Source organism: Pseudomonas sp. 34 E 7 (assembly GCF_900005715.1).
GTDB lineage: Bacteria > Pseudomonadota > Gammaproteobacteria > Pseudomonadales > Pseudomonadaceae > Aquipseudomonas > Aquipseudomonas orientalis_A.
This window is the reverse complement of record NZ_CVTX01000141.1, coordinates 1-57671: the sequence shown is the minus strand read 5'-3', so window position 1 is coordinate 57671 and position 57671 is coordinate 1. Positions and strand designations below refer to the sequence as shown.

At 60.2% G+C, this 57671-nt stretch carries 48 protein-coding genes (1 of these 48 running past the window's edge); 19 read left to right on the top strand and 29 right to left on the bottom strand.

Translation table 11 applies throughout. The features are described from left to right. Positions 1–372, top strand: partial view of a LysR substrate-binding domain-containing protein gene (locus BFP96_RS13690; protein WP_165386127.1) — the 3' portion only. 540 nt of this gene lie to the left of the window's left edge; only the last 372 of its 912 coding nucleotides appear in the window; its start codon lies beyond the left edge, outside the window; the stop codon is at positions 370–372. Between the two features lie 70 nt (positions 373–442). Continuing rightward, positions 443–3469, top strand: coding sequence for a dermonecrotic toxin domain-containing protein (locus BFP96_RS13685; RefSeq protein ID WP_065936413.1), 3027 nt, complete (start codon positions 443–445; stop codon positions 3467–3469). 3 nt (positions 3470–3472) lie between these two features. Here the strand turns inward: BFP96_RS13685 and ispD are convergent, their stop codons facing one another. From ispD to rpsB, 23 genes are all read right to left on the bottom strand, one after another. Further along, positions 3473–4183 carry a 2-C-methyl-D-erythritol 4-phosphate cytidylyltransferase gene (gene ispD / locus BFP96_RS13680; protein ID WP_065936412.1) on the bottom strand — a complete coding sequence of 237 codons (711 nt, stop codon included), beginning with the start codon at positions 4181–4183 and terminating at the stop codon, positions 3473–3475. Beyond that, positions 4180–4458, bottom strand: a complete 279-nt coding sequence (gene ftsB / locus BFP96_RS13675) for a cell division protein FtsB (protein ID WP_057723188.1) — start codon at positions 4456–4458, stop codon at positions 4180–4182. The genes ispD and ftsB overlap by 4 nt, the downstream gene beginning before the upstream one ends. 171 nt (positions 4459–4629) lie before the next feature. After that, on the bottom strand, positions 4630–5919 hold the full coding sequence (gene eno / locus BFP96_RS13670; RefSeq protein ID WP_065880069.1) for a phosphopyruvate hydratase: 1290 nt from the start codon (positions 5917–5919) through the stop codon (positions 4630–4632). A 156-nt stretch (positions 5920–6075) separates the two neighbouring features. Beyond that, complete coding sequence (kdsA, locus tag BFP96_RS13665; RefSeq protein ID WP_065886101.1) at positions 6076–6921, bottom strand: 3-deoxy-8-phosphooctulonate synthase; 846 nt, start codon at positions 6919–6921, stop codon at positions 6076–6078. Between the two features lie 5 nt (positions 6922–6926). Beyond that, positions 6927–8558, bottom strand: a complete 1632-nt coding sequence (locus tag BFP96_RS13660) for a CTP synthase (protein ID WP_065886100.1) — start codon at positions 8556–8558, stop codon at positions 6927–6929. A 273-nt stretch (positions 8559–8831) separates the two neighbouring features. Next, positions 8832–10151: a tRNA lysidine(34) synthetase TilS gene (tilS, locus tag BFP96_RS13655; protein WP_065896983.1), complete on the bottom strand. Its 1320-nt coding sequence runs from the start codon at positions 10149–10151 to the stop codon at positions 8832–8834. 163 nt (positions 10152–10314) lie between these two features. Continuing rightward, positions 10315–11262, bottom strand: a complete 948-nt coding sequence (locus BFP96_RS13650; protein WP_057723192.1) for an acetyl-CoA carboxylase carboxyltransferase subunit alpha — start codon at positions 11260–11262, stop codon at positions 10315–10317. A 128-nt stretch (positions 11263–11390) separates the two neighbouring features. Then, on the bottom strand, positions 11391–14912 hold the full coding sequence (gene dnaE, locus BFP96_RS13645) for a DNA polymerase III subunit alpha (protein ID WP_065893375.1): 3522 nt from the start codon (positions 14910–14912) through the stop codon (positions 11391–11393). A gap of 77 nt (positions 14913–14989) precedes the next feature. Continuing rightward, positions 14990–15622: a ribonuclease HII gene (gene rnhB, locus BFP96_RS13640; protein ID WP_065896980.1), complete on the bottom strand. Its 633-nt coding sequence runs from the start codon at positions 15620–15622 to the stop codon at positions 14990–14992. Then, on the bottom strand, positions 15619–16758 hold the full coding sequence (lpxB, locus tag BFP96_RS13635) for a lipid-A-disaccharide synthase (RefSeq protein ID WP_065936411.1): 1140 nt from the start codon (positions 16756–16758) through the stop codon (positions 15619–15621). The genes rnhB and lpxB overlap by 4 nt, the downstream gene beginning before the upstream one ends. Before the next feature lie 2 nt (positions 16759–16760). Then, complete coding sequence (gene lpxA / locus BFP96_RS13630) at positions 16761–17537, bottom strand: acyl-ACP--UDP-N-acetylglucosamine O-acyltransferase (protein ID WP_065886094.1); 777 nt, start codon at positions 17535–17537, stop codon at positions 16761–16763. Further along, the gene (gene fabZ / locus BFP96_RS13625) at positions 17534–17974 is read right to left on the bottom strand and encodes a 3-hydroxyacyl-ACP dehydratase FabZ (RefSeq protein WP_003172281.1); all 441 of its coding nucleotides are present in this window, start codon (positions 17972–17974) and stop codon (positions 17534–17536) included. The genes lpxA and fabZ overlap by 4 nt, the downstream gene beginning before the upstream one ends. A 111-nt stretch (positions 17975–18085) precedes the next feature. Continuing rightward, positions 18086–19141 (bottom strand): UDP-3-O-(3-hydroxymyristoyl)glucosamine N-acyltransferase, encoded by a 1056-nt coding sequence (gene lpxD, locus BFP96_RS13620; RefSeq protein WP_065893372.1) that lies wholly within the window; start codon positions 19139–19141, stop codon positions 18086–18088. 3 nt (positions 19142–19144) lie between these two features. Further along, complete coding sequence (locus tag BFP96_RS13615; RefSeq protein ID WP_003189173.1) at positions 19145–19648, bottom strand: OmpH family outer membrane protein; 504 nt, start codon at positions 19646–19648, stop codon at positions 19145–19147. Positions 19649–19693: 45 nt separating this feature from the next. Then, positions 19694–22081 carry an outer membrane protein assembly factor BamA gene (bamA, locus tag BFP96_RS13610; protein ID WP_065893371.1) on the bottom strand — a complete coding sequence of 796 codons (2388 nt, stop codon included), beginning with the start codon at positions 22079–22081 and terminating at the stop codon, positions 19694–19696. Between the two features lie 74 nt (positions 22082–22155). Further along, positions 22156–23508, bottom strand: coding sequence for a sigma E protease regulator RseP (rseP, locus tag BFP96_RS13605; RefSeq protein ID WP_065896973.1), 1353 nt, complete (start codon positions 23506–23508; stop codon positions 22156–22158). A gap of 38 nt (positions 23509–23546) precedes the next feature. Next, a complete protein-coding gene (gene ispC, locus BFP96_RS13600) occupies positions 23547–24752 on the bottom strand; it encodes a 1-deoxy-D-xylulose-5-phosphate reductoisomerase (protein ID WP_065893369.1) in 1206 nt (401 codons plus the stop codon). After that, positions 24749–25555 (bottom strand): phosphatidate cytidylyltransferase, encoded by an 807-nt coding sequence (locus BFP96_RS13595; RefSeq protein ID WP_065936410.1) that lies wholly within the window; start codon positions 25553–25555, stop codon positions 24749–24751. The genes ispC and BFP96_RS13595 overlap by 4 nt, the downstream gene beginning before the upstream one ends. Further along, positions 25556–26311: a polyprenyl diphosphate synthase gene (gene uppS, locus BFP96_RS13590; RefSeq protein WP_017137143.1), complete on the bottom strand. Its 756-nt coding sequence runs from the start codon at positions 26309–26311 to the stop codon at positions 25556–25558. It abuts the gene before it with no gap. Between the two features lie 17 nt (positions 26312–26328). Further along, positions 26329–26886, bottom strand: a complete 558-nt coding sequence (gene frr, locus BFP96_RS13585; RefSeq protein ID WP_065886088.1) for a ribosome recycling factor — start codon at positions 26884–26886, stop codon at positions 26329–26331. Beyond that, complete coding sequence (pyrH, locus tag BFP96_RS13580; RefSeq protein WP_003172271.1) at positions 26883–27626, bottom strand: UMP kinase; 744 nt, start codon at positions 27624–27626, stop codon at positions 26883–26885. Before pyrH ends, frr begins: the two co-directional genes overlap by 4 nt. A 212-nt stretch (positions 27627–27838) precedes the next feature. Next, positions 27839–28702, bottom strand: coding sequence for a translation elongation factor Ts (tsf, locus tag BFP96_RS13575; protein ID WP_065886087.1), 864 nt, complete (start codon positions 28700–28702; stop codon positions 27839–27841). A 204-nt stretch (positions 28703–28906) separates the two neighbouring features. After that, complete coding sequence (gene rpsB, locus BFP96_RS13570; protein WP_003219330.1) at positions 28907–29644, bottom strand: 30S ribosomal protein S2; 738 nt, start codon at positions 29642–29644, stop codon at positions 28907–28909. Between the two features lie 387 nt (positions 29645–30031). On the opposite strand from rpsB, the gene map reads away from it, so the two are divergent. From map to BFP96_RS13545, 5 genes are all read left to right on the top strand, one after another. Further along, entirely contained in the window at positions 30032–30814 is a 783-nt protein-coding gene (gene map, locus BFP96_RS13565) for a type I methionyl aminopeptidase (RefSeq protein ID WP_065893367.1), read from the top strand. Between the two features lie 63 nt (positions 30815–30877). Next, entirely contained in the window at positions 30878–33580 is a 2703-nt protein-coding gene (locus BFP96_RS13560; protein WP_065893366.1) for a [protein-PII] uridylyltransferase, read from the top strand. Positions 33581–33718: 138 nt separating this feature from the next. Next, complete coding sequence (dapC, locus tag BFP96_RS13555) at positions 33719–34918, top strand: succinyldiaminopimelate transaminase (RefSeq protein WP_065936409.1); 1200 nt, start codon at positions 33719–33721, stop codon at positions 34916–34918. Between the two features lie 124 nt (positions 34919–35042). Continuing rightward, positions 35043–35765 carry a M12 family metallopeptidase gene (locus tag BFP96_RS13550; protein WP_065936408.1) on the top strand — a complete coding sequence of 241 codons (723 nt, stop codon included), beginning with the start codon at positions 35043–35045 and terminating at the stop codon, positions 35763–35765. Positions 35766–35938: 173 nt separating this feature from the next. After that, a complete protein-coding gene (locus tag BFP96_RS13545) occupies positions 35939–36682 on the top strand; it encodes a M12 family metallopeptidase (protein WP_170876008.1) in 744 nt (247 codons plus the stop codon). Here the strand turns inward: BFP96_RS13545 and BFP96_RS13540 are convergent. Continuing rightward, positions 36675–38318: a Na+/H+ antiporter gene (locus BFP96_RS13540; RefSeq protein WP_065893351.1), complete on the bottom strand. Its 1644-nt coding sequence runs from the start codon at positions 38316–38318 to the stop codon at positions 36675–36677. The two genes, BFP96_RS13545 and BFP96_RS13540, sit on opposite strands and share 8 nt — an antisense overlap. A gap of 268 nt (positions 38319–38586) precedes the next feature. Between BFP96_RS13540 and BFP96_RS13535 the strand changes: the two genes are divergently transcribed. The 4 genes from BFP96_RS13535 to BFP96_RS13520 all read left to right on the top strand — a co-directional run bounded on the left by BFP96_RS13535 (position 38587) and on the right by BFP96_RS13520 (position 41646). Continuing rightward, complete coding sequence (locus tag BFP96_RS13535; protein WP_240998947.1) at positions 38587–38895, top strand: arsenate reductase; 309 nt, start codon at positions 38587–38589, stop codon at positions 38893–38895. Between the two features lie 31 nt (positions 38896–38926). Beyond that, the gene (gene dapD / locus BFP96_RS13530) at positions 38927–39961 is read left to right on the top strand and encodes a 2,3,4,5-tetrahydropyridine-2,6-dicarboxylate N-succinyltransferase (protein WP_065886081.1); all 1035 of its coding nucleotides are present in this window, start codon (positions 38927–38929) and stop codon (positions 39959–39961) included. A gap of 69 nt (positions 39962–40030) precedes the next feature. Continuing rightward, on the top strand, positions 40031–41236 hold the full coding sequence (locus tag BFP96_RS13525; protein ID WP_065893350.1) for an aminotransferase class V-fold PLP-dependent enzyme: 1206 nt from the start codon (positions 40031–40033) through the stop codon (positions 41234–41236). Then, positions 41233–41646, top strand: a complete 414-nt coding sequence (locus BFP96_RS13520; protein ID WP_065936406.1) for a SufE family protein — start codon at positions 41233–41235, stop codon at positions 41644–41646. The genes BFP96_RS13525 and BFP96_RS13520 overlap by 4 nt, the downstream gene beginning before the upstream one ends. 117 nt (positions 41647–41763) lie before the next feature. On the opposite strand, the gene tcdA is transcribed toward BFP96_RS13520, so the two are convergent. After that, positions 41764–42573 carry a tRNA cyclic N6-threonylcarbamoyladenosine(37) synthase TcdA gene (gene tcdA / locus BFP96_RS13515; protein WP_163032655.1) on the bottom strand — a complete coding sequence of 270 codons (810 nt, stop codon included), beginning with the start codon at positions 42571–42573 and terminating at the stop codon, positions 41764–41766. A 217-nt stretch (positions 42574–42790) separates the two neighbouring features. On the opposite strand from tcdA, the gene BFP96_RS13510 reads away from it, so the two are divergent. From BFP96_RS13510 to BFP96_RS13495, 4 genes are all read left to right on the top strand, one after another. Further along, the gene (locus BFP96_RS13510; RefSeq protein WP_065893347.1) at positions 42791–45382 is read left to right on the top strand and encodes a glycosyltransferase; all 2592 of its coding nucleotides are present in this window, start codon (positions 42791–42793) and stop codon (positions 45380–45382) included. A 223-nt stretch (positions 45383–45605) separates the two neighbouring features. After that, positions 45606–46757, top strand: a complete 1152-nt coding sequence (gene dapE / locus BFP96_RS13505; protein ID WP_065886077.1) for a succinyl-diaminopimelate desuccinylase — start codon at positions 45606–45608, stop codon at positions 46755–46757. Further along, entirely contained in the window at positions 46757–47566 is an 810-nt protein-coding gene (locus tag BFP96_RS13500) for a putative RNA methyltransferase (protein WP_065886076.1), read from the top strand. The genes dapE and BFP96_RS13500 overlap by 1 nt, the downstream gene beginning before the upstream one ends. Positions 47567–47619: 53 nt before the next feature. Next, a complete protein-coding gene (locus BFP96_RS13495) occupies positions 47620–47997 on the top strand; it encodes a hypothetical protein (RefSeq protein ID WP_065893346.1) in 378 nt (125 codons plus the stop codon). Positions 47998–48127: 130 nt separating this feature from the next. Here the strand turns inward: BFP96_RS13495 and BFP96_RS13490 are convergent, their stop codons facing one another. Further along, the gene (locus tag BFP96_RS13490) at positions 48128–48337 is read right to left on the bottom strand and encodes a cold-shock protein (RefSeq protein WP_065886074.1); all 210 of its coding nucleotides are present in this window, start codon (positions 48335–48337) and stop codon (positions 48128–48130) included. A gap of 179 nt (positions 48338–48516) precedes the next feature. Between BFP96_RS13490 and plsB the strand changes: the two genes are divergently transcribed. From plsB to BFP96_RS13475, 3 genes are read left to right on the top strand one after another with little or no spacing between them, the layout of a single operon-like run. Further along, positions 48517–51021, top strand: a complete 2505-nt coding sequence (plsB, locus tag BFP96_RS13485) for a glycerol-3-phosphate 1-O-acyltransferase PlsB (RefSeq protein WP_065896945.1) — start codon at positions 48517–48519, stop codon at positions 51019–51021. A gap of 51 nt (positions 51022–51072) precedes the next feature. Further along, entirely contained in the window at positions 51073–51474 is a 402-nt protein-coding gene (locus BFP96_RS13480; RefSeq protein WP_065936404.1) for a YbaY family lipoprotein, read from the top strand. A gap of 22 nt (positions 51475–51496) precedes the next feature. After that, on the top strand, positions 51497–52186 hold the full coding sequence (locus BFP96_RS13475; RefSeq protein WP_065886071.1) for a DUF4197 domain-containing protein: 690 nt from the start codon (positions 51497–51499) through the stop codon (positions 52184–52186). Positions 52187–52248: 62 nt separating this feature from the next. Here BFP96_RS13475 and BFP96_RS13470 read toward each other — a convergent pair whose 3' ends face one another. From BFP96_RS13470 to BFP96_RS13460, 3 genes are all read right to left on the bottom strand, one after another. Further along, positions 52249–52470, bottom strand: a complete 222-nt coding sequence (locus tag BFP96_RS13470; protein WP_065893343.1) for a hypothetical protein — start codon at positions 52468–52470, stop codon at positions 52249–52251. A gap of 128 nt (positions 52471–52598) precedes the next feature. Next, on the bottom strand, positions 52599–55658 hold the full coding sequence (locus tag BFP96_RS13465; protein ID WP_065936403.1) for an efflux RND transporter permease subunit: 3060 nt from the start codon (positions 55656–55658) through the stop codon (positions 52599–52601). A gap of 6 nt (positions 55659–55664) precedes the next feature. Next, the gene (locus BFP96_RS13460; protein ID WP_065936402.1) at positions 55665–56765 is read right to left on the bottom strand and encodes an efflux RND transporter periplasmic adaptor subunit; all 1101 of its coding nucleotides are present in this window, start codon (positions 56763–56765) and stop codon (positions 55665–55667) included. Between the two features lie 93 nt (positions 56766–56858). On the opposite strand from BFP96_RS13460, the gene BFP96_RS13455 reads away from it, so the two are divergent. Then, complete coding sequence (locus BFP96_RS13455; protein ID WP_065936401.1) at positions 56859–57494, top strand: TetR/AcrR family transcriptional regulator; 636 nt, start codon at positions 56859–56861, stop codon at positions 57492–57494. Positions 57495–57671: the final 177 nt, after the last annotated feature.

The window sequence follows — 57671 nt, the reverse complement described above, 5'->3', positions numbered from 1 at the left end:
CGGTATGGTCGGCCACATAGCTTGTCGGAACTGAGTCGGCACAACTGCCTGATCGGCAGTTCGGATATCTGGCAACTGGCCCAGGACGGACGCGAATTTTCCCAGCGGGTGCAGGGCAACTGGCGCTGCAACAGTGGGCAGGCGGTGCTGGATGCAGCGCTGCAAGGTGTGGGGTTATGCCAGTTGCCGGACTATTACGTGCTGGAGCATTTGCAACACGGGACGCTGGTGTCGTTGCTCGAGGCCCACCAACCGCCAAATACCGCGGTGTGGGCGCTGTACCCGCAGCAACGGCATTTGTCGCCGAAAGTCAGGAAGCTGGTGGATTTTCTCAAGGAAGGCTTGGGTGACCATCCGGTTTATCGAGCATAAACAATTACCGCCCGTGTATTGCCTGGTTAGCGGTCAATAGCCGCTTTGACTGCACAAACCAGGCAAGCCGATGACGTCCAACGCCCAACAGCTTCAGCATATCAATCACTTTGTCCGCAAGGTCCTGGCGGACTTCCCAGTGCCCAGCGCCATTGCCGCTCAATTGCTGTGTGAGCATCTGCAACCGTTCAGCCAGGAAACACTGGATCCGGACACCACATTCCTGACCACGCTTGAATACAACACCGACCACCCCAACGCGGCGTACAACGCACAGATCGTCCAATCCATGAGCCTGACCGAGGCCATGATCTGCAATGCACCCCATGCCCCAGGCGGCATGATCAACACCACGGGTTTTTCCACCACCGCGCCTTACTTCACGATCGTGACCGAACTGCCGCGCCTGACGGATAACCGCATACCGCAAATGTTCAACGAAGAGTTCATTACGTCCAGCTGGATCCCGCCCAGGCGCTATGAAGCGCTCTACCGGCAAAGCGACCCTCAGGTTTACGATCCGACTACCCAATTGGCGATTGCGCCTGCCGTTCTCAGGAGGGTCATCGACTCAAGCCACTTCGAACAGACCTACGACAAGGCCGTCACACTGTTCTGGGACGAGCATCGGGACAACTACACCACCCTGATGCGCATCGCATTTACCAAGGCCTACCTCCATCAGTACGCAGAATTCACGCTCACCCTGGCAGAACGGCAGCTCGCCGCCCGAGCGGCAGGTATCGGCGTCGACAAGGACGCCGGCAACCTGACCCTCGAAGACTTCCAGGCGCCCTACTCACCGGATGCAAACCTGACCGTACGGGTGCTGCGCATCCATCAATTCGAAGCCACCGACATCCTCACGATTACCGACAACCAGAGCCAGATCACGCTGGCGTACATCCCGGGAAACTCCTCGCCCATCCATGGTTTCAATACCCCGAAAGACATGCGCAGTGCGCTGGTGAAACTGGCCGGGGATCCGACCCTGCGCAAAGCCCTGACCAACCACTTTGAACCCGACTCGGTTGACTCCGGCCTGCTCTACAGGGGTGTCGAGGAAGCATTGATCGGCATGGCGATGTACCCGAAATCCTCCAGCCCTCCCGGTTTTTTCAACAGTTTGTTGCACAACGGCTATTGGGACCCGGAGCAATACATCAATAACCCGCTGTATCCGGCGCTCAGAAGTGACCCATTTGCGTTCATCGCACGCCAGATCCGCACTCGCATTGCCAAGCTGGCGGCAAAAACCATTGTCTCGCCTCTGGACACGTTCAAGGCCGATACCCTCGACGTTCTGGAAAAGGCCTGCATGCTGGCGATCCCCGTGGCGCTGACCATGGGCGCGGCGTTGCTGGCGGAGTTTTGCTTCGTGACATCGGGCTTGACTGCAATGGCCATCGGCGCCGATGACGTGATCAAGAACAAACCCCACGCCGTCGAGCGCATTGTGTTCGGCGCCTTGAACGCGCTCCCGGTGGTTATCCACGGCATCGGTAAAGGGGTGAGCAATTTTGAGACGTTGCGACCTGGGCTTGGCCAGGCCACGCGGGCAGAGGAAGGCCAGATCAGTGTCCGGGTCATGACTGAAGCCCCCGCGTCGGCCGAAACCGAGACTCGCCCCCTGATCGCTACGACCGCCCCCAGTGGCTTGCAGAGCGTCAGGATTCAGGGCGAGACCTTCCTGACCTACAAAAAACCGAATGCCGGGGGCCTTTTCGAGTTATTCGTAAACAATCCAGAAGCCCCGGAAAAGATCCAATCCACCGGTCTCTACGCGATTCAAAGCGCCGACCTGCAATGGCGACGTGCCGGGCTGGCCGGAGGCGGGGCATTTCGCAATGCCTGGCAACGGGTTTACACACTGTTCGGCGGCGCCGAGAACGCAAGCTTCTTCAGCCTCTACGAGATGCCTGCGCACGTTCGCGAGACGCTCGTGGAAATGCTCACTGACACCAGCTTGTTTTCGGAAGACTTCGAACCCGTCGGCACGGCTGCACAATCGATCAACAGCACCCGGAAACTGTTTTTCGAGAAAAGAAGCCAATTAAACCGCGATTCGGCGATCTTCTTTAACCGCCTGCCCTATTCACCCCTGCAGCCGGTACTCCCGCGCTTGAGCTTGAACGAGCCGCAGCAAAGTATTATCGAGAAATTGCTGCGCGCCAGTGATGGCCTCGTGATCGGCGAAAGCCACAGCGCCGAATCGAGCAAAGCCTTTCTGATCGATAACATGCAGCTACTCGCCAGCCAGGGCGTCAAACGCCTCTACTTCGAACATCTGCTGACGGATGTGCATATTCCGATGCTGAGGGCGTTTTATCGGTCCAAGAACGCACCGATGGCCGAGGAGCTGACAAATTTTCTGAACGGGATCTACCCATTGCCCCAAAACCGTTATTACTCATTCAGACATGTCGTGAGCAAAGCCCGAGACGCCGGGATCAAGGTTCAGCCGATCGACTGCATCGTGAGCTACATACTTCGCGATATGCGCGACAGCACGGGCACCCTGCGCCAGCGGATGATGAACTATTACGCCACCGAGGTGATCCAGTGGGTCCAGACCTTCAAGCGCAGACCCGGAAAATGGATCGCACTGGTGGGCGATACCCATACCAATACCTTCAAGGGTATCCCTGGGCTGGCAGAACTCACCGGCAGCATCGGCCTGCGGATAGAAGATAGAGTGGGCGCCCAACCTTTAGGCATCGAAGTCGACCCGGGGCGCACTGCCAGCCTGGGCCTCAATAAAGGGGAAGGCACAGTCAAAGCCAACCTGGTGTTGCGCGTTGACCCTGCCGCCCTGCAGCACTCAATGGAGCCACAGCCCGGCCCTTCGCACAGTCGAGTGATGTCGTCGGCCGAGACATTGCTGACGCAACCGGGCCAATTCATGCTCCGCGAGGCCAGCCACATTGACTATCGGTCCCGACGTGGGGAACTGCGCAATGTCAGGATCAATAGCCAGAAGGGCCGGTACTTCATCGAGGCGTCCGGCTGGTCTATCGACCAGAAGCCATTCGACAGCATTGAGGCATTGGTCAGCGAGCTGAGAACCCAGCCCGGGATGCGGCAAGTCTACCGCTAAGGGTCAGGACCCTTGATAACCCCGGCGCTGACGCAGCCATTCGAGGTCTTCGGGGCGGGTGACCTTGATGTTGTCCGCACGCCCTTCGACCAGCCGCGGCGCCTGGCCGGACCATTCCATGGCCGAGGCTTCGTCGGTGATCATGGCGTCGGCGACCAGGCTGTCGGCCAGGGCGCGGTGCAAGGCGCCGAGGCGAAACATCTGCGGCGTGTAGGCTTGCCAGATCATGCTGCGGTCGACGGTTTCCACCACGCGACCACGCTTGTCGACGCGCTTGAGGGTGTCACGAGCCGGCACCGCCAGCAGGCCACCCACAGGGTCATCCGCCAGCTCTGCCAGGAGTTTGTCGAGGTCATCACGGCCCAGGTTGGGACGCGCAGCATCGTGCACCAACACCCAGTCATCATCACTGGCGCCCAGGGCGTTGAGATGCAGCAGCGCGTTGAGCACCGAGCCCGAGCGTTCCGAGCCACCGTCCGCACGCTGGATACGCGGGTCGGTGGCGCACGACAGGGTGGGCCAATAGGGATCATCGACAGCCAGACTGACCACCAGGCCCTTGAGCGAGGGATGGTCGAGAAAACAGCCGAGGCTGTGTTCGAGAATAGTGCGCCCGCCCAGTTGCAGGTATTGCTTGGGACGGTCCGCGGCCATACGGGCACCGACGCCCGCGGCAGGAATCACGGCCCAGAAGGCCGGTAAATCAGCGTTCATTGGGCCAACTGGTAGAGGGTCTCGCCCTCCTTGACCATGCCCAACTCATGGCGAGCCCGCTCTTCAACGGTCTCCGTACCTTTTTTCAGCTCCAGCACTTCAGCATCGAGGACGCGGTTGCGCTCCAGCAGGCGTTCGTTTTCGGCGTGCTGGTCGGCAATTTGCTGGGTCAGCTCTTCCACCTGCGCAAAGCTGCCATTACCGACCCATAGGCGGTACTGCAGGCCAGCCAGCAACAAGAGCAAGACGAGGAACAACCAATTGGGACTGCGCATCGAAATCCGGGTATCCAGTGAAAAAAGACCGTCATGCAAACCTTTTGCAGCAACTGATAGCACGAAGCCTGGAAAAACCAGGCTTGTGCTTGTCAGTCAGCAGATTAGCGCCGAAATGCCCACTGTCGTGAGATTTCCGACGCAATCCGCCGACTTTTTACCATTTACTGCTCAGCCGCGAAACTCGCCGCGACCGTTGTACTTGGCTTTACCCGCCAATTGCTCTTCGATGCGCAGCAATTGGTTGTACTTGGACACACGGTCCGAACGGCACAGGGAACCGGTCTTGATCTGGCCCGCCGAGGTCCCCACGGCCAGGTCGGCAATGGTGGAATCTTCGGTTTCGCCGGAGCGGTGGGAGATCACGGCAGTGTAACCCGCAGCCTTGGCCATCTGGATGGCTTCCAGGGTTTCGGTCAGGGTGCCGATCTGGTTGAACTTGATCAGGATCGAGTTGGCGATCTTCTTGTCGATGCCCTCTTTCAGGATCTTGGTGTTGGTCACGAACAGGTCGTCGCCTACCAACTGGATTTTCTCGCCGATCTTGTCGGTGAGGATTTTCCAGCCGTCCCAGTCGGACTCGTCCAGGCCGTCTTCGATCGAGATGATCGGGTAGCGCTCGGTCAGGCCCTTGAGGTAGTCGGCGAAACCTTCGGAGTTGAACACCTGGCCTTCGCCGGACAGGTTGTATTTACCGTCTTCATAGAATTCGCTGGCGGCGCAGTCCAGGGCCAGGGTCACGTCGGTGCCCAGCTTGTAGCCGGCGTTGGCCACGGCTTCGGAGATCACTTTCAGTGCATCTTCGTTGGACGCCAGGTTGGGCGCGAAACCACCTTCATCACCCACCGCAGTGCTCAGGCCACGGGCCTTCAGCACAGCCTTGAGGTGATGGAAAATCTCGGTGCCCATGCGCAGGCCTTCGGAGAAGGTCTTGGCGCCCACTGGCTGCACCATGAATTCCTGGATATCGACGTTGTTATCAGCGTGCTCGCCACCGTTGATGATGTTCATCATCGGCACCGGCATCGAGTACACGCCCGGAGTGCCGTTCAGGTTGGCGATGTGCGCGTACAACGGCAGGTCCTGATCCTGGGCAGCCGCCTTGGCAGCGGCCAGGGAGACGGCGAGGATCGCATTGGCGCCGAGGCTGCCTTTGTTTTCGGTGCCGTCGAGCTTGATCATCGCGTGGTCCAGGGCTTTCTGGTCCAGCGGGTCCTTGCCCAGCAACAGATCACGGATCGGGCCGTTGATGTTGGCTACTGCCTTGAGTACACCCTTGCCCAGGTAACGGCTCTTGTCGCCATCACGCAGTTCCAGCGCTTCACGGGAACCTGTGGAAGCACCGGACGGCGCGCAGGCGCTGCCGATGATGCCGTTATCGAGAAGCACATCGGCTTCGACGGTGGGGTTGCCACGGGAGTCGAGAACTTCACGACCTTTGATGTCGACGATTTTTGCCATTGTTGTAAACACTCCAAAGTTGACGAAAACGACGCAGCTGAAGGAAATCTTTTGACCGACCGCAAGGGTGGAACAACAGGGCAGGCTTGCAGACGACAAGGCCCAGGCCTGGGGCCTGAGCATAAAGCGTGGGAAATTCTACCGGAGAAACGCCGCTTACGCGGTCTCTACCGTCGGAAAACTCTTGACCAGCTCGTCCAACTGCTTGAGCTGGGCCAGGAACGGCTCCAGCTTGTCCAGGCGCAGGGCACAAGGGCCGTCGCACTTGGCGTTGTCCGGGTCCGGGTGGGCTTCCAGGAACAGGCCGGCAAGGGACTGGCTCATGCCCGCCTTGGCCAGGTCGGTGACCTGGGCGCGACGCCCACCGGCGGAGTCCGAGCGACCGCCGGGCATTTGCAGCGCGTGGGTCACGTCGAAGAACACCGGGTATTCGAACTGTTTCATGATGCCGAAACCGAGCATGTCCACCACGAGGTTGTTGTAGCCGAAGCTCGAGCCACGCTCGCAGAGGATCAACTGGTCGTTACCCGCTTCCACGCATTTGCTCAGGATATGCTTCATTTCCTGAGGTGCGAGGAACTGGGCTTTCTTGATGTTGATCACAGCGCCGGTCCTGGCCATCGCGACAACGAGGTCGGTCTGGCGCGACAGGAAGGCCGGCAGCTGGATGATGTCGCACACCTCGGCAACCACGGCAGCCTGCTCAGGCTCGTGGACGTCGGTGATGATCGGCACGCCGAAGGCTTGCTTGATGTCCTGGAAGATCCGCATGCCTTCTTCGAGACCCGGGCCGCGATAGGAGGTCACGGACGAACGGTTGGCCTTGTCGAAGCTGGCCTTGAACACATAAGGGATACCCAGTTTCTGGGTAACCCGCACGTACTCTTCACAGACCTGCATCGCCATGTCGCGGCTTTCCAGTACGTTCATGCCGCCGAACAGCACCATGGGCTTGTCGTTGGCAATTTCGATGTCACCTACGCGAATGATCTTCTGGGCCATCAGGGTTATGCCTTCTTCTGATGTTGCGTCAGTGCAGCTTTGACGAAACCGCTGAACAACGGATGACCGTCGCGCGGCGTCGAGGTGAACTCAGGGTGGAACTGGCAGGCCACGAACCACGGGTGATCCGGCGCCTCGACCACTTCAACCAACGCGCCATCGCCGGAGCGACCGGAGATTTTCAGGCCGGCCTCTTTGATTTGCGGCAGCAGGTTGTTGTTCACTTCGTAGCGATGACGGTGACGCTCGACGATCACGTCCTTGCCATAGCAATCGTGAACCAGCGAACCCGGCTCCAGCAGGCAATCCTGCGCACCAAGGCGCATGGTGCCGCCCAGGTCGGAGCTTTCGGTACGGGTTTCGACGGCGCCGGTGGCGTCTTCCCACTCGGTGATCAGGCCCACGACCGGATGGCCGCTGGTGTGATCGAACTCGGTGGAGTTGGCGTCTTTCCAGCCCATCACGTTACGGGCGAACTCGATAACGGCCACTTGCATGCCCAGGCAGATACCCAGGTAAGGCACCTTGTTCTCGCGAGCGTATTGCACGGCAGTGATCTTGCCTTCCACGCCACGCAGGCCGAAACCGCCGGGAACCAGGATCGCGTCCACGCCTTCAAGCAGCGCGGTGCCCTGGTTCTCGATGTCTTCGGAATCGATGTAGCGCAGGTTGACCTTGGTACGGTTGCTGATGCCGGCGTGACTCATCGCTTCGATCAGCGACTTGTACGCATCCAGCAGTTCCATGTACTTGCCGACCATGGCGATGGTGACTTCGTGCTCAGGGTTGAGCTTGGCATCGACCACCGCTTCCCACTCGGACAGGTCCGCGCCATTGCATTGCAGGCCGAAACGCTCGACCACAAAATCGTCCAGGCCTTGCGAATGCAGGATGCCCGGGATCTTGTAGATGGTGTCGGCGTCTTCCAGGGCAATCACCGCACGTTCTTCAACGTTGGTGAATTGCGCGATCTTGCGACGCGAGGAAATGTCGATCGGGTGATCGGAGCGGCATACCAGCACGTCCGGCTGCAGGCCGATGGAACGCAGTTCCTTGACCGAGTGCTGGGTAGGCTTGGTTTTGGTTTCGCCGGCGGTCGCGATGTAGGGCACCAAGGTCAGGTGCATCAGCATTGCGCGCTTGGCGCCGACTTCGAAACGCAACTGGCGGATGGCTTCGAGGAACGGTTGGGATTCGATGTCACCCACGGTGCCACCAATCTCGACCATCGCCACGTCGGCATCGCCCGCACCCTTGATGATGCGGCGCTTGATTTCGTCGGTGATGTGCGGGATCACCTGGATGGTTGCACCCAGGTAGTCACCACGGCGCTCCTTGCGCAGCACGTGCTCGTAGACGCGGCCGGTGGTGAAGTTGTTGTTCTGGGTCATGGTCGTGCGGATGAACCGCTCGTAGTGGCCCAGGTCCAGGTCGGTCTCGGCGCCGTCATGCGTGACGAACACTTCACCGTGCTGGAACGGGCTCATGGTGCCCGGGTCGACGTTGATGTACGGGTCCAGCTTGAGCATGGTGACTTTAAGCCCCCGCGCCTCCAGGATGGCCGCCAATGAAGCGGAGGCAATGCCTTTCCCCAATGAAGAAACAACACCGCCCGTGACGAATATGTAGCGCGTCATGAAAAACCCTAGAAGTCTGCGTTAAAGCGGTCCGAGCCGCCGGGGAAAGCGAAGAGAGGCCGAAGCCCCCGATCACCTGCATTAATCACAGTGCACCTTTCAAAAAAACCGCCGCGTTGTGACAGACCAGCAATGGAACACCGGTACGTTGATCGCTACACATTTTTTGGAATCGCCCAGCAAAGACTGCTTGGTAATCGGCAACTGCTGCGATTCAGGCGAATCCACAGAAGTTGTATCAAGAAGGGAGCGTAGTCTACCGGAAAGGCGCTATCAGCTCAAACCTTGATCGCAGGTCTGCGGCAACCAATCTAATTGCCCGTGATCTGCCGACCCGGCCCATGGCCCCGCGATGGTTGGGACAGCCAGCAATTGCTCACCCCGGTAGACCAGCGGCAATCTGCCACGGACAAAGCCGGGCACGCCACTTTCGTTGAGCAGGCGCTTGAGGTCGCGACGACCTCGCCCCGGCACGTCGATGACTTCGCCGCCCTGCCGATAACGGATCACCAAAGAACCTGAAGGTGCCTCGCCGACAAATCGAAGCTGACCATTGCCAGGTAACTCCAGTGGGTTTCGCGGATCGGGCCAGCTTACCGATGCGTCGGAGAATTCGGACCAAATAGAAGGCAACCACCAGATGCGCTCGCCGCAACGGTGTAACTCGCCGTCGGCCAGGCGCCATACGGGCTGTGCATCGCCCTTGGCATCGCGCAGGGAACACCAGCCGGCCCAGTGATCGCTGTCGGGCAGGCGGGTCAGTGGGTTCAGCCAGTGACGCAGGGCGTTGCGCTGGCGGGCGTCGGAAAGCTCGCGCAAGGGCGCCAGGGCCAAGGATGGCAAAAGCAACCAGGGAAACGCTGAAGGCTGATCGGCGGCGTTCAGGTCCATGTGCGCCAGCTCATCGAGCAGCCCCTGGGCTTCGTTGAGGTGTTCGGCAGTACGGGCCAGACTTGAGGCTGCCTGGGGCCAGCGCTGCGTAAGCAATGGAAATACTTGATGGCGCAGATAATTACGGGAGAAGCGTGGATCAGCGTTCGAAGGGTCTTCGATCCACTTCAAGTGATGTTGGTGGGCGTAAGCTTGCAGCTCGCCACGGGCCACCTCCAGCAGCGGCCGCACCAGATGCCCCGCCGCCAACGTACGATGCGCAGGCATTGCGGCAAGCCCGCGCACACCCGCACCGCGCAGCAGGCGGAACAACAGGGTTTCGGCCTGATCGTCGCGATGCTGGCCGGTGAGCAACACCTCCCCTGCCCCGATCACCCCGGCGAAGGCCAGATAACGTGCGTCACGAGCCGCGCGCTCAAGGCTGGCACCGGGTGGTACTTGCACGCGCAGGATGCGCAAGCGCACGCCCAGGCTGTCGCAGACCGACTGGCAATGAGCGGGCCACGCATCGGCGGCCGCTTGCAGGCCATGATGAACATGCACGGCGCAGAGGGGCGGTAATGTTTCGGACTTTGCCAGGGTGGCCAGAAGATGCAGCAGCACGGTGGAATCGAGCCCACCAGAGAACGCGATGTGCCAGGCCGGGGCATTGCGCCAGGGGGCCAGGGTTTTCAGAAGTCGGGCCGGCAGGATTGATTTCATCACAGGTTACCGCCGCAAATCTGAAATACGTCCGTCAAGCATACACAAAGCAAATGTGGGAGGGGGCTTGCCCCCCGATAGCAGTGGGCCAGTCAACAGATGTTGTGACTGACACTCAGCAATCGGGAGCAAGCCCCCTCCCACATTAAGTGACGGCGTCGGCTTAGAGGCCGTAGCTCATCAGGCGCTCATAACGACGGGCCAGCAGCGCTTCGTTATCGAGCTTCTTGAGCATCGCCAGTTGCGCGCCCAGCTCGGCGCGGATGGTGGCGGCAGCGGCAGCCGGGTCACGGTGTGCGCCGCCCAGTGGCTCGGCGATCACTTTGTCCACGATCCCCAGGCCTTTGAGGCGGTCAGCAGTGATGCCCATGGCTTCAGCAGCGTCCGGCGCCTTTTCGGCGGTTTTCCACAGGATCGAGGCGCAACCTTCCGGCGAAATCACCGCGTAGGTCGAATATTGCAGCATGTTCAACTGGTCGCAGACGCCAATGGCCAGTGCACCGCCGGAACCGCCTTCACCGATCACAGTCGCGATGATCGGGGTTTTCAGGCGCGCCATGACGCGCAGGTTCCAGGCAATCGCCTCGCTCTGGTTGCGCTCTTCGGCGTCGATCCCAGGGTAGGCACCCGGCGTGTCGATGAACGTCAGGATCGGCATCTTGAAGCGCTCGGCCATTTCCATCAGGCGGCACGCCTTGCGGTAGCCTTCCGGACGCGGCATGCCGAAGTTGCGACGCACTTTTTCGCGCACTTCACGGCCTTTCTGATGACCGATCACCATCACCGGCTGGTCGTCCAGGCGAGCGATACCGCCCACGATGGCCGCGTCGTCCGAGAAGTGGCGGTCGCCATGCAGCTCGTCGAATTCGGTGAAGATATGCTGAATGTAGTCCAGGGTGTACGGACGGCGCGGGTGGCGGGCCAGGCGCGCGATCTGCCAGCTGGTCAGCTTGCCGAAGATGTCTTCGGTGAGCGTGCTGCTCTTGTCTTGCAGGCGGGCGATCTCATCGCCGATATTCAGCGAATTATCGTTGCCGACCAGGCGCAGCTCTTCGATCTTGGCTTGCAGGTCAGCGATCGGCTGTTCGAAATCAAGAAAATTCGGGTTCATAAGCGTCCGTCTTGGGTCGACGGCCAAGGGGTGCCTGGCCAGCCGGTTGTCTATTCGCGCCCTACCTTAAGGGAGAGGCGCGGTTAGGTCGAGATTAAATGTTCAGCCGAGGTCAGGGGTGCTGACCGTCAACGGTATTGGAGGAAGACGTTGTCTCGCCCGAACTGGTCACGCAAAGCTTGAATCAAGCCGTCAGCCGGATCAATTCGCCAGGTCTCGCCAAACTGCAACATGGCCTTGGCGTCGTTGCCGGTGTACTCCATGGTCACCGGGCACGCGCCACGGTGACGCTTGAGCAGGTCACCCAACCAGCGTAGCTGATCGCCCTTGAGTGCCTCGGTCTTGACCTTCAGGCGCAGGCTTTCGGCCAGGTTTGTGCGTGCATCTTCCATGCTCATCACCCGCTTGATGCGCAGGCGCAGGCCACCGGAGAAGTCGTCGTTGCTGACCTCCCCTTCCACCACCACCATGGCGTCGGTCTGCAGCAGCGACTGGGCGGAGTGGAACGCGTCGGCAAACAGCGAGGCTTCGATCCGGCCCGAGCGGTCATCGAGGGTGATGAAGCCCATCTTGTCGCCCTTCTTATTTTTCATCACGCGCAGGGCGATGATCATGCCGGCGACGGTCTGGGTATCCCGCGCCGGCTTCAGGTCGATGATGCGCTGGCGGGCAAAACGGCGGATTTCGCCTTCGTACTCGTCAATCGGGTGACCGGTGAGGTACAGGCCCAAGGTGTCTTTCTCGCCCTTGAGACGTTCCTTGAGGGTCAGATCCTTGGCCTTGCGGTGATTGGCATACACATCCGCGTCTTCTTCGACGAACAACCCGCCAAACAGGTCGGCGTGGCCGCTGTCATGGGTACGGGCGGTCTGTTCGGCAGCCTTGATCGCTTCTTCCATAGCGGTGAGCAACACCGCGCGATTGCGGTCGATATTGGCCTGATAGGCCTTCGGCTCGTCATGGAAGTACGGGCCAAGGCGGTCCAGCGCGCCGCTGCGGATCAGGCCGTCGAGGGTACGCTTGTTGATGCGCTTGAGGTCGACCCGCGCGCAGAAGTCGAACAGATCCTTGAAAGGCCCGTCCTGGCGCGCTTCGGTGATGGCTTCCACCGGGCCTTCACCGACCCCCTTGATCGCGCCGAGACCATAAATGATGCGGCCTTCGTCGTTCACCGTGAACTTGAACTCCGAGGCGTTCACGTCCGGCGCGTCGAGGCGCAGCTTCATGGTGCGCACTTCCTCGATCAAGGTCACGACCTTGTCGGTGTTGTGCATATCCGCCGAGAGTACCGCCGCCATGAACGGCGCCGGATAGTGGGCTTTCAGCCAGGCGGTCTGGTACGACACCAGGCCATAGGCGGCGGAGTGGGATTTGTTGAAGCCGTAACCGGCGAATTTCTCCACCAGGTCGAAGATGTTACCCGCAAGGTCAGCGTCAATATTGTTGGTGGCACAGCCCTCAATGAAACCGCCGCGCTGCTTGGCCATTTCCTCGGGTTTCTTTTTACCCATGGCGCGACGCAACATGTCCGCACCGCCGAGGGTGTAGCCCGCCATGACCTGGGCAATCTGCATCACCTGTTCCTGATACAGGATGATGCCGTAGGTCGGCGCCAGTACCGGCTTGAGGCCTTCGTACTGATAGTCCGAATGCGGGTACGCCAGTTCGGCGCGGCCGTGCTTACGGTTGATGAAGTCATCCACCATGCCGGACTGCAACGGCCCCGGACGGAACAGGGCCACCAGTGCGATCAAGTCTTCCAGGCAGTCGGGCTTGAGCTTTTTGATCAGCTCCTTCATGCCCCGTGATTCAAGCTGGAACACTGCCGTGGTTTCGGCTTTTTGCAGCAGGCTGTAGGTCGGTTTATCATCCAGCGGGATGAACGCGATATCCAGCGGCTCCTCGCCCACCTTGGCGCGGTCGCGGTTGATGGTCTTGAGCGCCCAGTCGATGATCGTCAGGGTGCGCAGGCCGAGGAAGTCGAACTTCACCAGGCCGGCCGCCTCCACGTCATCCTTGTCGAACTGGGTAACCAGGCCGTCACCTTCTTCGTCGCAGTAGATCGGCGAGAAGTCAGTCAGCTTGGTCGGCGCGATCACCACGCCACCGGCGTGTTTACCGACGTTACGCACCACGCCTTCGAGCTTGCGCGCCATGTCCCAGATTTCGGCGGCTTCTTCATCGACCTTGATGAAGTCGCGCAGGATTTCTTCCTGCTCGTAGGCTTTTTCCAGGGTCATGCCGACTTCGAACGGGATCATCTTCGACAGGCGGTCGGCCAGGCCGTAGGACTTGCCCTGCACCCGGGCCACGTCGCGGATTACCGCCTTGGCGGCCATGGAACCGAAGGTGATGATCTGGCTCACCGCATTGCGGCCGTACTTCTCGGCCACGTATTCGATCACCCGATCGCGACCGTCCATGCAGAAGTCGACGTCGAAGTCGGGCATGGATACCCGTTCCGGGTTCAGGAAGCGTTCGAACAGCAGGTCATATTCCAACGGGTCAAGGTCGGTGATCTTCTGCACGTAGGCCACCAACGAGCCCGCACCTGACCCCCGGCCCGGACCTACCGGTACGCCGTTGTTCTTGGCCCACTGGATAAAGTCCATCACGATCAGGAAGTAGCCGGGGAACCCCATCTGGATAATGATATCCAGCTCGAAATTCAGCCGGTCGACGTAGACCTGGCGTTTGGCTTCGTAGTCTTCAGTAGTGTCTTTGGGCAACAGGACGCGCAGGCGATCCTCAAGGCCGTCGAACGACACTTTGCGGAAGTACTCATCAATGGTCATGCCATCGGGAATCGGGAAGTTGGGCAAAAAGTGCTTGCCCAGCTTCACTTCGATGTTGCAGCGCTTGGCGATTTCGACCGAGTTTTCCAGGGCCTCGGGCAAGTCGCTGAACAGTTCGGCCATTTCCTCGGCGCTTTTGAGGTACTGCTCTTCGCTGTAGTTCTTCGAGCGGCGCGGGTCATCCAGGGCGCGGCCTTCGCCGATGCACACGCGCGTTTCGTGGGCTTCGAAATCTTCCTTCTTGATAAAGCGCACATCGTTGGTCGCCACCAGCGGCGCGCCCAGCTTGTCGGCCAGGGCCACGGCGGCGTGCAGATGCTCTTCATCGTTGGGACGATTGGTGCGTTGCACTTCGAGGTAGAAGCGGTCGGGGAAAACCTGCATCCATTCGCGGGCCAGCACTTCGGCTTCCTGCGGATTGCCACCCAGCAGCGCGATACCGATCTCGCCCTCCTTGGCGGCCGAGAGCATGATCACGCCTTCGCTGGCTTCGGCCACCCACTCGCGCTCGATGATGATCGAGCCATTTCGCTGACCATCGATAAATCCACGGGAAATCAGCTCGGTCAGGTTGCGATAACCCACGCCGTTCATCGCCAGCAGGCTGATGCGGCTCAGCGGGTTATCCGGGTCCTTGTTGGACAACCACAGGTCGGCGCCGCAGATCGGCTTGATACCTGCGCCCATGGCGTTTTTGTAGAACTTGACCAGGGAGCACATGTTGTTCTGGTCGGTAACCGCCACCGCCGGCATGTTCATGCCCACCAGGGTCTTGACCAGCGGCTTGATCCGTACCAGGCCGTCGACCAGGGAGTATTCAGTGTGCAGGCGTAGATGAACGAATGAAGCCGGCATAGTGATCCTGTGCAATAACTTGGAAACGACAAGGCCCGGGATTGTACCGGGCCTGGAGCAAAACATCAGCCTCGCGACTACACCTCGCTGAGGCTCTCGCGCAGCTCATAAGCCTGGCGCACCGGGGCGAACGAGCGGCGGTGGATCGGCGTAGGACCGAGTCGCGCCAGGGCTTCCAGATGAACGGGCGTCGGGTAGCCTTTATGGCCGCCCATGCCGTAGCCCGGGTAAACCAGATCGAAAGCCGCCATTTCGCGGTCGCGGCTGACCTTGGCCAGAATCGACGCCGCCGCAATCGCCGGCACCTTGCTGTCGCCCTGGACCACGGCCTCGGCGCGCATCGCCAGTTTGGGGCAACGGTTACCGTCAATCATCGCCAGCCTGGGCGTGATATGCAGCCCTTCAACCGCGCGCTGCATGGCAAGCATGGTGGCGTGCAGGATGTTCAACTCGTCGATTTCCTCGACTTCCGCCCGGGCGATATGCCAGCTCAAAGCCTTTTCACAGATCTCGTCATAGAGTTTTTCACGACGGGCTTCAGTGAGTTTTTTCGAGTCATTCAGGCCCAGGATCGGACGGTTCGGGTCGAGGATCACTGCCGCCGTTACGACCGCACCGCACAACGGGCCGCGTCCGACTTCGTCGACACCCGCCACCAGTTCGTGGGCTTGTGCAACCAGGCTGAAATCCAGGCCCATCTGCGTGCTCATAAGGCTTCCTGTTTATGGCCGATCAGCTCCAGCACGGCATCCGCCGCCTGGTTCGACGCATCACGGCGCAAGGTGCGGTGAATATCGTCGAAACCACGGGTCTGCTCGGCGCCGTCGTCAATCAAGGGTAGTAGAGTTTGCGCCAGCGCTTCGGGCGTAGCATCGTCCTGCAACAACTCCGGCACCAGCAACCGTTGGGCCAGCAGATTGGGCAATGAAATATACGGGCTCTTGACCATCCGCTTGAGAATCCAGAAAGTCAGCGGCGCCAGGCGATAGGCCACTACCATCGGACGCTTGTACAGCAGGGCTTCCAGGGTCGCGGTACCCGACGCGATCAATACGGCGTCGCAAGCGGCCAGGGCCAGATGGGACTGACCGTCGAGCAGGGTCAGCGGCAGGTTGCGCCCTTGCAGCAGTGTTTCAATTTGCGCGCGGCGCTGCGGGCTGGCGCACGGCAGCACAAAACGAACGCCTGGCTTGAGTGCCTGCAGACGTTCGGCGGCATCAAAAAACAGGCTGCCCAGTCGTCCGACCTCGCCCCCTCGGCTACCCGGCATCAGTGCGACCAGCGGGCCGGCAACCAGCCCCAGTTCGGTACGCGCCGCGTCACGGTCAGCCTGCAAAGGAATGGTATCGGCCAGGGTATGGCCGACGAACCGCACCGGCACGCCCTTCTCTTCGTAGAATCTGGCCTCGAACGGCAGCAAGGTCAGCATCAAGTCGCAGCCTTCGCGAATCTTGAGCACACGCTTTTGCCGCCACGCCCATACGGACGGGCTGACATAGTGCACGGTCTTGATCCCGGCCTGGCGCAGCTTGAGTTCGATGTTGAGGGTGAAGTCCGGGGCATCGATACCGATAAAGACGTCGGGCCTTTCGTCGATCAGCGTCTGGATCAGCAGCTTGCGCCGCGCGAGCAATTCACGCAGGCGCCCCAGCACTTCGACCAACCCCATGACCGACAGGCGCTCCATCGGAAAGTAGGAGGTAAGGCCTTCAGCCTGCATCAAGGGGCCGCCGACGCCGATAAACTCGATGGCCGGGTGCCGGGCTTTCAGCGCCCGCATCAGGCCGGCGCCGAGAATATCGCCGGAAGCTTCCCCGGCGACCAAGGCGATACGCAACTTGGCCATGATCAGCGGGTAATGCCGCGAGTCGACGCCTGGATCGAGTCACGAAACACCGCGACTTCCGGGAACGACGCTGCCGGCTCGGTCAGTTCGATCAGGGCCTGCTCAACCGTCAGCCCTTGACGGTATACCGTCTTGTAGGCACGGCGCAGGGCCTGGATTGCGTCGTCGCTGAAACCGCGACGGCGCATGCCTTCAAAATTCATGCTGCGCGCTTCGGCAGGGTTGCCGAACACCGTGACGAATGCAGGGACATCCTTGCCGATGGCGGTGCCCATGCCGGAAAAGCTGTGGGCGCCGATATGGCAGTATTGATGCACCAGAGTGAAACCGGACAGGATTGCCCAGTCATCCACATGCACATGCCCGGCCAACGCGGTGTTATTGACCAGGATGCAGTGGTTGCCAATCACGCTGTCGTGGCCGATATGCGCATAGGCCATTACCAGGTTGTGATCACCCAGCGTGGTCTCGGCGCGGTCCTGCACAGTGCCACGGTGAATGGTCACGCCTTCACGGATGATGTTGTGGTCACCGATGACCAGCCGTGTTTCTTCACCCTTGTACTTCATGTCCGGGGTGTCTTCGCCTACCGAGGAAAACTGGTAGATACGATTGTGTTTGCCAATGCGGGTCGGACCCTTGAGGATCACGTGTGGCCCGATGACAGTCCCCTCGCCGATTTCCACACCTGCGCCGACGATCGACCAGGGGCCGACCTCAACGTCGGCGGCCAGTACGGCCGACGGATCGATGATTGCGCGAGGGTCAATCAAACTCATAGTTTGCGTTCCGCACAGATGATCTCGGCAGAGCACACCGGCTTGCCATCCACCGAAGCCTGGCATTCGAACTTCCAGATCTGGCGCTTGCAGCTGATGAACTTGGCTTCCAGGATCAACTGGTCACCCGGAGTGACCGGATTGCGGAAACGCAACTTGTCGGAACCCACGAAATAGTAAAGCGTGCCGTCGGCAGGCTTGAGGTCAAGCATTTTGAAACCAAGGATACCGGCAGCCTGGGCCATTGCTTCGATGATCAACACGCCCGGCATGATGGGATGCGCAGGAAAGTGACCATTGAAAAACGGTTCGTTGATGCTGACATTCTTGTAGGCACGAATGCGCTTTTCCTCAACATTGAGGTCCACTACACGATCCACCAGCAGGAACGGATAACGGTGAGGCAGGTATTCGCGAATCTCGTTGATGTCCATCATTTCGGGGGGAAGCCTGTAATAAAGATTGGGGGCGGGCGGACTAAAAGCACGCCCCGCTAGCAAATCAAGGAGGCAGTCTATCGGCTGTGCACACTTGATATGGAAATGGTATCAGCCTTCTGATGAAGCATCACCGCCAGGGGTCACGTCCCCAACACGCTTTTCCAGCTGTTTGAGACGTCGAGCCATGTCGTCGATCTGCCGCAAGCGTGCTGCACTCTTGCGCCATTCAGCCGAGGGCTGCATGGCGGTACCGGAAGAATAGGAACCCGGCTCGGTAATCGAGTGGGTGACCATGGTCATGCCGGTGATGAAGACGTTGTCGCAAATATCGATATGCCCCACCAGCCCGACGCCACCGGCGAGCATGCAATGCTTGCCGATTTTGGTACTGCCGGAAATGCCCACGCATGCCGCCATGGCGGTGTGGTCGCCAATCTGCACGTTGTGAGCGATATGGATCTGGTTGTCGAGCTTCACGCCGTTGCCTATGACCGTATCGGCCAAGGCTCCACGATCAACGGCAGTATTCACGCCGATTTCCACGTCATCGCCGATCAATACGCCGCCGACGTGGGCAACCTTGTGCCAAATACCTTTGGAATTGGCAAAACCAAAACCTTCACCACCGATCACAGCGCCCGACTGCAGAACCACCCGCTCACCGATACGCACGTCGTGGTAAAGGGTCACGCGAGGAGCAAGCCAGCCATCGACACCGATTTCACAACGCGCGCCGATAAAGCAATGAGCGCCGACCGTTACACCCGCGCCAATACGTGCGCCGTTCTCGATCACCGCAAAGGCACCAATGCTGGCCGAGGGATCAACCTGGGCATCATCGGCGATCACCGCAGACGGATGAATACCAGCGCTGGCCTTGGATTTTGGAGCGAACAGGTGCGACGCCCGGGCAAAAGCCAGGTAAGGGTCAGCCACCACCAGCGCGTCCCCAGTAAACCCTTCGGCATCGACGGCCGTAAGCAACACGGCGCCGGCTTGGCAGTCGACCAGATACTTACGGTATTGGGGCTTCGCCAGGAAGCTCAACTGAGCTGGGCCAGCCTCCTGCAAGGTGGCTAGCCCAGTGATTTCCTTCTCCTTGGAGCCACGCAAGGTGGCCCCCAGGAACTCGGCCAACTCGCCGAGCTTGATAGTCGCAGTCATGGTTTACTTCAGCTGGTTCATGCGCTCGATCACCTGGCGGGTGATGTCGTATTGAGGCTTGACGTCAATCACGGCGCCACGTTCGAACACCAGGTCAAAGGCACCCTTCTTGATGACTTCTTCCACAGCGCTGTCGAGCTTGGGCTTGAGCTGCTTGAGCATTTCACGGTCGGCAACCGCCTTGGCTTCGTTCAGCTCCTTGGACTGGAACTGGTAGTCACGGGCCTTTTGCTTGAACTCAAGCTCCAGACGCTCACGCTCGCCTTGCTGCATCTTGTCGCCACCGGCAACCAAACGGTCCTGGATGCCCTTGGCGCTGCTTTCCAGGGTTTTGAGCTTGGTCAGTTGCGGACCGAATTTCTTCTCGGCATCCACGGCGTAACGCTTGGCCGCGTCAGATTCCAGAAGGGCCATCTGATAGTTCAGCACGGCAATTTTCATTTCGGCGAAGGCCGGGGTGGTTACCAGCACAGTGGCCAGCAGGACCAATTGAGTCAACTTACGCACGATGTACTCCTACAGAATCCGTTGTCGTTATCTTAGGTCAGACGCTTAGAACGTCTGGCCAAGGGAGAATTGGAAAATCTGGGTTTCAGCGTTATCCGGTTTCTTGATCGGCATGGCCAGAGCAAAGCTCAATGGGCCCAGCGCGGTCACCCAGGTCACACCCACACCCACGGAGCTCGCCAGATTGCTGAGACTCACGTCGTTACACTGGGTGTTGGACCGCGAACCGTTCGGGTTGGTGATCTGCTCACATTTGGAGTCGAACACGTTACCCACATCCCAGAAGACCGAAGTACGCAGGGAACGTTGATCTTTCACGAATGGCAGCGGGAACAGAATTTCTGCACCGCCCTGGATCAGAACGTTACCGCCAAATGGCAGCGGCTTGTTGTCGGAGTCCACTCGCGTGCCCTGGTTACCCGTAAAGTCCTGGCCACGGCTCGGCGTACCACGCGGACCCAGGGTGCTGTCCTTGAAGCCACGTACCGAGTTGAAACCACCCGCGTAATAGTTTTCATAGAACGGCAAGCCATCGGTCGAACCATAACCGTCGCCATAGCCCAGCTCGGTGTGCAGGCGCATGGTGTAGTTGTCGCTCAACGGCTGGAACAACTGGCCGCGATAATCGAGTTTGAAGAACGACAGGTCGCTGCCCGGCGTGGTGACTTCCGCGGTCAGGCTCTGGGAATGGCCACGGGTTGCCAGTACGCCCTTGTTCAGGGTCGACTCGGACCAGCCGGCAGACGCCTTGAAGTTCAGGAACTTGTCGCCTTCACGGCGGGTGAAGTCGAAGATCTCGTCCACGGTGTACACACCGGTCTTGATCTCATCCTGCTGCGCGGTCAGGCCGAAGGTGAGACGCGAGGTCTCGCTGATCGGGTAACCCACGTTCACACCGGCGCCGAGGCTGTCGATCGCGTAGCTTGCAACGTCAACGTCGAGGTCTTTGTAGTCGGTGGTGCGATAGAAGGCGTTGTAGCCCAGGCTCACACCGTCTGCAGTCCAGTAGGGGTCGGTATAGCCGAAGTTGTATCGGCTCTGGTATTCGCTTCGGGTCAGGCCGATGGAGACACGGTTACCGGTACCGAGGAAGTTGTTTTGGGTGATGGAACCGCCCAGGATCAAACCGGCGCTCTGTGCGAAACCGACGCTGGCGGTAATCGAGCCCGAGGCTTGTTCTTCAACGGCGTAGTTCACGTCGACCTGGTCATCCACACCCGGTACGGCCGGGGTTTCAACGTTGACTTCCTTGAAGAAGCCCAGGCGCTCGAGTCGGGTCTTGGACTGGTCGATCAGGTAAGTCGACGCCCAGCCACCTTCCATCTGACGCATTTCACGACGCAGAACTTCGTCCGAGGACTTGGTATTGCCACGGAAGTTGATGCGGTTGACATAGGCACGCTTGCCCGGATCGACGACGAACGTGATGTCCACGGTGTGGTCTTCATCGTTCGGGGTCGGCACGCCGTTGACGTTGGCGAAGGTGTAGCCTTCGTTACCCAGGCGACGGGTGATCAGCTCGGACGTGGTGGTCATCAGCTTGCGCGAGAACACCTGGTCCTTCTGGACCAGCAACAGGGACTTGACCTGGTCTTCAGGTACTTTCAGGTCACCGCTGAGCTTGACGTCACGAACCTTGTACTTCTCGCCTTCGTTGACGTTGACAGTGATGTAGACGTGCTTCTTGTCCGGGGTGATGGACACCTGGGTCGAAGCGATGTCCATATTGATGTAGCCACGGTCCAGGTAGTAGGAGCGCAGGCGTTCCAGGTCGCCGGACAATTTCTCACGGGCGTACTTGTCATCATTCTTGAAGAATGACAACCAGTTGGTGGTCTTCAGTTCGAACAGGCCGATCAGATCTTCATCAGCGAACTTGGTGTTGCCCACCACGTTGATGTGCTGGATGGCCGCCACGGTGCCTTCGTTGATGTTGACCTTCAGGCCTACCCGGTTACGCGGCTGCGGAATCACTTCCGTGTCCACGCTCGCCGAGTAGCGGCCCTGGGCAACGTACTGGCGTTGCAGTTCGTTACGCACACCCTCAAGGGTGGCGCGCTGGAAGATCTCGCCCTCGGCCAGGCCCGACTGCTTCAACCCTTTCATCAGGTCTTCAGTGGAGATGGCCTTGTTGCCCTCGATCGTGATACTCGCAACCGAAGGCCGCTCGACGACGGTGATGACCAGGACATTGCCTTCGCGACCCAGTTGGATATCTTGAAAGAACCCGGTTTTGAACAGCGCACGAGTGGATTCCACCAGGCGACGATCATCAGCCTGTTCCCCGACGTTCAACGGCAAGGCACCAAAGACGCTACCCGCGGAAACCCGCTGGAGGCCGTTGACGCGAATATCGGAGATGGTGAAGGACTCGGCGTGAACTTCGGCGATCATCAATACGGTGAGAACCGCAGTTAGCAGCAGACGTTTCATGAAGTCCTTTCTTATTCCAACTGGCAATAAACAAACTGCCGCAAAATGCGGCAGATTCGCAATTCAGCGAAGCGTTACAGTCGTCCCAGATCGTTGACCAGAGCTAACAACATCACTCCGACCACCAAACTGATACCGATCTGTATCCCCCAACCCTGCACCCGATCCGACAAGGGGCGACCACGCACCCACTCGACCAGATAAAACAGCAGATGCCCCCCATCCAATACAGGAATGGGCAGCAAATTCAGAACTCCAAGGCTGATACTCAGATAAGCCAGGAAATTCAGGAAATCCGCGACACCCGACTGGGCAGAAGCGCCCGCCACTTTAGCAATGGTTATCGGTCCACTCAAGTTTTTTACCGAGAGCTCGCCGAACAACATTTTCTTGAGGGATTCGAGGGTCAGCACGCTCATGGTCCAAGTGCGCCTGGCACCCTCGCCAATCGCGGCCAACGGCCCGAAGCTGACCTCTCTCACCATCGATGGCGGCCAATCGACACCTTTGACCCCGGCACCCAGGTAACCCCCGGCGGCCTTGGCCTCCCCACGAACCGACAAGGTCACAGGGACGTCGATTTGAGCACCTTCACGCTCAACTTTCAGCACAATTTTGGTATCAGGACGTACACGCACCAGGTCGACCACTTGCTGCCAGTCACCCAGTGCCTGGCCATCAAGGGCCAACAGCCGATCGCCGGTTTTAAGGCCTGCGGCCTGGGCCGGACCTTTCGGGTCCAGTTCGGCCAGTACCGGCGGCAGCGCCGGACGCCAGGGACGAATGCCCAGGGATTTGATCGGATCCGGCTCGTCAGCACCTTGCAGCCAACGGTCCAACGCCAGCTCACGCGGGCTTTCGGCGCTGGAGTCCTGCTCGCGCACCACCACATTGACGGTACCGCTTTCACCCAGTCGACGCACCAGCTGCAAATTGACCGCGCCCCAACCGGTGGTGGGCTCGCCATCAATGGAAACAATTTCCTGCCCTGCCACCAGCCCGGCCTTGGCCGCAATACTGCCTGACTCGACCGCGCCGATGACCGGGCGCACCTGCTGGCTGCCCATCATGGCGAGCACCCAGAAAAACACCATCGCCAACAGGAAGTTGGCAATCGGCCCGGCGGCCACGATGGCGATACGCTGACGAACGGTCTTGCGGTTGAAGGATTGGTCCAACTGATCCGCAGGCACTTCGCCTTCTCGCTCGTCGAGCATCTTCACGTAGCCACCCAACGGGATGGCTGCGATCACGAACTCGGTGCCTCGACGATCATGCCAGCGAACCAGCGGCATGCCGAAACCGACGGAAAAGCGCAGTACCTTGACGCCGCAACGACGCGCCACCCAGAAGTGGCCGAATTCGTGGAAGGTAACCAGCACACCCAGAGCAACCAGGGTGCCGACAATCATGTAGAGCGCACTCATCTAATTTCTCCGCATTTCAATCCGATGCCTGAAGGCGCTCACCCGCCCACAGCCTGACGCGCGTTGCGGTCCAGCCATTGCTCGGCCAGGGCCCGGGCCTTGGTATCCGCCTCGAACACGGCTCCCAGATCATTCACAGCCACTACCGGCTCAAGATTCAGGACGTCCTCGATGATACTCGCGATCTGCGGAAAGCGGATGCGCCGTTCGAGAAACGCCGCCACGGCGACTTCATTGGCTGCATTAAGCATGGCTGGCGCGCTGTTACCCGCCTCGGCCGCCTGCCGGGCCAGACGCAGGCATGGAAAGCGCTGCTCGTCCGGTGCTTGAAAATCCAGGCGCGCAATCGCAAACAGGTCCAACGGCGCCACACCGGAGTCAATCCGTTCCGGCCACGCCAGGGCATTGGCGATCGGCGTGCGCATATCGGGGTTACCCAATTGCGCCAGCACCGAGCCGTCCACGTAATCGACCAGGGAATGAATCACACTTTGTGGGTGAATCACCACTTCCACCTGGTCAGGCCGCGCATCGAACAACCAGCACGCCTCGATCAGCTCCAGCCCCTTGTTCATCATGCTTGCCGAATCCACGGAGATTTTGCGCCCCATGGACCAATTGGGATGCGCACACGCCTGGTCCGGCGATACATGCTCCAGTTCATCCAGCGGCGTTTGCCGGAAGGGGCCACCGGAAGCCGTGAGCAAAATCCGGCGCACACCCACCTGGCTCAAGCCACGGGCAAAATCGACGGGCATGCACTGGAAGATCGCGTTGTGCTCGCTGTCGAGGGGCAACAGGACCGCACCGCTCTTGCGCACGGCCTGCATGAAGAGCGCACCGGACATGACCAAGGCTTCTTTATTGGCCAGCAGGATCTTTTTGCCCGCATCGACTGCGGCAAGCGTGGGACGCAAACCCGCTGCCCCGACGATCGCCGCCACCACCGTATCCACCTCGGCATCCGCCGACACCTGGCACAGCCCCTCCTCACCCACCAACACCTGGGTGGCGAGACCGGCAGCGCGCAGATCATCCTGCAGGCCACGCGCGGCAACTGCCTGCGGCACCACCGCAAAACGCGGCGAGTGGCGCACGCACAGCGCCAGCAGCTCGCTCATACGCGTGAAGCCAGTCAGAGCAAACACTTGATAACGATCAGGATGACGGGCGATCACATCCAGGCTGCTCAGCCCGACCGAGCCCGTTGCGCCCAGCACCGTGACCTGTTGCAGGCGGCTCACGAAGCGATCATCCACAGCAACACGGCAAAGATCGGCAATGCAGCGGTGAGACTATCGATACGGTCCAGCACACCACCGTGACCCGGCAGCAGGTTACTGCTGTCCTTGATCCCGGCCTGACGCTTGAACATGCTTTCGGTGAGGTCGCCCACCACCGAAATGAATACGACCACGGCGGTCCCCAGCAAGGCCAGGAAGATCTGCTTCACCGACCAGTCACGCAGCACACCGACCACCAACGCAATCAGCAGCGTAAACGCCAGACCGCCGTATACGCCTTCCCAGCTCTTGCCCGGGCTGACGGCCGGCGCCAGCTTACGCTTGCCAAAAGCACGGCCGGAAAAGTAGGCGCCGATGTCAGCCCCCCAGACCAGCACCATGACGGCCAGGATCAATTCGTTGCCGTTGGGGAAACGCTTGATTTCCACCAGCCCTTGCCAGGCCGGCAGCAGGATCAGCAAACCAATTACCAGCTTGCACGCCACACTGGACCACTGGCCGCTGGTCCGTGGATAGGTGAGCACCAGGAACGTCGCCGTGGCCCACCACAGTACCGCTGCCCCCAGCACCCAGGGCGCGATATCGGGCAGGATGTACATCAGGAACAGCAACAGCGCGACGATGGCGGCGTAGGCCATACGTTGCAATTGGTCGCTGAACCCCGCCAGACGCGCCCACTCCCATGCTCCGAGCATGACGACCAGGCCGATGAACAGCGCAAAACCGGAACCTTCAAGCAGGAAAAAACCGCACAAGGCAATCGGCAGCAGGATCAGTGCCGTGATGATTCGTTGTTTAAGCATTTAAACCCGGGCTCCAGCTTCGATCTGCTCGCTCGTTTTACCGAAGCGACGCTGACGGGAAGCGAAATCGGCCAGCGCATTGCGCATGGCATCGTGTTTGAAGTCCGGCCAGAACAGGTCGGAGAAGTACAGCTCGGTATAGGCCAGCTGCCACAGCAGGAAATTGCTGATGCGGTGCTCACCACCGGTACGAATGCACAAGTCCGGCAACGGCAGGTCGCCGGTTACCAGGCAGGTCTGCAACAGTTCGGGCGTAATGTCGTCGGGCCGCAGATGACCGGCCTGCACTTCGCGGGCCAGTCGCTGCGCAGCCTGGGCAATGTCCCACTGGCCGCCGTAATTGGCTGCGATCTGCAGCACAAAACGGTTGCTGCCGGCAGTGATGGCCTCGGCTTCACGCATGGCCGCCTGCAACTCCGGGTGGAAGCGGGAGCGGTCACCAATGATACGCAGGCTGATGTTGTTGTCATTGAGGCGCTTGGCCTCGCGACGCAGCGCCTTGAAGAACAGGTCCATCAAGGCGCTGACCTCTTCGGCGGGCCGTTGCCAGTTCTCACTGGAAAAGGCAAACAGCGTCAGCACTTCAACCTTGGCTTCGGCACACACTTCGATGACAGCGCGCACCGCATCGACACCCGCTTTATGCCCGGCAACACCCGGCATAAAGCGTTTTTTCGCCCAGCGATTATTCCCATCCATGATGATCGCGACATGGCGCGGCACCACAGAGGGCACAGTCTGCTTGGTCTTTTCCATGAAGGCGTCCTGACCCCTTATACGGCCATCAGGTCCTTTTCTTTTTCCTCGGTGGCCTTGGTGATCTGGGCCTCCGCATCCTTGGTCAGCTTATCGATATCGGCGACGGCGCGACGCTCTTCGTCTTCGCTGATTTCCTTGTCCTTGACCAGCTTCTTGAGATCACCCAAGGCATCGCGACGGATATTGCGCACGGCCACGCGCGCATCTTCAGCCGCGCTGCGCGCCTGCTTGGTGAAGCCCTTGCGGGTTTCTTCGGTCAGGGCAGGCATGGAAATCAGCAGCAACTCGCCCAGGTTGGTCGGGTTGAGGTTCAGGCCGGCGCTCTGGATGGCTTTGTCGACAGCACCGAGCATGTTGCGCTCGAAGGCCACGACTTGCAGGGTGCGCGAGTCTTTTACGGTGATGTTGGCCACCTGGGTGATGGACGTGTCCGTGCCGTAGTACGGCACCATCACGCTGCCCAGGATGCTCGGGTGCGCCTTGCCGGTACGAATCTGGCCGAACGCATGGTTCAGAGACTCCAGGGATTTGTGCATACGCTCTTGAGCGTCTTTCTTGATTTCGTTGATCATTGTTGGCCTTCCTCGATCAGAGTCCCTTCCGCGCCGCCGTGTACGATATTCAGCAGGGCGCCGGGCTTGTTCATGTTAAATACGCGCAGCGGCATCTTGTGGTCGCGGCACAGGCAGATAGCCGTCAGGTCCATCACACCCAGCTTGCGATCCAGCACTTCATCGTAGGTCAGATGATCGAACTTCTCGGCATGCGGGTCTTTGAATGGATCTGCAGTGTATACGCCATCGACCTTGGTCGCCTTCAGCACCACGTCGGCGTCGATTTCGATAGCGCGCAGGCACGCGGCCGAATCGGTGGTAAAGAACGGGTTGCCGGTGCCTGCGGCAAAAATCACCACTTCCTTGGCGTTCAGGTGGCGCATGGCTTTGCGGCGATCGTAGTGATCGGTCACGCCGACCATGGAAATCGCCGACATCACGATGGCCGAGATGTTGGCGCGCTCCAGGGCGTCGCGCATGGCCAGGGCGTTCATCACAGTGGCCAGCATGCCCATGTGGTCGCCGGTGACCCGATCCATGCCGGCAGCACTCAGCGCCGCACCGCGGAACAGGTTGCCACCGCCGATCACCAGGCCCACCTGAACACCGATACCGACCAATTGGCCGACTTCGAGCGCCATGCGGTCAAGCACCTTGGGGTCGATCCCGAACTCTTCCGAGCCCATCAGGGCCTCGCCGCTGAGCTTGAGTAGAATGCGTTTATAGCGAGCCTGATAACCACTGCCCTGCTGAGCCATTGCGAATCTCTCCTGCGGCGTATGTTCTAAAAAATTCTTGGCGAGCCGTTTACGGCTTGCGTTCACTCTAGCTGGACGCTATCACAGCGCCATCGGAACACGGCTTTGTAAGCCAGTTCCGAGGGGAAGCCAAATAAAATTAGCGTTCCCATTTGAAAAGAGGCTGCGCGCGTGAGCGGGCAGCCTCTTTCGGGCGACAGTTGAAAACTGTCTTATTGCTTGGCGGCAGCCAGCTGGGCAGCAACTTCTTCAGCGAAGTTGTCGACCGGCTTCTCGATGCCGTCGCCTACTTTGAAGTAGGTGAAGGAAACGATTTCAGCACCGGCTTTCTTGGCCAGTTCGCCCACCTTGATTTCAGGGTTCTTGACGAACGCCTGCTCAACCAGGCTTGCTTCAGCCAGGAACTTGCTGATACGGCCCTTGACCATATTTTCAACAATGTTTTCCGGCTTGCCTTTGATTTTTTCTTCGTTCAGCTGCAGGAACACAGCTTTTTCACGCTCGATCGCTTCGGCAGACACTTCCGAAGGCAGCAGGAACTCAGGGTTGCTCGCGGCAACGTGCATGGCGATGTCTTTAGCCAGCTCAACGTCGCCGCCTTTCAGAACAACCGCTACACCGATTTTGTTGCCGTGCAGGTAACCACCAACAACATCACCTTCCACACGGGTCAGGCGACGGATGTTGACGTTTTCGCCAACCTTGCCGACCAGTACCAGGCGTGCAGCTTCCTGAGCTTCGATCAGAGGAGCGACGTCAGTCAGCTTGTCGGCGAACGCTTTATCAACGCTGGCAGCAACAAATGCCTTGAAGTCGTCCTGCAGAGCCAGGAAGTCGGTCTGCGAGTTCACTTCCAGCAGAACGGCGGATTTGCCGTCTTCTTTCAGAGCGATAGCGCCTTCAGCAGCTACGTTGCCTGCTTTCTTGGCAGCCTTGATCGCGCCGGAAGCACGCATGTCATCAATGGCTTTTTCAATGTCGCCGTCAGCCTTTTCCAGGGCTTTCTTGCAATCCATCATGCCTTCGCCGGTACGCTCACGCAGTTCTTTAACCAACGCTGCAGTAATTGCTGCCATTTTCAAATTCCTCTTGGATAGGTTTTCAACCATTCCACCCGATCGAACGGGGGATCAATTCTTCCCGAACCACCGTTGTAGGCCGCTGCACGTTACAGTTGCCATGTTGCGCTGCCACAAGTGGGCGCCGACAAACGGTTTTCGAGGTGGCAAAAAGGGGGCCAAGCCCCCTTTTTGCTTACTGAGTCAACGCCAGGGCGTCAGTTACTCAGCGGCAGCTACCGGAGCTTCTTCAACGAACTGCTCGGTACCACCAGCAACGTGGTTGCGACCACGGATTACAGCGTCAGCCATCGAACCCATGTACAGCTGGATAGCGCGGATTGCGTCATCGTTGCCTGGGATGATGTAGTCAACGCCTTCCGGGCTGCTGTTGGTATCGACTACGCCGATAACCGGGATGCCCAGCTTGTTGGCTTCGGTGATCGCGATGCGCTCGTGATCAACGTCGATAACGAACAGTGCGTCAGGCAGACCGCCCATGTCCTTGATACCACCCAGGGAACGATCGAGCTTTTCCAGGTCGCGAGTGCGCATCAGCGCCTCTTTCTTGGTCAGCTTGGCGAAAGTACCGTCTTCGGCTTGCACTTCAAGGTCACGCAGACGCTTGATGGAAGCACGGATGGTTTTGAAGTTGGTCAGCATGCCGCCCAACCAGCGGTGATCGACGTACGGCGAACCGCAACGTGCTGCTTCTTCAGCAACGATCTTGCCAGCGGAACGCTTGGTGCCGACGAACAGAATCTTGTTTTTGCCCTGAGCCAGGCGCTCTACGAAGGTCAGCGCTTCGTTGAACATTGGCAGGGTTTTTTCAAGGTTGATAATGTGGATCTTGTTACGTGCGCCGAAAATGTACTTACCCATTTTCGGGTTCCAGTAACGGGTCTGGTGACCGAAGTGCACACCGGCCTTCAGCATATCGCGCATGTTGACTTGGGACATGATAGTTCCTTAATAAGTCGGGTTTGGCCTCCACGTATCCCAATGACCAACCAGCGGCTTCAAGGCCTCCGGCACCCAGGTCATCGTGTCGACACGTGTGTGGATTTAAGCTCTGCGGGGTATCCCCGGAAAGCGGCGCATTTTATACCACAGCATCGACAAAAACGGAACACGCATTCACGTTTGCCGCGCGACGCGCTCACGTAACCCCTTGAATAGAGCCGACCTACCCCTACCTTATAGAGAGAAGCGATCATCAGAGGCTCATGATTTGACGCCATCGTCTGCTAGAATCGCGTTTTTTGTGGCTTGTGCGAATTCCGCAACCTTTTGTCGCACGCCCGTCAACCGAATTGATTTCAGCGTATTGCGCTAGAGAGAGCCTGTATGACCGTGAGTTTGAAAACCGCCGAAGACATCGCCGGCATGCGCATTGCCGGAAAACTGGCTGCCGACGTGCTGGAAATGATCGCCGAGCACGTCAAGCCCGGCGTCACCACCGAGACACTGAACCAGATCTGCCACGACTATATAGTCAACGTGCAAGGCGCCATCCCTGCGCCGCTGAACTACAAGGGCTTCCCCAAGTCGATCTGCACCTCGGTCAACCACGTGGTCTGCCACGGGATTCCGGGTGACAAGCCGCTGAAGGATGGCGACACCCTGAACATCGACGTCACCGTGATCAAGGACCGTTACTTCGGCGACACCAGCCGCATGTTCCATGTCGGCACCGTGGCGCCGTGGGCCGAGCGCCTGTCCCAGGTGACCCAGGAATGCATGTACAAGGCCATCGAGATCGTCAAGCCTGGCTGCCGCCTGGGCGATATCGGCGAAGTGATCCAGAAGCACGCCGAAAAGAACGGTTTCTCGGTGGTACGCGAATTCTGCGGCCACGGCATCGGCACTGTGTTCCACGAAGAACCGCAGATCCTGCACTACGGCCGCGCCGGCACAGGCATGGAACTCAAGGCGGGCATGACCTTCACCATCGAGCCGATGATCAACCAGGGCAAGGCCGATACCAAGGTGCTGGGCGACGGCTGGACCGCCATCACCAAGGACCGCAAGCTCTCGGCGCAGTGGGAACACACCCTGCTGGTCACCGAGACCGGCTACGAGATCTTTACCCTGCGCGCCGACGACACGATTCCACGCGTATCGGCGTAAAGGCCGGGCAGGTTTTCCCAACGGTGTAATGACTGACTGACAGATAGAAAGGAAAGCCGATCGATGCCCCAGGTGGATCCAGAACTCTTCGACCGTGGCCAGTTCCAGGCCGAACTGGCGTTGAAGGCAAGCCCCATCGCTGCGTTCAAGAAGGCGATCCGCCAGGCGCGCGACGTGCTCGATGCGCGCTTTCGCAGTGGCCGCGACATTCGCCGGCTGATCGAGGACCGTGCCTGGTTCGTCGATAATATCCTGCAAAAAGCCTGGGAACAGTTCGACTGGAGCACCGAGGCGGATATCGCCCTGGTGGCGGTCGGCGGCTACGGGCGCGGCGAGCTGCACCCCTACTCCGACATCGACCTGCTGATCCTGCTGGACAGCGCCGACCATGAGTTGTTTCGCGATTCCATCGAGCGTTTTCTGACCCTGTTGTGGGACATCGGCCTGGAAGTCGGCCAGAGCGTGCGCTCGGTCGAAGAGTGCGCCGAAGAGGCCCGCGCCGACTTGACGGTTGTCACCAACCTGATGGAAAGCCGCACCATCTGTGGCCCCGAGCGCCTGCGCCAGCGCATGCTCGAAGTCACCAGCACCGCGCACATGTGGCCAAGCAAGGAGTTTTTCCTGGCCAAGCGCGCCGAGCAAAAGGCACGGCACCACAAATATAACGATACCGAATACAACCTGGAACCCAACGTCAAGGGTTCGCCGGGCGGGCTGCGCGATATCCAGACGATTTTGTGGGTGGCCCGTCGTCAGTACGGCACCCTGAACCTGCGCGCCCTGGCCGGCGAGGGTTTTCTGGTGGAGAGCGAAAACACCCTGCTGGCCTCGTCCCAGGAGTTCCTGTGGAAGGTGCGCTACGCCCTGCACATGCTTGCCGGGCGCTCCGAGGACCGCCTGCTGTTCGACCATCAGCGCTCCATCGCCACCCTGCTGGGTTTTGAAGGCGAAGATGCGAAGACCAGCATCGAAAGCTTCATGCAGCAGTATTACCGGGTGGTGATGAGCATCGCCCAGCTCAGCGACCTGATCATCCAGCACTTCGAAGAAGTGATCCTGGCGCCCGAAGACGAAGCGCCGCCGCAGCCGATCAACGCACGCTTCCAGCTGCATGATGGCTATATCGAGGCGCGCAACGACAACGTGTTCCGCCGCACGCCGTTCGCCATGCTGGAAATCTTCGTGTTGATGGCCCAGCAGCCGGAAATCAAAGGCGTGCGCGCCGACACCATCCGCCTGCTGCGGGAAAACCGTCATCTGATCGACGACGCGTTTCGTCACGACATCCGCAACACCAGCCTGTTTATCGAACTGTTCAAGTGCAAGATCGGCATCCACCGCAACCTGCGGCGGATGAACCGCTACGGCATCCTCGGGCGCTACCTGCCGGAGTTCGGCTTTATCGTCGGGCAGATGCAGCATGACCTGTTCCACATCTACACCGTGGACGCGCACACCCTGAACCTGATCAAGCATTTGCGTAAGTTGCAGTACACCCAAGTGTCAGAGAAATTCCCGCTGGCCAGCAAGCTCATGGCCAAGCTGCCCAAGCCGGAACTGATTTACCTGGCCGGCCTCTACCACGACATCGGCAAGGGTCGACATGGCGATCACTCGGAGATCGGCGCGGTCGATGCCGAAGCGTTCTGCCAGCGCCACCAGTTGCCGGTGTGGGACAGCCGCCTGATCGTCTGGCTGGTGCAGAACCACCTGGTCATGTCGACCACGGCCCAGCGCAAGGACTTGTCCGACCCGCAAGTCATCCACGACTTCGCGCAGATCGTGGGCGATGAGACCCACCTCGACTACCTCTACGTGCTGACCGTTTCCGACATCAACGCCACCAACCCCACGCTCTGGAATTCCTGGCGCGCCAGCCTGTTGCGCCAGCTCTATACCGAGACCAAGCGCGCCCTGCGCCGCGGCCTGGAAAACCCGGTGGACCGCGAAGAGCAGATCCGCCGCACCCAAAGCGCGGCGCTGGATATCCTGGTGCGCGGCGGCAACGACCCGGATGACGTCGAACAACTATGGTCGCAACTGGGTGACGATTACTTCCTGCGCCACACCGCCGGCGACGTCGCCTGGCACACCGACGCCATCCTTCAGCAGCCGGCCGACGGTGGCCCACTGGTACTGATCAAGGAAACCACCCAGCGCGAATTCGAAGGCGGCACGCAGATCTTCATCTACGCGCCGGACCAGCACGACTTCTTCGCCGTGACCGTGGCGGCCATGGACCAGCTCAACCTGAACATTCACGACGCCCGGGTGATCACCTCCAGCAGCCAGTTCACCCTCGACACCTATATTGTGCTCGACACCGATGGCGACTCGATTGGCGATAACCCGCTGCGCGTGAAGAAGATCCGCGAAGGCCTGACCGAAGCCCTGCGCAACCCGGATGATTATCCAACCATCATCCAGCGCCGCGTACCGCGCCAGCTCAAGCACTTTGCCTTTGCACCCCAGGTGACTATTTCCAACGACGCCCAGCGCCCGGTCACTTTGCTGGAGCTCAGCGCGCCGGATCGCCCGGGCCTGCTGGCACGGATTGGCGGGATTTTCCTGGAGTTCGACCTGTCGCTGCAAAACGCCAAGATCGCGACCCTCGGCGAGCGCGTGGAAGACGTGTTCTTCATCACCGACGCCGATAACCAGCCGCTGTCCGACCCTGAGCTGTGCCGCCGCTTGCAGGAAGCGATCGTGGAGCAATTGAGCGTGACCCAGGAACCCGGCGTCGAGCTGACACGCTTGACCCTATGAACATCGGCTCTGTGGGAGGGGGCTTGCTCCCGATAGCAGTGGATCAGATAACAATCAGCTGACTGACACACCGCAATCGGGAGCAAGCCCCCTCCCACATTTAATTTTCGCCGGCAACTGAATTTGACGAGACTTTCGATGAACAACGCCCTGAACCAGCTGCAGCCCTACCCGTTCGAGAAACTGCGCGCACTGCTCGGCAGCGTCAAACCAAACCCGGACAAACGCCCGATTGCGCTGTCCATCGGCGAGCCCAAGCACAAATCCCCGACGTTTGTCGCCGAGGCGCTGAGCAACAACCTCGATCAGATGGCCGTGTACCCGACCACACTGGGTATCCCCGCACTGCGCGAAGCGATTGGGGCCTGGTGCGAGCGCCGCTTCAACGTCCCGCACGGCTGGCTGGACCCGGCGCGCAACATCCTGCCGGTCAACGGTACGCGAGAGGCGTTGTTTGCGTTCACCCAGACCGTGGTCAATCGCGGTGACGACGCGCTGGTGGTGAGCCCGAACCCGTTCTACCAGATCTACGAAGGCGCCGCGTTCCTCGCCGGGGCCAAGCCGCATTACCTGGCGTGCGTGGACACCAATGGTTTCAACCCGGACTTCGATGCCGTGTCACCGGACATCTGGAAACGTTGCCAGATCCTGTTCCTGTGCTCTCCAGGCAACCCGACCGGTGCGCTGATTCCGGTGGACACCCTGAAAAAGCTGATCGCCCTGGCCGACGAGCACGACTTCGTGATTGCCGCCGACGAATGCTACAGCGAGCTGTACTTCGACGAACAAACCCCGCCGCCGGGCCTGCTCAGCGCCTGCGTCGAACTGGGTCGCCAGGACTTCAAGCGTTGCGTGGTGTTCCACAGCCTGTCCAAGCGTTCCAACCTGCCGGGCCTGCGCTCCGGGTTTGTGGCTGGCGACGCGGATATCCTCAAGGCCTTCCTGCTGTACCGCACCTACCACGGCTGCGCGATGCCGGTGCAAACCCAACTGGCCAGCATCGCCGCCTGGCAGGACGAGGCCCACGTACTGGCCAACCGTGACCTGTACCGCGAAAAATTCGACGCCGTGCTGGCGATCCTCAAGCCGGTGCTGGATGTGCGAAGCCCGGACGGCGGCTTTTATTTGTGGCCGAATGTGAAAGGCGACGATGCAGCGTTTTGCCGTGATTTGTTCGTGGAAGAACACGTCACGGTGGTACCGGGTTCTTATCTGTCTCGCGAAGTGAACGGTTTCAACCCCGGTGCCGGCCGTGTGCGCCTGGCCCTGGTTGCGCCATTGGCCGAATGCGTCGAAGCGGCTGAGCGGATTAGGGACTTCATTCAACGTCGATCCTGAACCCAGCCCGCGTTTGTCTCAGATAAACGCGGGCTTACATATTCAGACTGTACGTTAGGAACGTTCTTGCGACGTGGATGAATAAGCCAATACATTCGTCCACGCTCATCGCAGGAAAGATCGCATGATAAACCCCACCTCCCCGCCCGCTTTCCTACACAACCCAACCACCCCATCCATCGAAGATGACGCGGGCAGCACAGCCCGCCTTTCCAGAAACCGACGAAATATTGGTGAGCCCGCCAAATACTGGCCCCAAAACAGCACGATAAAAATCGCCATGTACGACTACGATATGGACGATGAATATGTATTGGCCGTCAAAAAAGCCGCCAGCGAATGGCTGCCCCATATCAATCTGAAGTTCGAGTTCGTAGCTGGAGAAGAGGGCAATGTTCGTATCACACAAAATGTGAACAACAACTCCGAAGGCAGCTCAGCCATAGGCACGGACGCACTCGACAGATCTCCAGCGCACCCCACCATGGCGCTCCCACGGGACCATAGGCATCCCAGATTCGCTTACATAGTGAGGCACGAGTTCGGCCATATGCTTGGCGCTCATCATGCTCATCAACACCCCGACGCCAACATTCCATGGGATATGGAGAAGGTCAATCGTATGGTCGGACTCAGCCAGCAAGAGGTAGAACGCAACTTGCTTCCCTTGCCTCGGTCCAGCAAATACGACTTCACGACCTACGATGGCGACTCGGTCATGCACTATGAAATCAATCCCGCCCTCACCCATGGAGGCTGGGGCCAATCCGAAAGCTGGACGCTGAGCGACGAAGACATAGCCTGGGCCAAAAAGGCCTACCCAAAAACGACGCCTGCTATTTCTTGAGCCCAAGGTTCGCCTCACTCATCCATCAGCCGCGTCTTGATCTAAGCGCATGGGTCGCCGCTCCCACAACGTGGGGCGGTCATGGCTGATGTATCTTGCAACCCATAAATGGGAACAAAGCTTCTTAAATGTTCCACCCACGCTCATCTGGTACACACACTCAGGTGAACGACATGCCCCTCACGATTCCAGCCAACCCTGCCCCTGCGCACGTCATGAGCGCACCTCTGAGTAGAAGTAAACGCGGCGTCGCCATGCCGGACAAACTATGGCCTCAACATTCGGTGCTGACCATCTCGCGACTGAACATGACGCAGGAACAAAAGGATCTGGTAAAGCACAACATCAACAAATGGGCCCCGCACACCAATCTCTACTTCAAGTTCATTGACAGTCCCGACGGCGATATACGCATCACGGTAGACAATGACACCGGCCCTGGATGGTCAAAAGTGGGTACCGACGCCAAGAAGGTTCCATTGTCCAGGCCCACCATGGGCATCAGCTTCACACGGTCTGACGCTAGTATTGCCGCCACAATCCAGCATGAATTCGGCCATGCCCTGGGCCTCAAACATGAGCATCAGCACCCTGACCGGACATTGGACTTAAACAGGGAGAACATCTACGACGAATACGAAAAACGGGGGCGATTCAGCTATGAGGCCGATAACGATATCGTCAGGACTTTTTCACGTCACCAGGTACAGGCCTCTGCAAACTATGATGACAAATCCATCATGCACTATGGCTTTTCTGCTTCAAGACTCAACAGTGGCCCCCCCATCCCGCGTAACTTCAAATTGTCTGAAGACGATAAAACGTTCATCCAGTCGCTTTATCCAGAAGATAAAACCTTCGTGGGCAAACTGCTCAATTCAAGCATCCTGGCAATGATCAGCCCCACCACTACTTGACACTTCCCAAGTTCGCTTCGCTCATGTCCAGGTCCGCCAATACTTCGCGCAGTACATCGTCGCCAATCTGGTGCTGGCGACTCAAACGGTAGAGCTCCAGGCGCTGCGCGCGTAGTGCCTTGAGCCTCAGCCTGCGCTCCAACTGATCCATTTGCAGCGCCAATGCCTGAGCCTCGGCCGAGTCATTGAATACGTCCAACTGATGACGATACTCCGCCATCAGTCGAGCCTTGAGCTCGGTGGCCAATGCCGCTTGAGCGGCGTCCGGCGTTTCGGCTTCGGCGGGTTCTTCGACCTCCAGCGCATGGATCGCCGCCACGGCGGTCTTTTTCCAGGCCTCGCGCACTTCGTTATGGCGCCTCTCATCCGGACCTTTCTCGACACCCCGCAGCAGCAATGGCAGGGCGATACAGGCCGCGACCAGGGACAACAGGATGACCCCGGCAGCGATAAAGATCAGCAGGTCACGCTCGGGGAAATTCTGGCCCGGTGCCAGCAGCAAGGGCACCGACATCACACCCGCCAACGTCACCGCACCGCGGACACCGCCAACGGTCAACAACCAGCAGGAACGGGCGGTCGGTACCAGGGTCAGCGCACTTTTGCCGCGCAGCCTGCGCAGCAGACCCGACAGCCGCCAGATGCTCTGCACCCAGATAAAGCGCAATACCACCAGCACCAAGAAGATCGCCATCACTTCCAGGCAGCGATACATCAAGGTGGGCCACAGCGTGGTTTCATGGCTGACTACCGCCTTGATGATGTCCGGCAGTTGCAGGCCGAGCAGCAAAAAGATCAAGCCGTTGAAGGCAAACTCCAGCAGCGACCACACGCTGCGGTTGAGCAGGCGCGTGCTGGTCTGGCGCGGCAACAGGTCGAGCCAGCTTTGCATCATGCCCGCCGCCACCGCCGAGAGAATGCCCGACGCGCCCAGGCGCTCGGCCAGTACGTAGGCAGCAAAGGGCAGCAACAACATGAACACCACATGGGTTGCCGGGTCATCCCAGCCCCGCGCAATCATCCAGGCGCGCAGGCGGCCAACCAGCCAGCTCAACGCCACCCCGATCGCCAGCCCGCCGACAGCCACCAACACAAAAGTCAGGCTGGCATCGGCCAGCGAAAACACACCGGTCAACGCCGCCGCCAGGGCAAATTTGAAGGTCACCAGGCCCGATGCGTCATTCATCAACGCTTCGCCCTGAAGCATATGCATCAACGGCTTGGGCAAACGATTCTGCGAAATGGCTGACACCGCCACCGCGTCCGTAGGCGACAGCACCGCTGCCAGGGCGAAGGCCACGGGCAAGGGAATCGAGGGCAGCAACCAATGGATGAAGTAGCCGGCACCGACCACGGTGAACAGCACCAACCCCACCGCCAATGTGAGGATCGGCCCGCGCAAGCGCCACAATTCACGCTTGGGCATGCGCCAGCCATCGGAAAACAGCAACGGCGGCAGGAACAGGAACAGAAACAGCTCCGGGTCCAGCGCCACGTGCAGGCCCAGCGTAGGCCAGGCCAGCAGGGCTCCGGCGGCAATCTGCAGCAACGGTAACGGCAGTGGGATAATGCGTCCGACCAGGCGCGAAACGCTGACCAGCATCAGCAGGATAAGAACGGTGTAGGCGGTTTGCATAACGCGGGGTTCCCGGACAATCGACTTGCAATGACACACATCAGGCAACAACTGGCCGTCGAAGTGCCTTATTACTCCGCTATGTTACCCGCCTATACCGCGCACTGGCGTTTACACAAACGTCGCATCCTGCTGACGAGCGGAGCCGAAACGCGCCGGGCGTGGCATAATCCGCGATCTTCCATTTTTCATTCGTCCAGAGGAGGGCAATTCCTTGACTGCTTCAAGCAAAACCTTGCACCTTTTCGGCATCAAAGCCTGCGACACCATGAAAAAGGCGCGCACCTGGCTCGATGAGCATGCGGTGACCTATGAGTTCCATGACTACAAAACGGCCGGTATCGACCGCGAACACTTGACCCAATGGTGCAACGAGCACGGTTGGCAGGTGATTTTGAACCGTGCAGGCACCACCTTTCGCAAACTCGAAGACGAACGCAAAGCCGATCTCGATCAGTCGAAAGCCATTGAGTTGATGCTCGCACAACCCTCGATGATCAAGCGCCCGGTGCTCGATCTCGGTGACAGAACCCTGATTGGCTTCAAGCCAGATAGTTATTCGGCGGCCCTCAAGTAGGCCAGCCTTCCATTTTTGTAGAGGTAACAGCATGTCCCATTCCCTGTTCAGCCTGGGCTTCGGCGTCGGCACTCAGAACCGCCAAGGTGCTTGGCTGGAAGTGTTTTACGCACAGCCCCTGCTCAACCCGTCGGCTGAAATCGTCGCGGCCATCGCGCCGATCCTGGGTTACACCGAAGGCAATCAAGCGATCACGTTCACCATCAGCCAGGCGCTGCAATTGGCTGATGCGCTCAAAAATGTCGATGCGACCCAAGCCGCGCTGCTCAATCGGCTCGCCGAGAGCCACACCCCGCTGGTCGCGACGCTGCTGGCTGAAGACGCCGCACTGACCTCCACGCCTGAGGCTTACCTCAAGCTGCACCTGCTGTCCCATCGCCTGGTCAAGCCTCACGGCTTGAGCCTGGCCGGTGTGTTCCCGCAGCTGCCGAACGTGGCGTGGACCAGCCAGGGCGCCATCGACATCGCTGAACTGGCCGAACGCCAGCTGGAAGCGCGCCTGCGGGGCGAGCTGCTGGAAGTGTTCTCGGTGGACAAGTTCCCGAAAATGACCGACTACGTGGTGCCGAGCGGTGTGCGTATCGCTGACGCAGCCCGCCTGCGCCTGGGCGCCTACGTCGGCGAAGGCACCACCGTGATGCACGAAGGCTTCGTCAACTTCAACGCCGGCACCGAAGGCCCGGGCATGATCGAAGGCCGTGTATCGGCGGGTGTGTTCGTCGGCAAGGGTTCCGACCTGGGCGGCGGCTGCTCCACCATGGGCACCCTGTCGGGTGGCGGCAACATCGTGATCAAGGTCGGCGAAGGCTGCCTGATCGGCGCCAATGCCGGTATCGGTATCCCGTTGGGCGACCGCAACACCGTGGAGTCCGGCCTGTATGTGACCGCCGGGACCAAAGTGGCGTTGCTGGACGAGAACAACCAACTGGTCAAAGTGGTCAAGGCGCGTGAACTGGCCGGCCAGCCGGACCTGCTGTTCCGCCGCAACTCCGAGACCGGTGCCGTGGAGTGCAAAACCCACAAATCGGCCATCGAACTGAACGAAGCGCTGCACGCTCACAACTAAGCAGCCACTCGATGCCCCCTGGCGGGTCGCACCTTTGGTTGCGGCTCGCTTATACGAGTTTTGAACATCATGCTTGTGCCCTCCCCCTGGCGCGCTGACTTTCCAGCCATCGCCACCCTGCAACGGCAAGACCAGACCTACCTGGACAGCGCCGCTACCACGCAGAAACCTCAAGCCCTGTTGGACGCGATCAGCCATTACTACGCCAATGGCGCCGCCAATGTGCACCGTGCCCAGCATTTGCCGGGGGCCCATGCGACCCAGGCGTTTGAGGACAGTCGCAGCAAGGTGGCGCAGTGGTTGAATGCGGGCGACAGCGGGCAGGTGGTGTTTACCCACGGCGCAACCTCTGCGCTGAACCTCCTGGCCTATGGCCTGGAGCATTTATTCAATGCGGGCGATGAGATTGCTATCAGCGCCCTGGAACACCACGCCAACCTGCTGCCCTGGCAGCAACTGGCAAAACGTCGCGCGCTCACGCTGGTGGTATTGCCCCTGGACGATGACGGCGTGATTGACCTTGAAGCCGCCGCCACCTTGATCGGCCCGCGCACGCGGTTGCTGGCAGTGAGCCAGTTGTCCAACGTGCTCGGCGCGTGGCAGCCGCTGGAAGCCTTATCAAAAATGGCTAAGACGCACGGCGCCCTTACTGTGGTGGATGGCGCGCAAGGCATCGTCCATGGTCGCCACGACGTGCAGGCCCTGGGCTGCGACTTCTATGTATTTTCCAGTCACAAACTCTACGGCCCAGACGGTGTCGGCGTGCTATACGGTCGCCACGAAGCCCTGCATCACCTGCGCCACTGGCAGTTCGGCGGCGAGATGGTGCAACAGGCGGACTACCACAGCGCCAGCTTCCGCCCTGCCCCACTGGGGTTTGAAGCCGGCACGCCGCCGATTGCCGGCGTGATCGGCCTGGGGGCGACGCTGGATTACCTGGCTTCGCTGGATCAACAGGCGGTGGTCAGCCACGAAGCGGCGCTGCACGACTATTTATTGCGCGGCTTGAAAGCGCGCAATGGCGTGCGCGTATTGGGTACGCCGCAAGTGGCACTGGCCAGCTTTGTGGTCGAGGGCGTGCACAACGCCGACCTTGCGCACCTGCTGACCGAGCAGGGGATTGCCGTGCGTGCCGGTCATCATTGTGCGATGCCGTTGCTCAAGACATTGCAGCTATCGGGCGCGATTCGTGTGTCTCTCGCGCTGTACAACGATTCCGATGATCTGGAGCGCTTCTTTGAAGCGCTGGACCAGGCGCTGGACATGCTGCGATGAGCTTGCCAACCGACGCAACGGCAGCACTGGAGGCGTTCCAGGCCGTAGGCGGCTGGGAGCAACGTGCGCGCCTGTTGATGCAATGGGGCGAGCAACTGCCGGCGCTGGCGGACGCAGACAAGGTCGACGCCAACCTGGTACACGGCTGCGAAAGCCTGGTGTGGCTGGTGGGCCACTTGCAGGACGGCCATTGGCAGTTTGCCGCCAGCAGCGATGCGCGGATGATTCGTGGGTTGGTGGCGTTGCTGCTGGCCCGGGTCAACGGCTTGTCGACTGATCAATTGCAAGCGGTTGACCTGCCTGACTGGTTCAATCAACTGGGCTTGTCGCGCCAGTTATCGCCGTCGCGCAGCAATGGCTTGAATGCGGTCTTGCAGCGGATGCGCGAATTAAGCCGTACACAATACTAAATGTGGGAGGGGGCTTGCCCCCGATAGCTGAGTGCCAGTCACTGGATAAGTTGACTGACCCACTGCTATCGGGGGCAAGCCCCCTCCCACATTTTGATGTGTGCAAGGTAGTGAGGTCTAGGCGGGCTTGATGCGCTCCGACGGTCTGCGCACCCCGGCCACAATCTTGTCCACCGCCTTGGTCGCCGCCACCATGCCGAACGTCGCGGTGACCATCATCACCGCGCCAAACCCTCCCGCGCAGTCAAGCTTGACCCCATCGCCGACAAAACTCTTCTGCAAACAAATGCTGCCGTCCGGCTTGGGATAGCGCAGCTGCTCGGTGGAAAACACGCACGGCACGCTGTAGTGGCGGGTCACCGTGCGTGAGAAACCGTAGTCACGGCGCAGGGTGGAGCGCACTTTCGAGGCCAGAGGGTCGTTGAAGGTGCGGTTGAGGTCGCACACCTGGATCAGCGTCGGATCGATCTGCCCGCCGGCGCCACCCGTGGTGATGATCTGGATCTTGCGGCGCTTGCACCAGGCAATCAGTGCCGCCTTGGCGTTGACCGCGTCGATGCAGTCGATCACGCAATCGATGTCTGGCGTGATGTATTCGGCCATGGTGTCACGTGTGACGAAGTCCGCCACCGCATGCACCGTGCACGCCGGGTTGATGCCGCGCAGGCGTTCGGCCATTACTTCAACCTTGGGTTTGCCCACAGTGCTGTCCAGTGCATGCAACTGGCGGTTGCTGTTGCTGACGCAGACGTCGTCCAAGTCAAACAGCGAAATCTCACCCACCCCACAACGGGCCATGGCTTCCGCCGCCCACGAGCCCACGCCGCCGACACCGACGATCGCCACATGGGCCGCTTTCAAGCGTTCCAGGCCTTCAATGCCATACAAGCGGGCGACGCCTGCAAACCGCGGATCTTCTGTGCTCATGACCATTACCCTAAAAACCGGCGCGCATTATGGGCTACGCAGCGACAAGTTTTAAGCCATCAGCTACAAGTTAAGAACTTAGATGCACTTTCGCTGCCCAATGTCCGGTTTTTCTCGGCTTGCTGTACGCTCAGGGAAAGGCCAGTGTAGGATGCGCGCCGGTTGGCGTAGGCCGACACCTCTTTTCGTTCCACACCCTTTGGAACCCGACATAACCATGGCATCGCGTAAATTTGGACTCAACCTGGTGGTGGTGCTGGCAATTGCCGCGCTGTTCACCGGTTTCTGGGCGCTGATCAACCGCCCGGTCACCGCTCCCAACTGGCCCGAGCAGATCTCGGGGTTTTCCTATTCGCCGTTTCAACAAGGCCAATACCCGCAGAAAGACCAGTACCCCACTGACGAGCAGATGCGTCAGGACCTTGCGATCATGAGCAAGCTGACGGACAACATCCGTACCTACTCGGTCGATGGCACTCTGGGGGACATCCCCAAGCTGGCGGAAGAGTTCGGCCTGCGCGTGACCCTCGGTATCTGGATCAGCCCGGACCTGGAGCGCAATGAACGCGAGATCCAGCGCGCCATCGAGATCGCCAACACGTCGCGCAGCGTCGTGCGCGTGGTGGTCGGCAACGAAGCGTTATTCCGCGAGGAAATCACTCCCGAAGCCCTGATCGTGCTGCTCGACCGCGTGCGTGCCGCCGTGAAAGTGCCGGTGACCACCTCCGAGCAATGGCACATCTGGGAAAAGAACCCACAACTGGCCAAGCACGTCGACTTGATCGCCGCGCACATCCTGCCGTTCTGGGAATTCATTCCGATGGACAAGGCCGGCCAGTACGTACTCGACCGCGCCAGGGATCTGAAGAAACTGTTCCCGAAAAAGCCGCTGCTGCTGTCGGAGGTTGGCTGGCCGAGCAACGGGCGCATGCGCGGTGGCAATGAAACGTCGCCAGCGGACCAGGCGGTTTACCTGCGCACACTGGTTAACAAACTGAACCGGCAAGGGTTCAACTACTTCGTCATCGAAGCCTTCGACCAGCCCTGGAAGGTCAGCGACGAAGGCTCGGCCGGCGCCTATTGGGGCGTGTTCAACGCCGCGCGCCAGCAGAAATTCAACTTTGAAGGCCCGGTGGTCGCCATCCCGCAATGGCGCGTACTGGCCATCGGCTCGGTGGTGCTGGCCCTGCTGTCCCTGACGCTGTTGATGATCGACGGTTCGGCCCTGCGCCAGCGTGGCCGCACCTTCCTCACGTTTATCGCATTCCTGTGCGGATCGGTACTGGTGTGGATCGGCTACGACTACAGCCAGCAATACAGCACCTGGTTCAGCGTCACCGTCGGCATCCTCCTGGCCCTCGGCGCCCTGGGCGTGTTTATCGTGCTGCTGACCGAAGCCCACGAACTGGCCGAAGCGGTGTGGACCCACAAGCGCCGGCGTGAATTCCTGCCGGTCGAAGGGGAGTCGGACTACCGACCCAAAGTGTCGATCCATGTGCCGTGCTACAACGAGCCGCCGGAGATGGTCAAACAGACCCTCGACGCCCTCGCGGCGCTCGATTACCCGGACTACGAAGTCCTGATCATCGACAACAACACCAAGGACCCGGCGGTGTGGGAGCCGGTGCGCGACTATTGCCAGACCCTCGGCCCGCGCTTCAAGTTCTTCCACGTCGCGCCCCTGGCCGGTTTCAAGGGCGGCGCGCTGAACTACCTGATCCCGCACACCGCCAAGGACGCCGAAGTGATCGCGGTGATCGACTCCGACTACTGCGTGTCGCCCAATTGGCTCAAGCACATGGTGCCGCACTTCGCCGACCCGAAAATTGCCGTGGTGCAGTCGCCGCAGGATTATCGCGACCAGAACGAAAGCACCTTCAAGAAGCTCTGCTACGCGGAATACAAAGGCTTTTTCCATATCGGCATGGTCACCCGCAACGACCGTGACGCGATCATCCAGCACGGCACCATGACCATGACCCGTCGCTCGGTGCTCGAAGAACTGGGCTGGGCCGACTGGTGCATCTGTGAAGACGCCGAACTTGGCCTGCGCGTGTTCGAGAAAGGCCTGTCGGCGGCGTATTACCACGACAGCTATGGCAAGGGCCTGATGCCGGATACCTTTATCGACTTCAAGAAACAGCGTTTCCGCTGGGCCTACGGCGCGATCCAGATCATCAAGCGCCACACCGCCAGCCTGCTGCGCGGCAAAGGCACCGAGCTGACCCGTGGCCAGCGCTATCACTTCCTCGCGGGCTGGCTGCCGTGGGTGGCCGACGGCATGAACATCTTCTTCACCGTCGGCGCGCTGCTGTGGTCGGCGGCGATGATCATCGTGCCGACCCGCGTCGATCCGCCGTTGCTGATCTTCGCGATCCCGCCGCTGGCGCTGTTCGTGTTCAAGGTGGGCAAGATCATCTTCCTGTACCGCCGTGCGGTCGGGGTGAACCTCAAGGATGCATTCTGCGCGGCCCTGGCCGGCCTGGCGTTGTCGCACACCATCGCCAAGGCGGTGCTGTACGGTTTCTTCACCACCAGCATTCCGTTCTTTCGTACACCGAAAAACGCCGACAACCATGGCTTCTGGGTGGCGATTTCCGAGGCCCGCGAAGAAATGTTCATCATGCTGCTGTTGTGGGGCGCAGCCTTGGGCATCTACCTGGTGCAAGGCCTGCCGAGCAATGACATACGCTTCTGGGTGGTGATGCTGCTGGTGCAGTCGCTGCCATATGTGGCCGCGTTGATCATGGCGTTCCTGTCGTCGCTGCCCAAACCGGCACCGAAGGCCGAGCCTGTCACGGCGGTGTAAAAACTTGCGTCATGCACTAAACGGCGGCCTCTGGCCGCCGTTTTGCTATAAGATAACGGCCGTTTTACACGCCTTGCACACATCACTGTAGGAGCGAGCTTGCTCGCGAAAATCGTTAACGATGAAGCGGGCACCCTGAATGCACGCGGTGCCCTTACGTTTTTCGCGAGCAAGCTCGCCCCTACAACTAGAACGTCGCTGTCTCGATTTCCGGAGTTTCCCCATGACGGCCCATGCCGACCTTTCGCCGACCCTTCAACTCGCCATCGACCTGATCCGTCGCCCATCGGTCACGCCGATCGATGCCGATTGCCAGAAGCTGATGATGCAGCGCCTGGGCGACGCCGGTTTCGCGCTCGAGCCGATGCGCATCGAGGACGTGGATAACTTCTGGGCCACCCATGGCCAACATGACGGCCCGGTGCTGTGCTTCGCCGGCCACACCGACGTGGTCCCCACCGGCCCGGTGCAGGCCTGGCAGAACGACCCGTTCGACGCGCTGATCGACGAGCACGGCATGCTGTGCGGGCGTGGCGCGGCGGACATGAAAGGCAGCCTGGCGGCGATGCTGGTGGCGTCGGAGCGGTTCGTCAGGGATTACCCGGACCACAAGGGTTCGGTGGCTTTTTTGATCACCAGCGATGAAGAAGGCCCGGCGCACCATGGCACCAAGGCCGTAATCGAGCGCCTGGCCGCGCGCAAGGAGCGCCTGGACTGGTGCATCGTCGGCGAACCGTCGAGCACCACCCTGGTGGGCGACGTGGTCAAGAACGGCCGTCGCGGCTCCCTCGGCGCCACCTTGACCGTACGCGGTGTACAGGGCCACGTGGCCTACCCGCACCTGGCGAAGAACCCGATCCATCTCGCCGCGCCGGCCCTGGCTGAACTGGCCGCCGAGCATTGGGATGACGGCAACACCTTCTTCCCGCCGACCAGTTTCCAGATCTCCAACCTCAATTCCGGCACCGGCGCCACCAACGTGATTCCCGGCGACCTGACGGCGGTGTTCAATTTCAGATTCTCCACCGAGTCCACCGTGGAAGGCTTGCAGCAGCGGGTCGCCGCGATTCTGGATAAACACGGCCTGGACTGGCATGTGGACTGGGCGCTGTCGGGCCTGCCCTTTCTCACCGAGCCGGGCGCATTGCTCGACGCGGTATCGGCCAGCATCAAGGCGATCACCGGGCGCGAGACCAAGGCGTCCACCAGTGGCGGTACGTCCGACGGCCGGTTCATCGCGACCCTGGGCACCCAGGTGGTCGAGCTGGGCCCAGTGAATGCGACGATCCATCAGGTCAACGAGCGCATCCTTGCCAGCGACCTCGATGTCTTGACCGAAATCTACTACCAGACCCTGATCAAGTTGCTCGCCTGATGCTTGCCTGCCCCCTTTGCACTGCCCCGCTCACTGCGGTGGACAATGGCGTGGCCTGCCCCGCCGGGCACCGTTTCGACCGCGCACGCCAGGGTTACCTCAACCTGCTGCCGGTGCAGCACAAGAACAGCCGCGACCCAGGCGATAACCTCGCCATGGTCGAGGCACGCCGTGACTTCCTCAACGCCGGCCACTACGCCCCGGTGGCCAGGCGCCTGGCTGAGCTGGCCGCTGAACGCGCACCGCAACGCTGGGTGGACATTGGCTGTGGCGAGGGTTACTACACCGCGCAGATCGCCGACGCCCTGCCCCACGCCGACGGCTACGCCCTGGATATTTCCAGGGAAGCGGTCAAGCGTGCGTGCAAGCGCAACCCGGCGCTGACCTGGTTGATCGCCAGCATGGCCCGTGTACCGCTGGCCGACGCCAGTTGCCAGTTTCTCGCCAGCGTGTTCAGCCCGTTGGACTGGCAGGAAGCCAAGCGCCTGCTCAGCCCGGGCGGCGGCCTGATGAAGGTCGGTCCGACACGTGGCCATCTGATGGAGCTGCGCGAACGCTTGTACGATGAAGTGCGCGAGTACACCGACGACAAACACCTGGCTCTGGTGCCGGATGGCATGCACCTGGCACACAGCGAAACCCTTGAGTTCAGCCTGAGCCTGGCCGAACCCGGGGACCGCGCCAACCTGCTGGCCATGACCCCGCACGGCTGGCGCGCCAGTGCCGAGCGGCGCAGCGAGGTCATCGAAGCCGCCGAGCCGCTGCAGGTCACCGTGTCGATGCGCTACGATTATTTCGTGCTTCAATAACCTTTTTTCAGCATCCGCGAATGGATTTTCGAATCCCGCAACGAGGAACATCCATGCGCCAACCCGATATCGAGATTTACCTGAAGGACGCCGACGTCGACCACAAGGCCATCGCCGCCTGGCTGGGCGCGGCCCTGGGCCCATGCACCGACTGGGTCCAGAAGGGCCAGACCTACAAGTGCAAGGCCGGCAACGTCCCAGTGACCTGGCTGCCAAAAGCCGTGGGCAAGTGGAACAGCCTGTACCTGGAAAGCGACCAGACCCCATGGGACGACGACATCGCCTGCGCCCGCGCCGCGTTTGCCGCGCTGAACGTTGAAGTGCGCTGCGCACCGGGGACCTGGGTCGAGGAAGAGGGTGAGGAAAGTGCTGACCGCTGGATGCGCATCAGTGCCGACGGTGAAGAAGAGATCACTTGGAAAACCGCCTGACCTGAGCTGCGAACCCAATCAAATGTGGGAGGGGGCTTGCTCCCGATAGCAGTGGATCAGTCAATATAGCTGGTGACTGACACACTGCAATCGGGGGCAAGCCCCCTCCCACAGGTGTTCAGTGGTGAACTTACAGGCCCACCACATCCTCGGCCTGCAAGCCTTTCTCACCGGTCACCACGGCATACTCCACCTGCTGGCCCTCGGCCAACGAGCGGTGCCCGTCACCACGAATGGCGCGGTAGTGCACGAACACATCCTTGCCATCTTCACGCTGTATAAAGCCGTAGCCCTTTGCATCGTTGAACCACTTCACGTTGCCGGTTTCGCGCGTTGTCATCTGTTCACTCCCACTGGTTTTTATTATTGAGTCGCTGGCGTTGAACTGCCGAGTATAAGACAGGTTCAAAAACCATCAACTCAACTTTACATCGCTGCTTTTTTGCCGATTTTCGGTGAATACGGCACACTACCCGCCCGAGCGCCTGCTCGGTTTTTTCCACTTGAAGCAGTTCGCCTATGACCCGCTCCCCGTTCCGCCGTCTGGTGTTTGGCACCTTGCGCCGACTGTTGTATCTCTGGGTTCGCTCGGAGACGATCAACCAGTCGTCCCTAACCCTTAACCTGGACCGCAGCCGGCCGGTGTTCTACGTCCTGCAATCGCCCTCAATGACCGAATTGGCCGTGGTCGATGCCGAGTGCACCAAGGCCGGCCTGCCGCGCCCGGTGCTGCCGGTCTCGGTGGGCCCGTTGATGGAGCCTGCGGCGTTCTTCTACCTCACGCCCGACCCGGACTGGCTCGGCCGCCAGGACAAGCGCGGCGCACCGCCCACCCTGACGCGCCTGGTCAACACCCTGAGCGAACATGCCGAAGAGAATGCACAAATCATTCCGGTCAGCGTGTTCTGGGGCCAATCCCCCGAAAGCGAGTCCAGCCCCTGGAAGCTGTTGTTCGCCGACAGTTGGGCGGTCACCGGGCGTCTGCGCCGGTTGTTGAGCATCCTGATCCTCGGTCGCAAGACCCGCGTGCAATTCTCCGCGCCCATCAACCTGCGTGAATTGATCGAGCACAATAAAGGGCACGAACGCACCGTAAGAATGGCCCAGCGCATCCTGCGTGTGCACTTTCGTAACCTCAAGACCGCTGTGATCGGCCCCGACCTGTCGCACCGGCGCAACCTGGTGAAGGGTCTGGTCAATATGCCCCTGGTGCGCCAGGCGATTGCCGATGAAGCCGAGCGCGAAAAGATTTCGCCGGAAAAAGCCAAGGCCCTGGCCCTGCGCTATGGCAACGAAATCGCCTCGGACTACACCTACACGGCGATCCGTTTTCTGGAAGTGGTGCTGAGCTGGTTCTGGAACAAGATCTACGACGGCATCAAGGTCAATAACATCGAGGGCGTGCAACAGGTTGCCCAAGGCTACGAAGTGATCTACGTGCCGTGCCACCGCAGTCATATCGACTACCTGTTGCTGTCCTACCTGCTGTTCAAGAACGGCCTGACCCCGCCGCACATTGCCGCTGGCATCAACCTGAACATGCCGGTGATCGGCAGCCTGCTGCGCCGTGGCGGTGCGTTTTTCATGCGCCGTACCTTCAAGGGCAACCCCCTGTACACCTCGGTGTTCAACGAATACCTGCATACCCTGTTTACCAAGGGCTTCCCGGTGGAGTACTTCGTCGAAGGCGGACGCTCGCGCACCGGTCGCATGCTGCAGCCGAAAACCGGGATGCTGGCCATCACCCTGCGCAGTTTCCTGCGCTCTTCGCGCATGCCCATCGTGTTCGTGCCGGTGTACATCGGTTACGAACGCGTGCTCGAAGGCCGCACCTATCTCGGCGAACTGCGCGGTGCGAGCAAGAAGAAAGAGTCGATCTTCGATATCTTCAAAGTCGTCGGCGCGCTCAAGCAGCGCTTCGGCCAGGTGGCGGTCAACTTCGGCGAGCCGATCAAGCTGGCGGAGTTTCTCGACCACGAGCAACCGGACTGGCGCGCCCAGGAACTGGGCCCGAACTTCAAGCCGGCATGGCTGAATGAAACCACCCACCGCCTCAGCGAAAAGGTGGCCCGCCACCTCAACGAAGCTGCCGCGGTGAACCCGGTGAACCTGGTGGCGTTGGCGCTGCTGTCGACCACCCGCCTGGCCCTGGATGAACAAGCCATGGCCCGCCAGTTGGACCTGTACCTGGCGCTGCTGCGCCGCGTGCCCTATTCACCGCACACCACCCTGCCGGAAGGCGATGGCCTGGCGCTGATCAAGCACGTCAAGGACATGGACCTGCTGTCGGAGCAAAGCGATGCCCTGGGCAAGATTGTCTATCTGGATGAGCAGAATGCCGTCCTGATGACCTATTACCGCAACAACGTGCTGCACATCTTCGCCCTGCCCGCGCTGCTGGCGAGCTTTTTCCAGAGCAGTTCGCGGATGAGCCGCGAGCAGATCCTGCTCTACACCCAGGCGCTCTATCCGTACCTGCAATCGGAGCTGTTTATCCGCTGGTCACTGGAAGAGCTCGATGGCGTAGTCGACCAGTGGCTGGAGGCTTTTGTAGAACAGGGCCTGCTGCGTTTTGAAAACGGCGTGTATCTGCGCGCGGCGCCGAGTTCGCGGCATTTTGTACTGCTGACGCTGCTGTCCAAGAGCATCGCCCAAACCTTGCAACGCTTCTACATGGCGATTTCGCTGTTGCTCAACAGCGGTCAGAACAGCATCAGCGCCGAAGAGCTGGAAGACCTGTGCACAATCATGGCCCAGCGCCTGTCGATCCTGCATGGCCTCAATGCCCCGGAATTCTTCGACAAGAGCCTTTTCCGACATTTCATCCAGACCTTGCTGGAGCAAGATGTGCTGCGCCGCGACGAAGCCGGCAAGCTGAGCTATCGCGACTTGCTCGGCGAACTGGCGGAAGGCGCGGCCAAACGCGTACTGCCGGCGGACATTCGCCTGTCGATTCGCCAGGTGGCGCTGCATCGCGTCGATGGCGCGGCCGAGCAAGCGGTGGACCCCGCGCAAACCCGCTAGATTGAACAAGGCGCCGGGAAGTTTGCGGCGCCGTTGAAAAGGAGTTGCACCATGAAAAAGATCATCCTCCTGGGCCTCACGGCCCTGCTCGGAGCCTGCCAATCCATGACACCCGCCCCAAAGGCCAGCCTCGACGGCGAAGTGTTTTACCTGCAACGCATCGCGTTGCCGCCTGCCGCCACCTTGAGCGTCAGCCTGCAAGACGTGTCCTTGATGGACGCCCCGGCCGTGACCCTCGCCGAACAGAAAGGCCCGATCAAGGGCCAGGTGCCGCTGCCGTTTCACCTGAGCTATGACCCGGCGCAGGTCAAGCCTGGCCACAGCTACTCGGTGAGCGCTCGCATCGAGGTGGATGGCAAGCTACTGTTCATCACCACGCAGCGCCATGCGGTACAGCTCAATGGCCAGGACCCACAGCCACTGCGCTTGCGTGTCGACGCGGTAGCCCACTGAATTCAATCATAAGGAAGCGCCCATGCTCCGTAACCCTCTTCGCCTCACTGCCCTGTTCACCGGACTGCTGCTGGGTGCCAACGCGATGGCGCTGGACCTTGGCAGCCTGTCCCAGGGCGACGCCAGTGGCGGGCTGAAGGATGCCTTGACCCAGGGCGCCCAGATCGCCGTGAAACAACTGGGCACGCCAGGCGGTTTCAGCAATAACCCCGAGGTCAAAATCGGCCTGCCGGGCAAGCTGGGCAAGATCGCTGACAAGCTGAAGATGTTCGGCATGGGCGATCAAGTCACCCAGCTGGAAACCAGTATGAACAAAGCGGCTGAAACCGCCGTAACCCAGGCTCAGCCGATCCTGGTCAATGCCGTGAAAAACATGAGCGTGACCGATGCCAAGGGCATCCTCAGCGGTGGTCAGGATTCCGCCACCCAATACCTGAACACCAGCAGTCGCGAACAGATCCGCGCCAAGTTCCTGCCCATCGTCAAGGCTGCAACCGACAAGGTCGGCGTGGCCCAGCAGTACAACGCCCTGGCCGGCAAGGCGGCGGCGTTTGGTGCAGTGGACGCCAAAAGCGCCAACGTTGAAAACTACGTGACCGAACAGGCGCTGGACGGCTTGTTCAAGATGATCGCGCAGCAGGAAGAAACGATTCGCAAGAATCCGGCAGCTGCCGCCACCAGCCTCGCCAAGAAAGTGTTCGGCGCCCTGTAGACGCCTCTGTGCACCCGAGCAGGTGGGGAAGGATCACCTGCCCGGGAGCGCTTACCACACCTTTAAAACAGCTTGGCGCCCAGCCCGCCAAAGATCACCGCGCCCAGTGGCATCACGCTTACGCCGAACTTGATTGCGCCGCCTACGCCCCCGCCATTGCAATCGGGCTTGGGTTTGCATTTGTCGTTGCAGTCATCTGCCGGTGGCTTGGGTTTGGCGCAGTTGCCGGCACCAAAGCTGCTGTTGACCGAAACGCTCAACGACTTACCGATGAATAGTCCCATGGGTTACTCCTTGAATCATCAGATTTGAGATCCGGCCAGACGGCGTGAAGACCGTCGGACCGAATACCTGTCATCAGGTAGTCCATGAGTGGCGAAACGTTAAGAAACGTTCCTCGCCATAAGCACCGTCATTCCTGTTTGACCCTGAACCACGCCGCGTAAAGCGCCGGTAGAAACAGCAGCGTCAGCGCCGTCGCCACAATCAGACCGCCCATGATTGCAACCGCCATCGGCCCGAAGAATACGCTGCGTGACAGTGGAATCATCGCCAGCACCGCCGCGAGCGCCGTCAGAACGATCGGGCGGAAACGCCGAACAGTCGCTTCAATGATCGCCTGCCATGGCGTCAGCCCCGCCTTGATGTCCTGTTCGATCTGGTCCACCAATATCACCGAGTTGCGCATGATCATCCCCGACAAGGCAATCGTGCCGAGCATGGCCACGAAACCAAACGGCTGACGAAACACCAGCAGGAACAACGTGACGCCGATCAAGCCCAGGGGCGCGGTCAGAAACACCATCGCCGTGCGTGAGAAACTGCGCAGTTGCAGCATCAGCAAGGTCAGCACGACCACGATGAACAATGGCACGCCGGCCTTCACCGAGTTCTGTCCGCGCGCAGAGTCTTCAACCGTGCCACCGACTTCCAGCAAATAGCCGTCCGGCAACTCGGCGCGCACGCCTTCCAGGGTCGGGAGGATCTGCTGGACCAGGGTCGCAGGTTGTTCCTTGCCGTAGATATCGGCGCGCACGGTCACTGTCGGCAAGCGGTTACGGTGCCAGATGATGCCCTCTTCAAAGCCATACTCAAGGGTTGCAATCTGTGCCAGGGCCACACTTCTGCCGTTGTCGGTCGGTACCGCCAGGCTTGGCAGCCGCGACAACTCGGTGCGTTCATGCACGGTGCCGCGCAGGAGAATCTCGATCAACTCGTTGTCCTCCCGGTACTGGCTGACGGTGGAGCCGGTCAGGGAGCTTTGCAGGAATTTCGACAGGTTGGCGGTGCTTACGCCAAGCGCCCGGGCGCGGTCCTGGTCGATATTCAGATAAACGATCTTGCTCGGCTCTTCCCAGTCCAGGTGCACATTGACCACGTGGGCATTCTCGCGAACCCTGGCCGCAACTTTGCGCGCCAACGCGCGAACTTCTTCGATGTGCTCGCCGGTCACGCGAAACTGCACCGGATAGCCCACGGGAGGGCCATTCTCCAGGCGGGTAACGCGTGAACGCAGGTCAGGAAACTGTTCGTCAAGGGTTTCAATCAGCCAGGTGCGCAGGCTTTCGCGTTCTTCGATGGTGTGTGCCAACACCACGAACTGCGCGAAGCTGGCAGCCGGCAGTTGCTGGTCGAGCGGCAGGTAGAAACGCGGCGAACCGGTGCCCACGTAGGCGACGTAGTTGTCGATGCCTGCGTGTGCCTTGAGCAAGGTCTCGAGGCGTTTGACCTGGTCGGCGGTGTTGCTCAGGGAAGCGCCTTCGGCCAGTTTCAGGTCGACCATCAGCTCCAGGCGACCCGAGGCCGGGAAGAACTGTTGCGGCACGAAACGAAATAGCCCAACCGAGCCGATAAACAGCAACAGGGTCAGGACAATCACCGTCTTGCGCCGACGGACACACCACTGCACCAAACGTCTTACACGCTGGTAGAAGGGCGTGCCGTAGGGGTCCGGACCGTCGGTGCCGTGCTTGGCCGCATGTATTTTCGCCAGGTCCGGCAGCAGCTTTTCCCCCAGGTACGGTACAAACACCACCGCAGCGACCCATGAGGCCAATAAAGCAATGGTCACCACCTGGAAGATCGACCGGGTGTACTCACCGGTACTCGATTGCGCGGTGGCAATCGGCAAAAAGCCTGCGGCGGTGATCAACGTGCCGGTCAGCATGGGGAAGGCGGTGCTGGTCCAGGCGAAGCTTGCGGCTTTGATCCGGTCGTAGCCCTGCTCCATTTTGATCGCCATCATCTCCACCGCGATGATCGCGTCATCCACCAGCAAGCCCAGGGCCAGCACCAGGGCGCCCAGGGAAATTTTGTGCAGGCCGATCCCCAGGTAGTACATGGTGGCAAAGGTCATGGCCAGCACCAACGGAATCGCCAGGGCCACTACCATGCCGGTGCGTACACCCAGGGAAAAGAAGCTCACCAGCAACACGATGGCCAAGGCTTCGGCCAGCACCTGGACGAATTCGCCGACACTGGTCTTCACCGCTGCGGGCTGGTCCGAAACCTTGCGCAATTCCATGCCCGCCGGAAGGTTCTTCTGCAAGCGTGCGAATTCACGCTCCAGTGCCTTGCCCAGCACCAGAATATCGCCACCTTCACGCATGGCCACCGCCAGGCCGATGGCGTCCGCGCCCATGTAACGCATGCGCGGTGCCGGTGGGTCGTTGAAACCACGGTGGATATCGGCCACATCGCCGATCCGGAAAGTCCGGTCCGCCACCCGAATAGGGAAGTTACGGATCTCTTCCACGCTCTTGAAGTTGCCCGACACCCGCAGTTGCACCCGTTCAGTCGGGGTTTCAAAGAAGCCGGCGGTCGACACCGCGTTCTGCTCCTGCAACGCTTGCTGCACGGCGGCCAATGGCAGGCCGAGGGTGGCGAGCTTGAGGTTGGACAGCTCGATCCAGATCTTCTCATCCTGCAGGCCGAGCAGCTCGACCTTGCCCACATCCGGCACCCGTTGCAGCTGAATCTGGATGCGGTCGGCGTAGTCCTTGAGCACGGCGTAGTCGAAACCGTCACCGGTCAAGGCGTAGATATTGCCGAACGTGGTGCCGAACTCATCGTTGAAAAACGGCCCCTGGATATCCGGTGGCAAGGTCTGACGGATATCGCTGATCTTCTTGCGCACCTGGTACCACAGCTCGGGAATCTGCGCCGAGTGCATGGCGTCGCGCGCGATGAAGGTCACCTGGGACTCGCCGGGGCGCGAGAACGAGACGATGCGCTCGTACTCGCCGGTCTCCATGAGCTTTTTCTCGATGCGCTCGGTGACCTGGCGTGACACTTCCTGGGCGGTTGCCCCTGGCCAGTTGGTCTTGATCACCATGGCCTTGAAGGTGAAGGGAGGGTCTTCGCTTTGTCCCAGTTTGGTGTAGGACAAGGTGCCGACGACCGCCAGCAGGATCATCAGGAACAGTACAATCTGGCGATTACGCAACGCCCACTCGGAAAGATTGAAACCCATCGGGGACTACTCCTTGGCCGCCAGATTCACCACGCGGTTGGCGCGATCCACCGGGCGCACCTGCTGGCCCTCATGGAGCACATGCACGCCCGCCGCAACCACCCAGTCGGTGGGCGCCAGGCCTTCCAGTACCGGCACGCTCTTTTCGCCAAACGCGCCGATGCGCACGGGGGTGCGCTTGAGGGTGTTGTCCGGCGCCACACGCCAGACATAAGACGTGCCGTTCTCCGCACTCAGGGCAGACAGCGGCACCGACAACGGCATCACCCCGTCAACCGGGATGAATACCCGAGCGCTCTGCCCGAGTTCTGCCGGGACTTTGCCGCCTGTGAACGCCACCCGTGCGGCGAAGGTGCGCGACCTCGGATCGGCGGCGGGCGACAGCTCGCGAATGCGTCCGGCAAAGCGTTGATCCGGCTGGCTCCACAGCTCAACCGAGACCGGCTGGCCGATCTTGAAGCGGCCGAAGCCTTGCTCCGGCAGGCTGATCACCACTTCACGCTCGCCATCGGTGGCCAGGGTGAACACGGTTTGGCCGGCGGCGACGACCTGGCCCACTTCCACCGCACGCTTGGCAACGACACCGTCCTGGGGCGCACGCAGCACGGCATACCCGGCCTGGTTGCTGGACACGTCGAACTCAGCCTTGATCTGTTTGAGGCGTGCCACACCGGCTCGATAGAGATTTTCGGAATTGTCGTACTGGGATCGGCTGACCATCTGACGGTCCATCAGGGTCTTGTAGCGGTCACGCTCGGCGCGCACCAGGCTCAGGTTGGCCTCGGCGCCAGCCACCTGGGCACGGGTGGCTTCCAGTTGCAGGCGTACATCCTGTGGGTCGAGCTCGGCCAGGGGCTGGTTGGCCTTGACCCGCTCGCCCTCCTCCACCAGGCGATTGCTGACTTTGCCGGCGATGCGAAAAGCCAGATCCGGCTCATAGCGGGCGCGCACTTCACCGGGATAGCTGTCCACCGACTGCGCCAGGGGCTGGGGTTGCACCACCATGGCCGGGCGAGGAGCAGTGGGGGCCGCTTCTTCATGGCCGCACGCGGCCAACAGGAAGATCAGACTGACAGGCAACGCAAAGGGCAGGAAAGTGCTGCGCATGCTGTGGGACCTTTCGCAAATGAGGCTTGGAATAATTATACTGGCCGGTATGTTATTAATACCAAACTCGCCAGTCCAGTATTAAAGGTGAAAATGTCCGACAATCCTGTAAACACCAATAGCCCCGGGCGTCCCAAGGACATGGCAAAACGCCAGGCAATCCTCGATGCCGCCAAATCGCTGTTCCTGGGCAAGGGTTACGCAAGCACCAGCATGGACGCCGTCGCCCTTGCGGCCGGGGTATCGAAACTCACCGTCTATAGCCACTTCACCGACAAGGAGAACCTTTTCACTGCGGCGGTGGTGGCCAAGTGTGAAGAGCAATTGCCGGTGATGTACTTCGAGCTGCCTGCAGGCATGCCGGTGGAGACCGTGTTGCTGAACATTGCGCGGGGCTTCCATCGGTTGATCAACAGTGAGGAGTCGGTGAATCTGCATCGCTTGATGATGACCACTGGCAATCAGGACGTGAAACTCTCACAGATCTTCTTTGAAGCCGGCCCCATGCGCATGCTGCAGGGCATGGAGCGCCTGCTTGGCAAGATTGACCAGGGCGGCGCTCTGAGCATCGACAAACCCTTCAAGGCTGCGGAGCACTTTTTTTGCCTGCTCAAAGGCACGGCGAATTTCCGTTTGCTGTATGGCTGCGGGGGGCAACTGAGCGAAGAAGCGGCCGAAGAGCATGTTCGGGAGGTGGTGGGGTTGTTTATGCGGGCGTATGGGGCGTAGGTATCTACGCAGCTTTGATATGACACCGGCATGTGGCGAGGGAGCTAGCGCCCGATGGCGGCATCCGGGCCGATCAGGATGTTAGTGTCGATCCCGGTCCAATGTGGGAGGGGGCTTGCCCCCGATGGCGGCATCCGGGCCGACCAGGATGTCAGTGTCGATCCCGGTCCAATGTGG

What these genes read in the sequence shown, in the direction of transcription:
- BFP96_RS13685 (WP_065936413.1), top strand. Translation starts at nt 443, where the DNA reads ATGACGTCCAACGCCCAACAGCTTCAGCATATCAATCACTTTGTCCGC.
- ispD (WP_065936412.1), bottom strand. Translation starts at nt 4,183, where the DNA reads ATGAACGCTGATTTACCGGCCTTCTGGGCCGTGATTCCTGCCGCGGGC.
- ftsB (WP_057723188.1), bottom strand. Translation starts at nt 4,458, where the DNA reads ATGCGCAGTCCCAATTGGTTGTTCCTCGTCTTGCTCTTGTTGCTGGCT.
- eno (WP_065880069.1), bottom strand. Translation starts at nt 5,919, where the DNA reads ATGGCAAAAATCGTCGACATCAAAGGTCGTGAAGTTCTCGACTCCCGT.
- kdsA (WP_065886101.1), bottom strand. Translation starts at nt 6,921, where the DNA reads ATGGCCCAGAAGATCATTCGCGTAGGTGACATCGAAATTGCCAACGAC.
- BFP96_RS13660 (WP_065886100.1), bottom strand. Translation starts at nt 8,558, where the DNA reads ATGACGCGCTACATATTCGTCACGGGCGGTGTTGTTTCTTCATTGGGG.
- tilS (WP_065896983.1), bottom strand. Translation starts at nt 10,151, where the DNA reads ATGAAATCAATCCTGCCGGCCCGACTTCTGAAAACCCTGGCCCCCTGG.
- BFP96_RS13650 (WP_057723192.1), bottom strand. Translation starts at nt 11,262, where the DNA reads ATGAACCCGAATTTTCTTGATTTCGAACAGCCGATCGCTGACCTGCAA.
- dnaE (WP_065893375.1), bottom strand. Translation starts at nt 14,912, where the DNA reads ATGCCGGCTTCATTCGTTCATCTACGCCTGCACACTGAATACTCCCTG.
- rnhB (WP_065896980.1), bottom strand. Translation starts at nt 15,622, where the DNA reads ATGAGCACGCAGATGGGCCTGGATTTCAGCCTGGTTGCACAAGCCCAC.
- lpxB (WP_065936411.1), bottom strand. Translation starts at nt 16,758, where the DNA reads ATGGCCAAGTTGCGTATCGCCTTGGTCGCCGGGGAAGCTTCCGGCGAT.
- lpxA (WP_065886094.1), bottom strand. Translation starts at nt 17,537, where the DNA reads ATGAGTTTGATTGACCCTCGCGCAATCATCGATCCGTCGGCCGTACTG.
- fabZ (WP_003172281.1), bottom strand. Translation starts at nt 17,974, where the DNA reads ATGATGGACATCAACGAGATTCGCGAATACCTGCCTCACCGTTATCCG.
- lpxD (WP_065893372.1), bottom strand. Translation starts at nt 19,141, where the DNA reads ATGACTGCGACTATCAAGCTCGGCGAGTTGGCCGAGTTCCTGGGGGCC.
- bamA (WP_065893371.1), bottom strand. Translation starts at nt 22,081, where the DNA reads ATGAAACGTCTGCTGCTAACTGCGGTTCTCACCGTATTGATGATCGCC.
- rseP (WP_065896973.1), bottom strand. Translation starts at nt 23,508, where the DNA reads ATGAGTGCGCTCTACATGATTGTCGGCACCCTGGTTGCTCTGGGTGTG.
- BFP96_RS13595 (WP_065936410.1), bottom strand. Translation starts at nt 25,555, where the DNA reads ATGCTTAAACAACGAATCATCACGGCACTGATCCTGCTGCCGATTGCC.
- uppS (WP_017137143.1), bottom strand. Translation starts at nt 26,311, where the DNA reads ATGGAAAAGACCAAGCAGACTGTGCCCTCTGTGGTGCCGCGCCATGTC.
- frr (WP_065886088.1), bottom strand. Translation starts at nt 26,886, where the DNA reads ATGATCAACGAAATCAAGAAAGACGCTCAAGAGCGTATGCACAAATCC.
- pyrH (WP_003172271.1), bottom strand. Translation starts at nt 27,626, where the DNA reads ATGGCTCAGCAGGGCAGTGGTTATCAGGCTCGCTATAAACGCATTCTA.
- tsf (WP_065886087.1), bottom strand. Translation starts at nt 28,702, where the DNA reads ATGGCAGCAATTACTGCAGCGTTGGTTAAAGAACTGCGTGAGCGTACC.
- rpsB (WP_003219330.1), bottom strand. Translation starts at nt 29,644, where the DNA reads ATGTCCCAAGTCAACATGCGCGATATGCTGAAGGCCGGTGTGCACTTC.
- map (WP_065893367.1), top strand. Translation starts at nt 30,032, where the DNA reads ATGACCGTGAGTTTGAAAACCGCCGAAGACATCGCCGGCATGCGCATT.
- BFP96_RS13560 (WP_065893366.1), top strand. Translation starts at nt 30,878, where the DNA reads ATGCCCCAGGTGGATCCAGAACTCTTCGACCGTGGCCAGTTCCAGGCC.
- dapC (WP_065936409.1), top strand. Translation starts at nt 33,719, where the DNA reads ATGAACAACGCCCTGAACCAGCTGCAGCCCTACCCGTTCGAGAAACTG.
- BFP96_RS13550 (WP_065936408.1), top strand. Translation starts at nt 35,043, where the DNA reads ATGATAAACCCCACCTCCCCGCCCGCTTTCCTACACAACCCAACCACC.
- BFP96_RS13545 (WP_170876008.1), top strand. Translation starts at nt 35,939, where the DNA reads ATGCCCCTCACGATTCCAGCCAACCCTGCCCCTGCGCACGTCATGAGC.
- BFP96_RS13540 (WP_065893351.1), bottom strand. Translation starts at nt 38,318, where the DNA reads ATGCAAACCGCCTACACCGTTCTTATCCTGCTGATGCTGGTCAGCGTT.
- BFP96_RS13535 (WP_240998947.1), top strand. Translation starts at nt 38,587, where the DNA reads ATGAAAAAGGCGCGCACCTGGCTCGATGAGCATGCGGTGACCTATGAG.
- dapD (WP_065886081.1), top strand. Translation starts at nt 38,927, where the DNA reads ATGTCCCATTCCCTGTTCAGCCTGGGCTTCGGCGTCGGCACTCAGAAC.
- BFP96_RS13525 (WP_065893350.1), top strand. Translation starts at nt 40,031, where the DNA reads ATGCTTGTGCCCTCCCCCTGGCGCGCTGACTTTCCAGCCATCGCCACC.
- BFP96_RS13520 (WP_065936406.1), top strand. Translation starts at nt 41,233, where the DNA reads ATGAGCTTGCCAACCGACGCAACGGCAGCACTGGAGGCGTTCCAGGCC.
- tcdA (WP_163032655.1), bottom strand. Translation starts at nt 42,573, where the DNA reads ATGAGCACAGAAGATCCGCGGTTTGCAGGCGTCGCCCGCTTGTATGGC.
- BFP96_RS13510 (WP_065893347.1), top strand. Translation starts at nt 42,791, where the DNA reads ATGGCATCGCGTAAATTTGGACTCAACCTGGTGGTGGTGCTGGCAATT.
- dapE (WP_065886077.1), top strand. Translation starts at nt 45,606, where the DNA reads ATGACGGCCCATGCCGACCTTTCGCCGACCCTTCAACTCGCCATCGAC.
- BFP96_RS13500 (WP_065886076.1), top strand. Translation starts at nt 46,757, where the DNA reads ATGCTTGCCTGCCCCCTTTGCACTGCCCCGCTCACTGCGGTGGACAAT.
- BFP96_RS13495 (WP_065893346.1), top strand. Translation starts at nt 47,620, where the DNA reads ATGCGCCAACCCGATATCGAGATTTACCTGAAGGACGCCGACGTCGAC.
- BFP96_RS13490 (WP_065886074.1), bottom strand. Translation starts at nt 48,337, where the DNA reads ATGACAACGCGCGAAACCGGCAACGTGAAGTGGTTCAACGATGCAAAG.
- plsB (WP_065896945.1), top strand. Translation starts at nt 48,517, where the DNA reads ATGACCCGCTCCCCGTTCCGCCGTCTGGTGTTTGGCACCTTGCGCCGA.
- BFP96_RS13480 (WP_065936404.1), top strand. Translation starts at nt 51,073, where the DNA reads ATGAAAAAGATCATCCTCCTGGGCCTCACGGCCCTGCTCGGAGCCTGC.
- BFP96_RS13475 (WP_065886071.1), top strand. Translation starts at nt 51,497, where the DNA reads ATGCTCCGTAACCCTCTTCGCCTCACTGCCCTGTTCACCGGACTGCTG.
- BFP96_RS13470 (WP_065893343.1), bottom strand. Translation starts at nt 52,470, where the DNA reads ATGGGACTATTCATCGGTAAGTCGTTGAGCGTTTCGGTCAACAGCAGC.
- BFP96_RS13465 (WP_065936403.1), bottom strand. Translation starts at nt 55,658, where the DNA reads ATGGGTTTCAATCTTTCCGAGTGGGCGTTGCGTAATCGCCAGATTGTA.
- BFP96_RS13460 (WP_065936402.1), bottom strand. Translation starts at nt 56,765, where the DNA reads ATGCGCAGCACTTTCCTGCCCTTTGCGTTGCCTGTCAGTCTGATCTTC.
- BFP96_RS13455 (WP_065936401.1), top strand. Translation starts at nt 56,859, where the DNA reads ATGTCCGACAATCCTGTAAACACCAATAGCCCCGGGCGTCCCAAGGAC.